Genomic DNA, 57,671 nt, shown 5'->3' with positions numbered 1-57,671 from the left:
CGGGCGGGCCGGATGCCGTCGGGTCTCAGCGAGCGGTCGCGCGTGATGCTCGTGGTCGAGGGCGAGGGCACCGGCGCCGACGCCTTCATCACGACCGGTCGCGTCGTGGCTCGCACCGACAGCGCCGACAGCACCACCGGCTCCTCGTCGGTGTCGGTCGAGGTCGCCGAGTCCGATGCAGCCGTCGTCGCCGCCGGGAACGACGTCAGGATCGTGCTGCTCGACCCCGGCGTCGACGGGGCGCTCGAACAGGACGGCGGCGGCTGATGGGCATCGTCGCCGTCTGCGGCGACGCCACCACCACGACATCGGTGGCGCTGGCGTCGGCATGGCCGTTGACCGAGGACGCGATCCTCGTCGAGGCCGACCCGTCCGGCGGTGACATGGCCGCCTGGTTCGACATGCGCGTCGCTCCCTCGCTGTCGACCGTGGTCACGCGGGTCCTCGATGGGGCGTGGCCCGAGATCGAGCGTCACACGCGGCTCGCCGACGCCGGGCTCCGGCTGATCCCCGCCCCCGCTCGCGCTCGCGAGGCCGCGCAGGCGGTGAGCGAGTCGGGCCGCTCCCTGGTCGCGACGCTCGCTGCGCTGCGGTCACCCGTGACGATCGCCGACACCGGCTCGGTGCAGCCGTCGCCGGTCGCCCACCCGTTCGTCGCGTCGGCGGCCGTGACGGTCGTGGTCCACCGCCAGGCGCCGCAATCGTCGCGGGCTGCCGCCGTGCGGCTCCAACGGCTCGCCGACCAACTCGACGGCTTCGAGGCGGCGCGCGGCGCCACCGTGGTGGCGGTCATCGGCGCGACACCCTTCGACCTGGGCGAGATCGAGTCGTTCCTGGCCGAGTCGGTCGGGTCGACGCCGCTGGTCGGCCTGCCGGTCGACGACCTCGCGGCCGGGGTGTTCGGCGGCCGCACCGGTGTGTCCGAGCGGCGCCTGGCGCGGCTCCCACTCGTCCGGGCGGCGCGAGACCTCGCCGCCGTGGTCGAACGAACCCTCGCCGACCAGGCGGGCGGTCTGTGGAGGGCGGCGCGATGACCGCGGTCGACGAGAGCTCGGCGCTCGTCCGCTACGTGACCGGTCGCGTCGCGACCCGTCTCGTCGAGGCGATCGAGCTCGACGAGGCCGACCGCCAGGACGGCCATGCCACGTCCGAGACGCCGCTCGCGGCGGATCCGCGCCGGCAGCAGCTGCTCGTCGGTTCGTGGCTGAGCGACGAGATCGCGGTCGTCAACCAGGACCGGATGCATCGCGGGGACCCGCCGCTGTCCGAGATGGCCGATCGCGAGATCAGGTCACGGGTCGTCGCCGAGCTCACCGGCACCGGCCCGCTCGAACGCTTCATGACCGACCCGACGGTCGAGGAGATCGACGTCAACTCGCACCTCTCGACGTGGGTGACCTACAGCGACGGCCGCAAGGTCGACGTCGGCGCGCTGTGGGAGTCGTCGGCCGATCTGACCGCCTACCAGAAGCGCCTTGCCCGCCGTATGAGCGGCACCGGTGAGGGGCGCCTCGACACGCAGTCCCCGATGTTGACGTTCCAGTCCGACGACGGCTCGCGGGTCGTGATGGTCCTGGGCGGCCGGTCCGAACACGGCATCTCGACGCATCCGCGGATCGCCATCCGGCGGTTCGTGCTCCGCCACGAGGGCCTCGACGGGCTCGCCGATCGTGGGCTCTTCCCCGTCGACCTGGTCCCGCGGCTGCGGGCGATGATCCGTTGCGGGTTCACCGTGTTGGTCAGCGGCCCGCCCGGGGCGGGCAAGACGACGTTGCTGACCGAGCTGCTGGGCGAGGTCTCACCGCGCGAGCGCATCATCACCGTCGAGAAGAACCTGCTCGAGCTGCGCCTCGAGGAGGATCCTCGGCATCCCGACGCACCGGCGTTGTTCACGCGGCACTCGAACGCCGAGGGCGAGGGCGAGATCACGACCCGCCAGCTCGTCGAGTTGACGCGCCGTCTCAACCCCGACCGCGTCGTCGTCGGCGAGCTCGTCGAGGACGAGGCGCTCGACATGCTCGACGTCGCCTCGATGTGCAAGCGCGGCTCGCTCGCCACGATCCACGCGCACACGTCCGACGTCGTCGTCCAGCGCCTCGCCTACTACGTGTCGAAGTCCGACACGAGCCTGCCCGAGTTCGCCGTGTGGAGCCTGATCGCTCAGACCGTCGACTTCATCGTCCACATCGACCTGGTCCGCAACGAGGAGTACGAAGGGGCCGCGACGCGACGGGTGACGTCGATCATCGAGATCGGTGGCCTGGGCGAGCGCGGTGGCCTCGCCAGCACCGAGGTGTGGGGGATCGGCGAGCACGGCGACCTGGTGCAGCTCGCCCCGCTGTCGGCGCGCCATCTGCAGCGCCTGCGCATCGCCGGCTACGACCCGCAGCTGTTCGCGCCGTCGGGAGCCCGCTGATGGTCGGCGTCGTCATCCTGCTCACGTTGCTGTTCGTGGCCGGCATCACCGTGGCGGTGTCGCCACCGACCGACGAGCCGGGCGTCGAGATCAGCACCGACACCGTGCGCCAGATCGGTCTGCGCTTCGTCGGCGCCAGTGCGGTCGGCGTGCTCGTGTTCTTCATGTCGAGCTGGCTCCTGCCGTCGATCATCGTGGGCGTCGGCGCCTTCTGGTTGATCGGGGGCTGGCAGCGGCGACAGCGCTCGACCGACGTCGAGATCGCCCGCCTCGACGCACTCGCATCGTGGATCGAGAACGTGCGCGACGTGCTGATGGCGGGCGAGCAGCCGGTCGGCGCGATCAACTCGACCGTGGGTGCCTGCCCGCCGCTCATCCGGTCGCACGTGCGCCGCCTCGCCGCCGGCCTCGGCAGGCAGGATCCCGACATCGTGTTCCGCCGGTTCGCGGACGACCTCGACGATCCGCTGGCCGACCTGGTCGCGGCGGGGCTGTCGATCGCGATCCGCCGCGGAGCCCGCACCGTGCCCGTGCTGACCGCGCTCGCCGAGCAGACGCGCGAACAGGTCGATCGTCGGCGTCTCGTCGAGGCCGAGCGCGCACCCACGAGGCGCGAGGTCCAGGCGTTGACTGCGATCATGGCCACGCTGGTCATCGGGCTGCTGGTCTTCGGCCGCAGCGAGTACCTCGACGCCTATGACGAGCCGACCGGTCAGGTGTTCCTCGGCGCCTGCCTCGCCGGATACGCGGCACTGATCGTGCGCGTGCAGCGCCTCGCAGCGTTCCCGCGGCCGGCGCGGTTCCTCACCGGCACGCCACGGCGTCAACCGGGTGGTGTGCTGTGAGCGGCCTCAATGCGTTGCTCGTGTTCACGGCCGTGGGTGTGGCCGGTCTGCTCCTCGCCGCCAGCGGGGTGCTCCAGCCGGCACCGTCGCTGCGTCGTGTGCTCGGCCACCTCCAGCGCGGCGGCACCGTGTCGAGCGCTCCGTCGCCGCCGGCGAGCCGGTTGGTCGCACCGCTCGTCCGGACGATCCGTGCCCAACCCCGCCTCCTGCCGACCGACGCCGAGCTCCGGTTGGTCGGGCGTTCGACCGAGCAGCACGTCGTGTGGCTCGTGCTGGCCACGGTCGCCGGGCTGGTCGCCCCGACCGTTCTCCTCGCCTTCCTCCAGGCCGCCGATCTGGTGGGGCTGGGCTGGTTCGTCCCCGTGCTGGGTGGACTCGTCTTCGCCGTCGTCGGGCCGTTGATCGTGCACACCGCCACGGTCGAGCGTGCCGCCGCCATCCGCAGCGATCTGCGCTACCAGGTGTCGGCCTACCTCGACGTCGTCACGATGCTGCTCGCCGGCAACACGGGCTACGAAGGTGCGCTCGAACAGGCGGCGCACGCCGGTGACGGCCGGCTGTTCGCCGAGCTGCGCCGCCGGATGCGCGAGTCGGGCGCCCGCGGCTCGAGCCTCACCGACGCGCTCGGGAACGCCGGGCTCGAGCTCGGCCTCGACGAGCTCGAGCAGATCTCGGCGACGGCTGCGCTCAGCGCCGCGGAGGGTGCACCGGTGGCGCGTACGCTGGCGGCCAAGTGCGCCACGCTCCGCACCGCCTTGGCGACCGAGCAAGAATCCGAAGCACGCCTCCGCACCAGCCGGCTGACGACGCCGATCGTCGGCATGGCACTGATCTTCATGGGCCTCGTCATCTATCCAGCACTCAGCTTCTCCTAGGAGGAACCCACCATGCACGACCTCTCCGTACTCGGACCGGCCGTCACGCACCAGCTGTACGGCGTTGCCGTGCGGGCGGTCGGGCGCCGCGCGGCGACCGACGACCGGGACCGGGGCGCGGTGTCGCTCGAGCAGGTGTTGTGGTTCGTCGCGGCCGGAGTCAGCGTCGCCGTGATCGCCGCGATCCTGTGGAACAACATTCGCGACGAGGCGAACACACCGATCGACACGCCGACGGCGCCGACTCCCTGATCCGTGTCCGACTCGGTCACGAACCGCGACGTCGGCTCGACGTCGTTGACCACCGTGCTCCTCACGCCGGTGTTCATCGTGATCGCCTTCGCCGCGTTCCAGGCGGCGATGTGGAGCCACGCCCGGACCGAGGCTCGCTTCATCGCGCGTGACACGGCTGCCCAGGTCGCCCGGGGCGGGGTGCCGACCGATGCCGCCGAGGCGGCCGCCGAGCAGGTGTTGCGCGCCGACACCGACATCGGTGCGCCGGACATCCGAATCGAGACCGATCCGGGCGGCACCTTCGTCACCGTCACGGTCACCGGGCGGGCACCGGGCATCATCCGTGGCACGTCGACCGATCTGACCGTCGTCGAAGCCGTCCCGATCGAGGCGTTCCGCCCGTGAGCCGGCTCGCCGCAGTCCCGCCGGCCGGCAGTTCGCTGACGACGCGCGACCGGGGCGCCACCGAGGCGCTGGGTCTGGTACTGATCGCGCCGGTCGCGATCGGGCTGGCGTTGCTCGTCGTGTCGCTGGGACGCGGCGTCGACGCCCGCGCCCAGGTGCGCACGGCCGCCGAGGCCGCTGCGCAGGCAGCGGCGCTCGAGCGCACGCCCGCCGCTGCGAGAGCTGCGGCAGACCGGGTCGCCGGCGCGATGCTCGTCGATGCCGACTCGTGCTCGGCACCCGTCGTCGTGGTCGACGCCGCGTCGTTCCGGCCGGGTGGCGAGGTCGGGGTCACGGTGACGTGCACGATCTCGAACCGCGGCATCGAGGTCGTGCGAGCCGAACCGGAGGGTTCGTCGGCGACGGCGTACGCGACGATCGATCCGTTCCGCGCGGCTGCGTCAGGTCCCTGATGGCGGTGCAGGCGCACGACCGGTGGGCCGATCGTGACCGGGGTGGCGATCGGCGGTTGCGGTCCGACCGGGGTTCGGCCATGGTCGCATCACTCGTGTTGCTGTTCGCCTTCACTGCCGGCGCGGTGGTCTGGCTGGCCCGCGACGTCGACCGCACGATCTCCAACCGGTCGATCGCAGCGTCGGTCGCCTTCCAGGCCGCACGCTCCGGGGCACAACAGGTCGAGGTCGGTTCGTTGCGAGGGGGTGCCGACGACGAGATCACCATCGACGAGGATCGGGCCCGCGCCGAGGTCCAGCGCGTGGCGACGCGGTTGTTGGGCGAGTACGGCGTGACCGGGACGGCCAGCGCACGGATCGGCGGCGCCGATCCGCTCCTGGTGACCGTCACCGTCGTCATCACCGACCCCGTCGGCGACGTGACCGGGGTCGGCTCGGCGCGCCCGGAGACAGGACCGTGAGCGCTTTCCCGTTCCTGCCACTCGTCCCCCACAGTGGAGGTGTTGCCACGATGTGGCCCGAGGAGACGACACCATGACACGAACAGCAGGTTCGAGGGCGGCGGCGTTCGTCCGCTCGGTCGCGCTCCTCGGCCTGTTGGCGATCGGCGTGCCGGTCGCACTGATGTTCGCGGCCGACGAGCGGTTCGGCGGCCGAGCGCCCCTGCACGGGGTCGCGAGCCCGGCCGAGTGGGAGCTCGACACGATCCGATCGGCGCTGACCGACCGGCTGACCGATGAGACCGTCGCCGACGTCGTGATCCGCCTGTCGCTGCTGGTCGCGTGGGCGGCGGTCATCGTGCTGGTGCTCACCGTCATCGCCGAGGCGGTCCACATGGTGCGCCACGACGGACTGCCGATGCCCGACGTTCGCGGCCTCGGTCTGTCCCAGCGAACCGCGCGGGTGATCGCGTCGGGGCTGCTCGTGATCGTCCCGATGTTCGCGACGCCGAGCCGTGCGATCGCGCGCGACACGCTGGTTCCCGAGCAACGTCCCGAGACGACCTCGGTGCTCGAGGCGCCCGATCGGTCCGACGCGGTGGGCGGCTTGGCCGAACACGCCGTCGCCGCGTCGCTGCCGCAGCACTCCGAGAGGTCGCTCGACGAACCGGTCGCCGAGACGACACCGCCGTCCGATCGGTACGTCGTCAAGCCGGGCGACTCGATCTTCGGCATCGCCGAGCGCGTGGTCGGCCCCGACCACGCGACCGTCGCCGCCTACGCCGAGCGGCTGCTCGACGCCAACCTCGGGCGGCCGATGCCAGACGGGCAGCACTTCACCAACGCCGCCTACATCGAGGTCGGCTGGGTGCTCGAGCTCCCACCGCAGCCGCCGGCCGCCGCTGCGAGCACGGTGACCGGGGCGCCGGGCGCGACGGCCGCCGGCGCGGTGGTCCACGTCGTCGAGGAGGGCGAGACCCTGTGGTCGATCGCCGATGACGAGCTCGGCGATCCCGAGCGGTGGCCCGAGATCTACGAGGCGAACCGGGGCCGCTCGTTCGACGACGGGCGATCGCTCGACGACCCCGACCTCATCCAGCCGGGCTGGCGGCTCGACGTCCCGGGCGACGAGGTGCCGATCGAGTCGGTCGCCACGCTGGCCCCCGGCGACGCCCGCGCGGAGAACGTCTGGATCCCGAAGCACGACCTCGCCGACGTCGCCGAAGTCGGTGCCGGCGATGACGGCCCGGCGGTGGTCCAGGATGCGAGCGCTCCCGCGACGCCTGCGAGCGACCGGCATCCGGCGACGGCCGAGACACCGGCAGCCGAGACCGCGTTGGCCGAGACACCGGTGACCGACACGCCGGCACGGACCGACGTCGGCGCCCCGCCTGCCGCCGATCTGACCGGCGCCGACCAGCCGGCCGACGCGTCACCCACCGCCGTAGCGGATGTCAGTGCGGCGACCGGAGGCGGTGGGGCTCAGGGCCGGCGCGAAGGTTCCGCGACGCCATCGGCAGCCCGCAACGATCGAGGCGCACCGACCGCACTGCTCTCCTACGGCGCCGCCGCAATGCTGTCGGCGGGTGTGCTGACCCTGCTCGCCGTTCGCCGACGCAACCAGCTCAGGCGGGCGCGCCCCCGTGCCCGGCTGCCCGAGCAGCCGGCGTCGTCGTCGGCGACCGAGCGGGCACTGCGAGCGGTCGACCCGGGCGAGCGGTTCGCCCGCGTCGGTGCGGCCATCGCGGCCAGTTCCGAGCACCTCGTCCGGCACGGATCGCGCGTGCTCGCAGTGCTGGTCGGCACCGACGGGTCGCTCGAGCTGCGGGTGACGGCTCCTGCGTCGCTCCCGTCACCCTGGACGGGGGCCGACACCCGGTGGCGCCTCGACGCCGCCACGCCGATCGAGCTGCTCGATCACGGTGCGGACGCATCACCGTGCCCGACGCTCGTGCAGCTCGGCCAGACGCCCGATGGTCACGACGTCTACCTCGATCTCGAGGCGGTCGAGGCGCTCGAGGTCGGCGGCCCGGGCGACGAGGCCGACGCGATCGTGGCTGCGATCGCCGCGACGCTGGCGGGGTCGACGCTGGCCGAGGTCACGACGCTGGTCGGCCTCGGCGTCGCCGACGACGCGTTCCTCGGGCATCGGCTCCACGTCCCCGCCCGTGACTCGCAGCGTGCCTTCGAAGCGGCCGCCGACGCCATCGGGTCGACGGCCAGCATGAGCAGGTCGACGTTCGAGTTGCGTGTCGGGGGCCAGGGGGGTGAGACCTGGGAGCCGGCCGTCGTGCTGATCGGGTCCGCGGCCGGCACGATCCCGGCGCCTCGCGTTCGCACCGGCTTGGCGGTGGTGTCGGCGTCGCCGATCCTCGGGCCGTCGGGCCGGCTCGCGCCCGACGGTGACGCATGGGAGCTCAAGCCGGCCGGCATCCGGCTGCGCCCCGTCGGTCTGGCTCCCGACGACATCGCCGCGATCTCCGGCCTCGTCACGGTCATCGATCCGCCGGTCGCGCCGGTCGAGCGCGAGGTCCTGACCGACGGCGATCACACGGTGGTCGGGCCGCGCGACGAGCCGGCCGACCTGACGACTGCGGGTGAGCCACCTGCGGCCGAACTCCTGGGCGGCGGCGACATCGGCGAGCCCGCCACCAGTGCCACGGTCGCCGATGAGGCCGCGGTCGCGGACGACGCCGCGATCCCGAGCGACGGGGAGCCGGCCGTTCCCGCTCCGGCCTGGTCGCTGCTCGTCCGTCTGCTGGGGCCGGTCGAGGTGATGTCGCCCGAAGGTGCGGTCGTCGAGTTCGAGCGCTCGAAGACGCGCGAGCTGGTTGCGTGGCTGGCGACGCACCGCGAGCGGTCGACGCGGACCGCGGCCCGCACCGCCCTCTGGGAGCTCGACGTCAGGGACGCCACGTTCGCCAACGTCGTCTCCGAGGCCCGGCGCTCGCTCGCCCGCCTCGTCGAGCCGCCCGAGGGCGAGGAGTGGGTCGGCCGGACCCACACCGATGCGCTACCGCTGCACGACCTGGTCCGCACCGACGCGGACGTCCTCGAGCACGCACTCGACGCCGCCCTGCTGCAACCGCCCGCGCAGGCGATCGACACGCTGAGCCCGGCGGTCGACCTGATCGTCGGCATGCCGTTCGAGGGCACCTCGTACCTGTGGCCCGACGCCGAAGGGTTGACGTCGACCCTGGTGCTGCTCGCCACGTCGGCGGCGACCGAGCTCGCCGCGCACTGCCTGTCGGTCGGCGACATCGACGGGGTGTTCCTGGCGACGGGTCGCGGGCTGCGCGTCCTCCCCGGACACGAGGAGCTGATCGGGTTGCGCATGCAGGCCCACGCCCGCGCCGGCGACCACGCCGGCGTGCGGCAGGAGTGGGAGAGCTACGAGCGCGTCATCACCGCCGACCCGTGGAGCGACGGGGAGCCGTCGCCGAAGCTGGTCGAGCTCCGTCGCGAGCTGCTCAACCCGACCCGGTGACCACACCGGCCGGGGGCCGCGACGCGATCAGGACGGACCGGTCTGGATCTGGATCGCGGCCCGCTCGGCCACGTTGCCGGCGATGACCTCCGAGATGAACAGCACGTGCTGCGGGTGGTCTCGGTAGGTGCGCCAGTCGTTGACGTTGTCGAAGTCGGCCACGACCGCGTAGTCGTACGTGCCCTCCGACACGCCCACGTCGGCACCGTGGACGTAGCTCCGGATCTCCTCGATCTCGGCGGGCAGCGCGTTGAGGCCGTCGCGGACGCGATCGAGGTGGTCGACGCCGACGTCGTCGTTCCATCTGAACATGGCGATGTGACGGAAGGGCATGGCTGCTCCTGGATGTCGACGGGGTGGGCGAGGTCAGCTGTACTGCTCGAGGATGGTGCTCTCGGTGACGCGCTCGAGCGTCTCCTTGACGCTGCGGGCGGTCTCCGCGTCGACGCCGTCGACGGTCATGAGGTCGTCGACGGTGACCCGCTGCAGCCGCGCGAGGCTCTCGAAGCGGTTGGCGATCTTGCCGGCGAGCTCGGGTGGCAGCTTGTGCACCCGGCGGAGGAGCCGAAGCCCCTTCGGTGCGAGCTCGTGGTCGAGCTCGCTGGCGCCGAGGTGCATCGTCGAGAGCGCCATCCGGGCGTCGAGCACGTCGTCGTCCTTCAGCCGGGACATCTCGGCGAGGGTGTCCTCGACGTTGCGGTGCGGCGGGAGGTAGTCGGCCACCACCAGGTCGAGCTCGTCGTCGAGGTCGGTGTACGTCTCGTCGAGCTGCAGGCGGAGCAGCCGCGCGTCGACGCCGAGCTCGACGATCATCGTCTCGATCTCGTCGGCGATCCGGTGGACCATCTCGCCACGCTGCACGACGCTCACCACGTCGCGGATCGTGACGACGTCCTCGATCTCGAGCGTGGTCAGTCGGCTGATCGTGTCCTCGAGCCGCGTCTTGTAGCGCTCGAGCGTCTGCAGCGCCTGGTTCGCGCGGTCGAGGAGGCGCCCGATCTCCTGCAGCTCGCGCTTCGACCCGCCCGCGTACACGTTGATGACGCCCATCTCCTCGGACGCCGACACGACGGGGACGTCGAGCGACCGGGCGACGCGTTCGGCGGTGCGGTGGCGCGTGCCGGTCTCGCTGGTCGGCACGGTCGGGTCGGGAACGAGGTGGACGTTGGCCCGTGCGATGCGCCCGCCGTCGTTGGAGATGATGATCGCGCCGTCCATCTTGGCGAGCTCGGAGAGTCGCTGCGGGCTGAACGGTGCGTCGACGAGGAAGCCGCCGGAGCAGATCGAGAGGACCTCGGGATCGTCGGAGAGGACGAGCAGGGCACCGGCCTTCGACCGCACGACGCGGTCGATGCCGTCACGCAGCGGCGTGCCCGGCGAGACGCGGGCGAGCGCGTTGCGCATCTGCTCGTTCGCCCCGCTGTACCGGCTCTGCATGGAGTGAGTGTAGAACGACGCGCTGCGCGACGTTCATCCTGTCGTGGCGGTCGGGTCGGCGCTCTCCGTCGGAGCCGGCGCTGACCGGGTCGAACGCGTCACAGACCGGCCGCCGCCAACGCCTCGGCGATGGTGGCGACGCGGACGAGATGGAGACCGTCGGCGTCGGGTGAGCTGCGGGGGACGATGGCGCGCCGGAACCCGAGGCGGGCCGCCTCGGCCGCGCGCCGCGGCGCGTGCGCCACCTGCCGGACCTCGCCGCCGAGACCGACCTCGCCGAACGCGACCAGGTCGGCCGGCAGCGGGCGATCGTTGACGGCGCTGACCACCGACAGGCACACGCCGAGGTCGAGGCCGGGCGCGGCCAAGCGCACGCCGCCGACGGTCGATGCGTACACGTCGTGCGCTCGGACGTCGACGCGGGCACGCTGCTGGAGCACGGCGAGGAGCAACGCCAGCCGGTTCGTGTCGACGCCCTGGGTCGTGCGGCGGGCCGGGACGTTCGGCGGTGCCGGCGTGGTGAGCGCCTGGACCTCGATGACCAGCGGACGCTGCCCTTCGACGGTCGGCACGATGGCCGAGCCCGGGACGCCGGTGCGGCGATCGCCGAGGAACAGCTCGCTCGGATCGGGCACGCCGATCAGCCCGTGCCCGGCCATCTCGAACAGACCCAGCTCGTTGGTGGGTCCGAACCGGTGCTTGCTGGCCCGCAGCAGCCGGAGCGCGTGGTGGCGCTCGCCCTCGAAGGCCAGCACCGTGTCGACGACGTGCTCGAGCACCCGTGGACCGGCCAGCGACCCCTCTTTCGTGACGTGGCCGACCAGCACGATCGGCACGTTGCGCTGCTTGGCGATCTGGACCAGCTGCTGTGCGCAGCCGCGGACCTGCACGACCGAACCCGGTGGCGACCCGAGCGCCGGGTCGTGCACGGTCTGGATGGAATCGACGACGACGATGCCGGGGGCGGTGTCGGCGACGGCCGCCGTGATGTGCGGGAGCGCCGTCTCGGCCTGCAGCAGCAGCTCGGGTCGGACGGCACCCAGCCGCTCGGCCCGTTGGCGCACCTGCTGGGCGCTCTCCTCCGCGGTGACGTACAGAGCTCGCCCGGCGCGCTCGGCGAGCAGCTGGAGCAGCAGCGTGCTCTTGCCGATGCCCGGCTCGCCACCCAGCAGGGTCACCGAGCCCGCGACCAGACCGCCGCCGAGGACCCGGTCGAGCTCGTCGAGCCCGGTCGGCACGGGCGCGCTCGTGTGGGGATCGACGTCGCCGATCGGCTGTGGCGCCGACAGGGCCGGTGCGATGACGGGCAACGGGTCGGTGGCGAACTCCTCGACGAGGGTGTTCCACTCGCCGCAGGACGTGCACTGCCCCGACCACTTCGGATGCGACGCGCCGCACGCCGAGCAGACGTGTTCGATCTTGCTCTTTGCCATGACAGCCAGCATGACGTCGGGGTGTTGCAGGCGATCGGCGGAACACCCGCACGTGCTGGTGGGTTGACTCCGGCATGGCAACAGCAACCTGGAACGGCACGGTCATCGCAGAGTCCGACGACACGGTCGTGGTCGAGGGCAACCACTACTTCCCGCTCGCCTCGGTCGCGCCCGGCACGCTCGTCGAGAGCGATCACACCTCCGTCTGCCCGTGGAAGGGCACCGCCAGCTACTACGACGTGGTCGTCGACGGCGAGACCAACGCCAACGCGGCGTTCCACTACCGCGAGCCGAAGGAGGCCGCGGCCCAGATCACCGACCGCGTCGCGTTCTGGCACGGCGTCGTCGTCACCGACTGACGCACACCGGGCTTCGTCTCAGCCGCCGGCTGCGTGGTGGTTGGCGATCCGGCCCGGTGAGACGAGGCTGTTGAACAGCACGACCTCGTCGACCGTGCCGTCGAACGCGAACGAGCCGCTCGCCGACGAGTCGCCGTCGTGGAACTGGGTGCCACCGTTGAGCACCCCGATGGCGCCGTCGTCGCTGTGGGCGTTCCAGGCGTTGGCGTCGGTCTTGGACGCGCTCGCGACGGGGACGCCGTCGAGGTACAACGTCAGCGACCGCGACGTCACGGCGTCGAGCGCCACCGCGACGTGGTAGGCGGTGTTCGCCGCGATCGGGGTGCTGGTCACGAGCGGCGTGCTCCAACCGGTCGACTGGCTCCATGCCGTCGCATAGAGCTGGCTGTCGTCGAGGTACACGTTCAACCCGTTGACCGTCCCACCCTCTTCGTAGATCACCTGGCGGCCGCTCGTGGAGTCGGCCTCGAACCACAGCTCGGTCGTGCGTTCCCCTCGTGTCGACAGGTTGACCAGCGCGTCGTCGCCGATCAGCACGGCGTCGTCGATGCCGTCGAGATCAGCGGCCGTGTCGCCATCGCTGGTCATCAGCCCGGGCTGGCCGAGCAGCGGACCGCCGATGTATCCGCCGTCGAGCGTGCCGATGCGGTCGACCGCGACCAGCGTCGGGTTGGTCTGCACGACCATCAGGTCGTCGACGTAGTAGTCCCAGCCGCCGTGGATCGCGAGTCGGTCGAAGGTCGTCGTCGTGCCGTCGATCGCCGACGTGCTCGCGAGCAGCGTGCCAGCCCCGTCGTAGGCGCTCAGGGTCAGCGCGGCGCCCGAGCGGACGAGCTGGAGTCGGTACCAGCTGTCCTCGGGTGGGTCGAAGGCGACCGTCGTGCCGATCGAGCTCGGCGACCCTCCGGTCCGGCGATCGATGCCGAGTCGGTTGCCGTTGTGGTCGACCAGGAACGTGTAGCCGTTGAACCCGGCATCCTCGAGGCCGAGTCGATCGATCGATCCGCCGGCGAAGCCGCTCGGGCGGTAGACCCAGACCTCGAACACGAAGCTGCCGCTCACCGTCGCCGGCAGCGCCTTCCAGCCGCCGTTGGGGTCGTTGTTCCCGGTCTTGAGGCCCGAGCGTGTCCCCGAGCGTGCCTGGGCGGTCGATGACACGAAGCTGCCGGCGCCGTAGGTGTTGTATCCCGAGAACGTCTCGAAGTCGTCGACGAGCACGGTGACCGGTGGCCCGCCCGCCGCCTCGCCGAGCCGCCAGTGAGCGACGGGCGCGTCGCGGTCGATCGTGTCGAGGAACCACTGCGACGTCATCGCGAAGTCGTTGCCGGCGTCGCCGGTCTGGCTCGTGAACGCCGCCGATGTCGACGGTGCCCCCAGCATGGCGGCGATCGCGACGCCGATCGCAGCGGTCTGGCGTCGGCGGCCCCGCCTGCCGCGATCCGGACCGGACCGGAGCCGCTGGAGCGTGTCCATGGAGACGATGGCGGCGACGAGCGTCAGGACGGCGAACGCGGCGAACTCCGTCCACTGTCCGGAGGCTGTCCACGCCTTCGGCAGGCCGGCGTACGGCACCACGAGCCGCGCCACACCGTGGACCCGCTCCACGGGAACGACGGTGGAGTCGGGCACCTCGTTCGCATCGCCCATCGTCCGGAAGGCGACGACGCGGTCGCCGTCGGTCTCGACCTCGATGACGCGATGTGTGACCCGCATCCCGGGCAGCCCCGGGTCGTCGTAGGACACGACGGCCCCCGGACCGATGGTGTCGAGGTCGACGCCGTCGTCGAGGAGCACCACCGATCCGAAGCGGAGGCTCGGCTCCATCGAGGACCCGGTGACGGCCGCCGGCGACCACCCGAGCACGATCGGGACCACGCTCCACAGCGTGAGCCAGATGATGGTCCAGCACCACGACATCGCCAGGAACCGGCCGGCCATCGAAGCGACGAACCCGGTCGTGCCGAACCGTCGGCCGTCGGGACGCGACTCGGTCGCCACCGTGCCATCCCGACCCTCGAGGTCGGAGTGATCCGGGGCGACCGATGCGCTCGTCCGAGCGCGGTGAGCCAGGCCCGTGCTCACGTCATGGGGGTCCGATCAGTTGGACCGGACCTCCCAGGTGAAGTCGGCGCTCGCCGTGTCACCCTGAGCGGCGTCGGTGGTCGTGGCCTTCAGGGTCACGTCGAACACGTACGCGACCGTCTCGTTCGTAGCGGTCGGCGTGAAGCCGGCGCTGCCCGTCGCCCAGTCGGTACCGAGCGCGTCGAGGTCACCGGAGTAGACGCCGGTGAGGGCGCCGGGTGCCGCGCAGCTGCTTCCGGCGGCGCCGTGGCGGACGTTCAGGTCGAGATCGTCGGCGAGGTCGCCGCTCGACGCGCCGTACAGCCGCAACCCGGCCAGATCGGTGGTCGAGCCGGTGTACTCGACCTCGATGCAGTCGGTGACCGTGTCGCCGGGGATCATGTCGGTCACCTGGAAGTTCGTGCCACCGAAGTCGTCGTCGGTCAGCGACACGGTGGCGGCCTCGAAGGTGTTGCCGGTGTTGCCGGTGACGCCCGTGAAGGCGGCGTTCGTCGCGCTGTAGGCGAGCACGCCGACCAGCAGTGCCGACACGATGGCCGAGGCGAGGATGACGCCGCCGAGGCTCCGACGATCCTGTGAATGGGGGGTGGTCTCCACGTTGGTTCTCCTTGTTCGGTCCCACGTGTCGGGACGCGTCATATCCACTCATCGACGCCATCGACGACCACCTTGAGTCGGTGGCGCGCAGGAAGGGGAACGGCGATCACCGCGTCGTCGGGCCGGGCCGCACCTCCCATCGCAGCTCCAGCGCTGCCGTCGCGCCCTGCTGGGAGTTCGACGTCGACGGATCGAGCGAGACCGTGAACGGGTAGGCGACGGTCGTTCGGGCCCGCGCCGGCGCCAGGCCCCGACTGCCGTCGCCGAAGTCGGTGCCGAGCTCGGCGAGGGGGCCGTCGAACACCGCGGTGAGCGTGCCGGGCTCGCCGCATCGGCCACCGTCGACGCCATGGTGGATCGTGAGCCGGAGGTCCGGCGTGAGGCCACCCGACGAGGATCCGTGGACGCGCACGTCGAACGGTCGATCGTCACCATCGGCACGAGCGACCTCGACACAGCCGCCGACCGAGTCGCCGGGGACGAGGGACGGAACGTCGACGCGCCGGCGCACGATGCCGTCGGCCCGGAGCTCCGGGCGCGAGCTGTTCAACTGCGCCGGTCGGGGTGGAGCCACGTCGAGGGCGGATCGTGTGGCGCCGACCACGAGCGCGCCCGAGGCGAGGAACGAGCCGACGATCGCGGCCCAGATCATCAGCATCATGGGCGTGCGCGAGCGCGTTCGCGTCCGCAAATCCGTCACCTCCTCCGTGAAGTGCGCGTCCTGTCCGTAGGCCTTCGATCGTCCGATCGCGGGCCGGCCGGGGCCACGATGTGCGGGGATCTTGACGAACTGCCGACCCCACGCCGGTCGGGTCGACGCAGTCGAGGGGCGGACGCCCGTCTGGCCGTGGATCGACACGCCAGCCGACTGCTCGGCGAGTGACGTGGAGGTCCTGCACTCGGAGCGATGTCACTCGATCCCGGGACGCACCGATCTTGCGTGCTTCGGGGCGATCGCGACGTTCCGAGATGGGCAGCCCGCTCGAACCCGCGCCCGGCGATGACACGTTCGCCGGCACGGGGGCCGGACCGGGCACGCCAGCGCCGGATCTGGGCACGAGGTCACCTGGCTCGACGAGAACCGGGCGATCTCGGGGCTGTCGGATCCCATCAACGCGGCTGCCGCGGATCGGTGTGGCGTGGGCGCCGCATCGCCGTCGGCGATCAGCGCTGTACGCCGTCCTGCGCCACGTACGCGTGGCCCTGATCGTGCAGAGGAGATCGTGCGGAGGACTTGTCGCGGTGCGACGGTCGCTCTATCTTCGCCCCGTCGGGCGGGCCGCGTTGGAGGTGTGAAGTGTCGGAGTTTCGTGTGGCCCGCGCGCTCGTTGCCGGGTCGATTGCGCTCGTGGTGCTCGTGACGGGCGCGGTGTCGCCGGGGCGAGCCGCACCCGGTGATCCCCCGATCACGGGCGAAGTCTTCCGCGACTACGACGCGGACGGCGTTCGTGATGCGTTGGAGCCGGACTTCGCCGCCTATTCGGTCATCGCCTACGACGCGGCCGGGGCCTCGGCCGCCGGAACCGTCGCGACCGACGGCACCTTCTCGATCGATGTCACAGGCCTCGGCGTGGGACCGTTCCGTGTCGAGTTCGACGACCTACCTGCCTTCGTGCGCTCCGGACAGGACGGGCCGGACTCCGGCACGACCGTGCAGTTCGTCGATGCCGGCGGCACGGCGTCGCTCGGCGTGACGAATCCGGCCGAGTACTGCGATCGGAACGCCGAGCTCGCCACGACGTGCTTCCAGGGCGGCAGCACGGCGGCCGACGGCCCGGCCGTCGTCGACTTCGTCTACGAGGCGGGCACGACGTCGAGCACGTCGAACGCCACCGTCGCACTGACGCCGCACCCCGAGCGGGCATCCGACGACGAGGTCGGCCCGGTCCGCGGCCTCGCGTACCACCGCGAGGCGGACGTGATCTTCGCCGCCGCGTACGCGAAGCGGCACACCGCGTACCCGGGCGGCGTCGTCGGCGCGCCCGCCGACAGCGGCCCGGACACGATCTACACGGTCTTCCGTGACGGGTCCGCACCGGTACCGTTCGTGACGATCGAGGCCGGCGACGACAACCACGACTACGCCGACCTGATCGACGACGTCGGGTTCTGGGACGACGTCGGCCGCACCGGCTGGGGCGACATCGACCTCGACGAGGCCGAGACCACGCTGTATGCCGCCAACCAGTTCGACCGGTTGATCTACGCGATCCCGGTCGATGCGTCGGTCGTTCCGCCAGCGGCCGGCACGCCGTCGACGGTCGACCTCAGCTCGCTCACGTCGGTCGACACCGACTGCACGAACGGCTCGTGGGTACCCGGCGCCGTGAAGGCGAAGGACGGCCTCATCTATCTGAGCGCGACGTGCGTCGGCGACGGAGCCGGCGCGACCAGCGCCGACCTCCAGGCGTTCGTGTATGCCTACGACCCTGCCGGTGGGACTGCGACCGAGGTGGCGAACGTGCCGCTGGACTACGACCGCACGTGGGTGTCGCGGAGCGGGTCGACGATCGCCGGTGCCGAGTACCTGCCGTGGGTCGCCGCCGAGCCAACTCGCAACGGCAGCGGTCAGGTCCTCCCGGCCGGAGGGCCGGCGGCGCCGTTCGGCCAGTCGTACTACCCGCAGCCGTGGGTGACCGACATCGAGTTCGACGAGGACGGTGACATGATCCTCGGCGTCACCGACCGCTTCGGCGACCAGTTCGGCAACGACAACACTGCGGCTGGGGCCGGCAACGGCGAAGGCGTCGCTGGCGGCGACACGGTGCGGCTCGCCCGTTCGGGCGCCACCTGGTCGTTGACGCCGGCGACCGACGACGAGTTCTACGGGTCGGAGCGGTACACGCTCGACGCTGCGACGCCGACGCACGAGGAGATCTCGCTCGGCCATCTTGCCGTGTTCCTCGGTCGCGCCGAGGTCGTGTCGAACGCCTTCGACCCCGCCCCGGTGGGTGGTCCGGTGCCGGCGCCGGGCGGTGGCTCGTTCGCGAACTCGTTCCGCTCGGGCGGCCTGATCTGGATGTCGCACGCCGATGGCTCGCGCACCCGCTCGTACCAGGTGTTCGGTCTGGACGAGCCGGGGACGTTCGGCAAGGCCTCGGGCATCGGCGACATCGAGCTACTGTGCGCCCCGGCCCCGATCGAGATCGGCGACTACGTGTGGCTCGACCTCGACGGCGACGGGATCCAGGACCCCGACGAGCAGCCTCTCGAGGGCGTGACCGTGACGCTGTACGACGACGCCGGCACACTCGTTGCGACGGCGACCACCGACGCCAACGGTCGCTACACGTTCGGGGTGTCCGACCCGGCGGACGCCACGGCGTCGGCGGCCGATGACGCCGTGCTGCTCGAGTTCGCCAGCGACTACGTGATCCGCTTCGACCAGTCGACGGCGACCAACGTCCCCGGCCCGTACACGGCCGCCGACCTCGTCGTCACCCAGGTCGACGGGTCGTCCGGGATCGGCGACGGCGACGACGACCGGCGCGACTCCGACATCGTCACCGGCGACGTGCTCGGCCTCGGCGGCGCGCTGCCCGAGATCGAGGTGACGACCGGGCTGGCCGGCGACAACGACCACACGTTCGACGCCGGCTTCGAGCTCCCGTACTCGATCGGCTCGACCGTCTGGCGCGACGACGGTGGCGCAACGGTTGCCGCCGACGTCGACAACGGCGTGTTCGACGCGTCGGAGTCGCCGATCCCCGGCGTCGAGGTGCTGCTGTACGCAGCCGATGCCAGCGGCCAGCCGGTCGGTCCGATCCTCGACACCCAGACGACCGACGGCAACGGCGACTACCTGTTCGACGGGCTGGCTGCGGGGCAGTACGTCGTCGTGATCCCGCCGACCGAGTTCGCGCCCGGCGAACCGCTCGAGAACCTCGCGACGTCGACGCCGACCACCGGTGCCGACGACAACGACAGCGGGCAGAACACCCCGCTGTCCGCTCCGATCCAGCCCGGCGGCATCGTCTCGGACCTCGTCGTGCTCGGCGACGGCCCGGAACCGACCGGCGAGGACGATCCGCTGGCCACGGCCGCAGGCCTGCTCGACGACCGCGGCGACGGAACGGTCGACTTCGGCTTCACGCCCCTGTTCAGCCTCGGCAACCTCGTCTGGGAGGACAACGGGCTCGGCGCCGCGTTCGACAACGGCGTCTACGACCCCGGTGCCGGCGAGCTCCCGATCCCGGGTGTCCCGGTCCGCCTCTACGCGGCCGATGCGTCGGGCGCGCCGGTCGGTACGGCCCTCGACACGACGACCACCGACGCGAACGGCCACTACCTCTTCACCCAGCTGCAGCCGGGGGACTACGTCGTCGTCATCGATCCCGCCGGATTCGGAGCGGGCCAGCCGCTGGAGGGCCTGACCTCGTCGACCGGGGCGTCCACGAGCTATGACCTCGCCGACGACGCGACCGACCACGGCGGCGACACCCCGCTCGGCGCGCTCGCCGACCTCGCGGCCGGGGCCATCGCCTCGGCGCCGATCACGCTCGGGGCGTTCGAACCGGTCGGCGAGTCCGACACACCGTCGATGGTCCTGACGGGCGAGTCGCCCGATGCGTTCAGCAACCTCACCGTCGACTTCGGTTTCGTCGAGCGGCTCGACCTGGCGCTGCGCAAGCGGCCGGACGTGACCGACGTTCTCGGCGTCGACGGCAAGTTCCGGTTCTTCGTCGAGGTCCTCAACCAGGGCACGGTCGCCGTCGACCCGGTGGTCGTCACCGACTACGTCCAGCCCGGATGGGACTTCCTGCTCGCGGACAACCCACCCGGGACCACGACACCCGGAACGCTCGGCGGCGCCGCCGGTCAGGCGTACACCTACACCGTCGGTGACGCCACTGCCGCTGGCCTCGAGCTCGTTCCGGTGCGCATCGACGGGATCCTCCCGGCTGGTGAATCGGTCCTCGTGCCGATCGTCCTCACCGCCGACTTCTCCGAGGTCACCGGTACGCCCGACCTCGTCAACCGCGCCGAGATCTCGTACTTCGACGACGACGACGATCCGTCCAACGGCGACTCGGACCCGACGAACCCGGACAATCCGGCGTCCGGTCCGCTCGTCGACGTCGACTCCACACCCGACGCCGACGACACGAACGACCCCGAGGTCGACGACATCGTCGACCAGCAACCGCCCGTCGACGAGGACGACGCCGACATCGCCACCGTGCCGTGGTGGGACCTCAGCCTGATCAAGACGCGGGCAGCGGGGCAGTCGCCGACGGTGAACGTCGGCGACACCGTCGTGTTCGACATCACGGTCAACAACCAGGGCAACAGCACCGCCTACGACGTCGAGGTCACCGACGAGGTGCCCGCCGAGTTGACGCTCGACGGCGCCACCACCGACGCCGGGCTGCCCGCCGGCGTGACCCGCAGCGGGGGCACCTTCACGATCGACCAGCTCGATCCGGCAGAGACCGTCGTCATCCCGGTGCTGTTCACGGTCGCGGCCGCCCCGTCGAACGGTACGATCGTCAACGGTGCGGAGATCTCCGCGATGGAGGGCGATCTCGACCTCGACGGCGACGGGAACCCGACCCGCCAACCGGTGCCCGATGTCGACTCGGTGCCCGACGCCACGCCGGGCAACGACGCATTCGAGCCCGGCACGCCGAACGGCACGACCGTCGTCGATCCCGACGACGGCACGAACGTGCTCCCGACCGACAACATCGTGAACCCGGCGGACGAGGACGACGACGACACCGAGGTGCTCTTCGGGCCGTACGACCTCGCCCTGCGCAAGACGACGACGGCGACGATCGCCGTTCCCGGCGAACTCGTCACGTTCACCGTCGAGGTGTTCAACCAGGGCTTCCGAAACGTCGACGTGATCGAGGTGTTCGACGACGTCGACCCGGCATCGTTCGGCCCGTTCGACGCAGCGCTCAACCCGCCGACCACGACCGGCCCGTCGAGCGGCGACGCGTGGGTCGCTGGGGGCGGCACGTTCGCGACGCCGGCGACCGCGCTCGACGTCACCTGGGCGGCAGACGGCGACGACGGCGTCGCCACGCTCGTCGGCGTGCTGGCGCCGGGCGAGTCGGCGACGTTCCCCGTGGTGCTCCGCGTCGCTGCGGCGCCGACCGCCGACCCGCTGGTCAACGTCGCAGAGATCTCGCTCTTCGCCGACGGCGACAACCCGGCCGGCGGGAACTCGCAGACCGACCCGACCGCCTACCCGGATCTCGATTCGACACCCGACCGGAACCCCGATGACCCCGGCGGTGCGCCTGGCTCGCCGGCCGACGATGCCATCGACGGTGACGGCAGCGGCACGCCGAACGGCACCGACCCGGACGGCGACGAAGACGACCGCGACCCCGCCACGCTGACGCGTGGCGTCTACGACCTCGCCCTGATCAAGACGACGCCGACGTCGTCGCCGGTGGCTCCGGGCGGAACGATCGCATGGGAGGTGACCGTCGCCAACCAGGGCAACGTCGATTCCGGCCCCGTCGAGGTCCTCGACGAGGTACCGGCGGGTCTCACGATCGTCGGGACGCCGAGCGACGGCGGCGTCGTCGCCGGGCAGCAGATCACCTGGACGCTCGGCAATCTCGCGCCCGGCGCATCGGTGACCCTGACGTTCGACACGACGATCAGCGATCCGGCGCTGCGGCCGTTCCGCAACTGGGCCGAGATCACCTCCGACGGCGCCACCCAGCTGTACGGGCCGGACGCCCGCGACGAGGACTCGGTACCGAACGGGCTCGAACCCGGCGGCGCGATCGGCACCGACCCCGGCGCCGGCGTCGGGACGCCACCGAACGACGACGCAGTCGACCACGACGACCCGGGCTTCGACAGCGGCGACGCCACCGGCGCCGACGTGAACGGCATGACGGTCACGGCCCCGGACGAGGACGACAACGATTTCGAGGACGTCGACGTCGGCGTCGTCTACGACCTCGCCCTGATCAAGACCGTCGAGTCGACCGTACCGGTCGCCGCCGGCGACACGATCACGTGGGTCGTCACGGTCGCCAACCAGGGCAACGTCGACTCCGGCCCGTACGACGTGACCGACGTGATCCCCGCCGGCACGAGCTACGTCTCGACGAGCGCTCCGGTCGCACCGGCCGAGGCGGGACGCGTGCTCACCTTCGCCGACCTTCCGTCCCTGCCGCCCGCCGGCCAGCTCGGGTTCTCGATCGTCACGCGCGTGGACTCGGTTGCCGAGGCGCCGTTCCGGAACTGGTCGGAGATCTCGAGCGACTCGGCGGCGTTCTACGGCACCACCGACGAGGACTCGACGCCGGACGCGGACACCGGTGACGACGACGGCGCCGGAACCGGCACCCCGCCGAACGACGACGTGGACGACCACGACGACATCGGCCTCGACGATCCGCCCGGCGACGAGGACGACAACGACTTTGCGGAGATCGATGTCGTGCCGCCGCCGACGACCGTCCCGCCGACGACCGTCCCGCCGAGCACCCAGGCGCCCACGACGGTGCCGCCTCCGACACAAGGGCCTGCAACGTCGACGACGCTCAGCGTTGGCGGCCTCCCGGCCACCGGTGGCGGGTCGAACGGCCTCGCACTCGCCGTGGCATCGCTGGTGGGTGGCCTGGCACTGGTCGTCGCCACCCGACGCCGAACGACACCCCGCTCGTAGCCGGTGAGCGCGCGTCCCGGCGGATCCCTCGTCGATGCGCTCATCGCGGCGGACATCCATCGGCGCGACGGTGTTGGCGGCTCGCGCGTCTCGGGCTCCGCAGCCGGGGGTCGATCGATGCACCGGTAGGGTGCGGCGCATGGCAACCCCGTTTCCCCCGTTCGACGGCTCCGCGCCCAAGCAGCAAGAGTTCTCCGCCCCGCCCGAGATGGGCATCGACACGTCCAAGCGCTACAGCGCCACGATGTCGACCTCGATGGGCGACATGGTGATCGCCCTCGACCCCATCCAGGCGCCCAACACGGTCAACAGCTTCGTGTTCCTCGCCCTGCACCACTACTTCGACGGGATCATCTTCCACCGCATCATCAACGGCTTCGTGTGCCAGGGCGGCGACCCGACCGGCACCGGCCGCGGTGGCCCCGGCTACCGCTTCGACGACGAGCTGCCCCGCCCCGGCCAGTACGAGATCGGCTCGGTCGCGATGGCCAACGCCGGCCCCAACACCAACGGCAGCCAATTCTTCCTCATCTCGGGTCCCAACGGTGCCGGGCTGCCGCCGCAGTACAGCCTGTTCGGCAAGATCGTGAAGGGCCTCGACGTGCTCGACGCGATGCAGAACGTGCCGACCGGCCCGGGCGACCGCCCCAAGGACGACGTCACCATCAACTCCGTCACCATCACGCAGGCCGACTGAGTCGGGCCGGATCGCCTGCTCGCTGCGTTCCGCCTCACCGCTCGCTGCCACCAGGCAGCTCGGGGTTCGTCGCGCCTTGCCGGCCGACGATCCGATCCCGACTCAGCAGCCTTGTTCCCCGTCGGCTGATCCCGGGTCGTGCGACGGGTTCGGGGAGGCTGCCGGTCGACGTGCCAGGCTGATCCGATGCCCGCGTCCCGCACCCGACTCTCGGCCGCCCAGGCGCGGCGTGTCGCCCTCGGGGCGCAGGGGTTCGCCGACCCTCGTCCGACCGGGCGGATCGACCGGCGTCACCTGCGGCGTGTGCTCGACCGGATGGGGCTCATCCAGATCGATGCGGTCAACGTGCTCGTGCGCAGCCAGGAGCTGCCCTTGTTCTCGCGGCTCGGCCCGCATCCCCGCTCGCTGATCTGGGACGCGACCCGTGACGGCGAGCTGTTCGAGTACTGGGTGCACGAGGCGTGCCACGTCCCCGTCGAGCACTACCCGTTGCACCGCTGGGCGATGGACGCCCACCCGCGATGGGAACGCCTCCGCGCCTGGGCCTCCGATCGGGCCGACTTCGTCGCCGACGTGCTCGACCACGTTCGCAACCACGGGCCGATCGTCGCCAGCGACCTCGAGATGCGCGACCGACCCAAGGAGCCGTGGTGGGACTGGGACGATGGCAAGCGGGCGCTGGAGCACCTCTTCCGTGTCGGCGAGGTGACCGCAACCCGCAGGGAGTCCGACTTCGCCCGCCTCTACCACGCGGTCGAGCACGTCATCCCCGACGCCCTCCGTCATGGTCCGAGACTCGACGTGGACGAGTCGAAGAAGGAGCTGCTCGTGCTGGCAGCGAAGCATCACGGCGTCGGCACCGCCGCCGACCTCGCCGACTACCACCGCCTGACGCACACCCGGCCGCTCTTCGCCGAGCTCGTCGAGGAGGGCCGCCTCGTGCCGGTCGAGGTCGAGGGATGGGGGAAGCCCGCCTACATGCACCCCGACGCGACGATCCCGCGGCGGATCGGGGCTCGCGCCCTGCTCAGCCCGTTCGATCCCGTGGTCTGGTTCCGTGAGCGCGCCGAGCGGCTGTTCGGCTTCCACTACCGGATCGAGATCTACGTGCCGAAGCCCAAGCGGCGGTTCGGCTACTACGTCCTGCCGTTCCTCCTCGGCGACGACCTCGTCGGTCGCGTCGACCTGAAGGCCGACAGAGCGGCCGGTGAGCTGCTGGTCCAGGCTGCGTGGGCCGAGCCCGGCGTGCCGCGCGACCTCGTCGCCGGCGAGCTGGCCGAGGAACTGCGATCGATGGCGGCGTGGCTCGACCTGGACGACGTGCGCCTGAACGGCGGCGGCGACCTCCGCCCGGCACTGGCCACCGCACTTGGCTGAGGACTCTCGAACACGTCAGTTGTGCGAGGTGGGCGAGCATCGGAGCTCAGCGGAGACGGCGAGCTTCGGTAGGCGGATCCGGTCATCGCCGCAACGCAGACCGCGTGCGATGAGGTAGCGAGGCGAGGAGCGCAGCGGAGCGAGCACCGCAGAACGGGAGGGCGGCCGCTACACGAGCGGCGCCACGTGCGCAGCCCGATCAGACCGCGGGCTCGGTGAGCGCCCACCGCAACCACCGGGTGAGCGCGTCGCCGGCGGGTCGCACCGCCATGCGCTCGGTCACCGGCATCCACGGCAGCCGCAGCGGCATCCTGGCCCAGCGCGGCAGCATCGCCACGGCGGCGGCGGCAATCACCCCGTAGACCGGTCGTGCCGCCGGATGCATCGGCGGCTGGAGCAGGAGATAGCGAGCGGCGTCGCGAGCTTCGGGGGTTCCCCGCAGCTCGGGCCGATACGCGCGCAGCTGATCGCGAAGCGCACGCACCGATTCGGGTGGCGCCGGGACTCCGAGCCCGCGGGCGATCACCGCCATCTGCGCGACGTACTCGTCGCGCTCGTCGTCGAGCAGCGGCTCGGCGCCGTGCCGTGTGTGCGCGGCGAGGAAGCTGTCGACCTCGGCGAGGTGCACCCAGCGCAGCAGATGGGGGTCGTTCGCCGCATACGGCCGGCCATCGCTGGCGACGCCCGTCACGCGCTCGTGCACCGCGTGGACTCGAGCGATCGCCCGCTCGGCCTGGTCGATCGGGCCGTAGGTCGTCGAGGCGAGGAAGTCGGCGGTGCGCTGCAGGCGCCCCCACGGGTCGTGGCGGTAGTCGCTGTGCTCGGCCACGCCCGCCATCGCCAGCGGGTGGAGCGACTGGAGCAGCAGCGCACGGAGCCCACCGACGAACATCGCGCTGTCGGCGTGGACGCGCCTGATCGGCGACTCCTCCTCGAACCACCGCTCGCCAGGAGCCTCGAACAGCTCGGCATGCCGCGTCGCCGCGCGCTCGCGATCGCCGATGACCCCGGCACGCACCATGGCGGCGATCCGGGAGCGCACGTCGTCGAGCGGCATCACAACATGCTGCCACGCGGCGTCACTACGCTCTCGCTGTGCCCGATCAGCCCGTCGATCCTCCGGCCGGCGACGAACAACTCCCGCCAGGCACATCGTCGCCGAGCGCGGTCGATCTCGATCCCCTCGTCCCCGCGGACGGACAACGCGTCCCCCCGTGGGTCATCCGCGCCATCATCCTCTTCTGGTTCGCGTTCATCGTCGTCGGCCTGGCGCGCCACGTGTGGATCCGCCTGTCCGGCCTTGCCCTGCTGCTCGTCATCGCACTCTTCCTGGCGCTCGCGATCGAGCCGGGGGTCAACCGTCTCGCCCGCCGCGGCTGGCGGCGCGGCCGCGCCACGGCGGCGATCCTCTTCGGCGTGATGGCCGCCGCCGGCGTCTTCGTCGGCGCGATCGGAACGCTCGTCGGGACCCAGATCGCCGACCTGCTGCAGAACTCCGAGCAGTACATCGTCGACACCGTCGACACGATCAACGACACGTTCGGCACCGAGCTCGACCCGCAGGAGGTCGTCGACGAGTTCAACGACCCCGACGGCCCCGTGCAGGAGTTCATCGACGCGCAGCAGGACAACGTCGTCAACCTGTCGCTGCAGGCGCTGAGCGGCTTGCTGGCGGCCCTGTCGGTGCTGCTGTTCACCTACTACCTCGTCGCCGACGGGCCCCGCCTGCGGCGCGTGATCTGCAGCCGGCTGCGGCCCGACCGCCAGCGGATGGTGCTCATGGCGTGGGAGCTGGCGATCACCAAGACCGGTGGCTACCTCTACTCGCGGGCGCTGTTGGCGCTGCTCTCCGCGTTCTTCCACTGGATCGTGTTCCAGGCGGCCGACATCCAGGCGCCGATCCCGCTCGCGCTGTGGGTCGGCCTCGTCAGCCAGTTCCTGCCCGTCGTCGGCACGTACATCGCCGGTGTGCTCCCGGTGCTGATCACGTTCCTCGAATCGCCGACCAAGGCGGCGATCGTGCTGGCGTTCATCATCGTCTACCAGCAGGTCGAGAACTACTTCTTCGCGCCTCGCATCACCGCCCGCACCATGGAGTTGCACCCCGCGGTCGCCTTCGGTGCCGCGCTCGGGGGCTTCCAGCTGCTCGGTGCGGCGGGGGCGATCCTCGCCCTGCCGGGCGCCGCGATGGTGCAGGCGATCGTCGGTGAGTGGGGTGAGCGGCACCCGATCGTCGACGACGCCCTCACCGAGCTCAGCCTGCCCGGCCGGAGCCCGGCACCGAGCGACGAATGAACGGCGACGAATGAACGGCGACGAATGCACGGCGATGAATGAACGGCGGCCGAGGACGACGCCGAGTGACGGCGCCTACGAGCCGGTCGCGATCTCGAGCCGTTCGGGCTACGACGAGAGCGTCCACCACGGCGCTGCCGTCGCACTCGATCGCGACGGTGGCCAGGTGTTCTCGGTCGGCGAATCCGACGTCGCGATCTACCCGCGCTCGTCGAACAAGCCGATGCAGGCCGACGCAATGCTCGGGCTCGGTCTGATCCTCTCGCCCGAGCAGCTCGCAGTCGCCTGTGCCAGCCACGACGGCACCGATCGCCACGTCGCCGTCGTGCGCTCCACGCTGGCCGAGGCCGGGCTCGGAGACGAGGCGCTCGCGAACACACCCGACCTCCCGATCCACAAGCCGGCCGCCGAGGCGTTGCTCGCGGGGGGTGGCCGGCGGGTGCCGATCAGGATGAACTGCTCGGGCAAGCACGCCGCCATGGTGGCCACCTGCGTCGCCAACCACTGGCCGATCGACGGCTACCTCGACCCGGCTCATCCGCTCCAGGTCGCGATCACCGGCCACATCGAGCGGCTCGCCGGGCACGTCGACCACATCGGCGTCGACGGCTGCGGCGCACCCGCCCATGTCGTGACGCTGGCGGGGCTCGCCAGGGCGTTCCGCTCGCTGGCGATCGCCCGAGGCGACGTGTGGGCGGCGATGACGTCACATCCCGACCTGGTCGGTGGCGATACCCGTGACGTCACGCGGATCATGCGGCGGGTGCCCGGCCTGATGGCCAAGGACGGCGCCGAGGGGATGTTCGCGGCAGCCCTCCCCGACGGACGCGCCGCCGCCGTGAAGATCGCCGACGGCGCGTCCCGGCCGGCGGGCATCGTGCTGGCGGCCACGCTGCGGACGGTCGGCGTCGACGTCGATCCGACCGAGCTCGGCGATCCGGTGCTGGGCCACGGCGAGCCGGTCGGCACGATCCGGCCGGTCATCGGCTGACCGCGCCCGACGCCTGGTGCACGCAACCGGTCGGGCATGATCGTTCGATGGCCGGCCCGGAGTTCCTCGCGCTCGACGAGGTCGAGTACGGGCGCGTCGACCAGGTCAGCCCCCAGATCCGCCGGGTCATCGCCGAGAACCCGTCGAAGTTCACGTACCGGGGCACGGGCACCTACCTCGTCGGCCGCGGTGACGTCGTCGTGATCGACCCCGGTCCGCGACTGGAGTCCCATCGGCGTGCGTTGGAGCAGGCCCTCGACGGCGAGCGCGTTCGGGCGATCCTCGTCACGCACTGTCATGCCGATCACTCACCGCTGTCGACGTGGCTCCGCGACGTCAGCGGCGCACCGACGATCGCCTTCGGGCCACATCCTCGTCCGGACCCCGCGGTCGTCGCCGACGTCCCCGCCGACGAGTTGGAGCCAGCATCGGACGCCGGTGACCGCGCCGACGCGGGCGCGCCGGCCGGTGTCGTGATCGAGGAGTCGACCGACCACGACTTCCGACCGACCGACGCGGTCGTCGACGGTGACGTCGTCGTCTCGGGACGTGGACTCACGATCACCGCCGTCCACACGCCGGGTCACACGTCGAACCACACGTGTTGGGCCTTCGCCGAGGAGGAGACCCTGTTCACGGGCGATCACGTGATGGGTTGGAGCACGACGGTCGTCTCGCCGCCCGACGGTGACATGGCCGCGTACTTCGCCTCGCTGCGCGGGGTCGCCGATCGCGACGACCGGGTGCTCTGGCCGACGCACGGTCCGTGTCGCACCGACGGTCGCCGCTACGTCGAGTCCCTGCTCGTGCATCGTGAGGAACGCGAGGCGGCGATCGTGCGCGCGCTCGCTGCGGGCCCGACGACCGTCCCGGCGATCGTCGAGGTGCTGTACGCGGACGTCCGTCGCGAGCTCCACAAGCCGGCGCGCCGCAGCGTCTGGGCGCACCTGGTCAAGCTCGTCGCAGAAGGGCGCGCCGCCGTCGAGGCGGGCGGCCCGGCTCGGTTGACCAGCGTGTACACGGCGGTCTGAGCGAGCGCCTCGACGACGCTGTCTCGTCACGAGGCACCGGCCACGCCGGGCGCAATGGCTGGTCGTGACGATGGACGTCGCGGGCCGGGCTAGTGTCGTCGTCCACGCCGTCGGCGGCGCGGGGGTCCAGCCGGCGGTCCACGGGTTCGCGGTGTCGGCCGACCCATCCGCCGGGGTCGGCCGTCGGTGGGGGTGCTCTTCGGGGTGCCCCCACCACCGCTCGCTCCGCCGTATCGTGTCGCTGCAATTGTCGCTGCCGTCGCGGCCGGCGCTCAGCGCATCGAGTCGACGGCGGCGAGGGCCCGCGCCACGTCGCCGTAGCGCGTCGTCAACGGTGAGCAGCCGAGGCGGATCACATCGGGTTCCCGGAAGTCGGCGAGCACTCCGTGCTCCGTCGCCAGCCGCGCGGTGACGGCGCGGGCGTTCGGGTGGTGGACGCACACGTGCCCTCCGCGGCGGTGATCGTCGCGGGGCGTCGAGGTGTCGAGCCCGAGCCGATCGCACCAATCGAGCGCGAAGCGGCCGAGCGCGATCGATTTCGCCCTGATCGCGTCGATCCCGGCTTCCGCGGTGAGTGCGATGCCCTCCTCGGCGGCGGCGAGCCCGATGATGCCCGGAGTGCCGATCAGGGTGCGCCCGATGTCGGGTCGGGGCGCGAACGCCGAGCCCATCGCGAACTGGTCGACCTGCGCGAACCAGCCCTGGATCGGCTGATCGAGCTGCTCGATCAGCGAGCCGGCGACATAGCTGAAGCCCGGCGCGCCGGGACCGCCGTTCAGGAATTTGTAGGTGCATCCGACCGCCAGCTCGGCGCCCGCCGCGTGGAGGCCGACCGGGTGCAGGCCGGCCGCATGCGAGAGGTCCCAGACCACCAGCGCGCCCGCCCGGCGTGCCCGGGCCGTCTCGGCGGCAAGGTCGACGATCTCGGCGCTCCGGTAGTCGATCATCGACCGGACCGCCACGGCGACGCCGCCGAGGTCGTCGAAGCCCTCCTGCACCGTGAGACCTCGCGCACGAGCGATGCCGTCGACCACGTATCGGTCGGTCGGGAAGTCCTTCGATTCGATCGCGATCACCGACCGATCGGGGCGGAGCCGGACAGCAGCGACGACGAGTTGGTACAGGTTCACCGTGGTGGAGTCGTGCACGGTCACCTCGCCGGCACCAGCGCCGATGAGCGGCGCGAGCCGGTCACCGACGCGCTGGGGGAGGTCGAGCCAGTCTTCCCAGCTGCGGATCAGGCCGCCCGCCCACTCGTCGCGGATCACGGTCTGCACGCGTTCGAGCGTGCGCTTCGGCGGCATGCCCAGCGAGTTCCCGTCGAGGTAGGCGAGGTCGGGGTCGGGGATCTGGAATCGCTCGCGCCACGCGCCGAGCGGGTCGCCCGCGTCGAGTCGGCGGGCCCAGTCGAGCATCTCGCCGTGCTTCACGATCCGTCCACCAGTTCGATGAAGCTGGCATGGCGGACCAGACCGTCGTTGGTGAACTCGGTCATCTCGATCAGGGCCGACAACGTCGGCTCGACCCAGGTGGCGTGGCGTCGGTACGGGGCCGGGGGGATCGGGTCGAAGGGGCAGTCGCCGGTGCGGATGTCGCGGAGCCGGTTCCCGAGCCGGTCGAGCGTGACCTGGTCGAATCCCGTGCCGACGCCCCCGGCGAAGGCCAGCCGGGGACCGTCCCACCGCCCCACCAGCAGCGAGCCGAACGTCGACGCACGGTTGCCCTCGCCGGCCGTGAAGCCGCCGATCACGACCTCGGTGCGTCGGCGGTGCTTGATCTTGCGCCAGTTCGGTGTGCGCTTGCCGGGCACCCAGGTCGACGCCAGCCGCTTCGCCATGATGCCCTCGAGCCCCTGGGCGCCGGTCGCCGCGAGCAACGCCGCGCCGCCACCGACGCTGTGCGCCGGCACCAGCCAGTTCGGGCCGGGCTCGACGAGCTGCTCGAGCAGCCGCCGGCGGTCCTCGTAGGGCAGTCCGATCGTGTCGTGATCGTCGATGCGGAGCACGTCGAACACCTGGTACACCGCCTCGCGCTCGTGCCGCTGCATGAGCTCGAAGCGCGGTCGGCCGTCGTCGTCGAGCACGACGAGCTCGCCGTCGAGCACGGCGATGCCCGCGTTGACGCCTTGGGGCAGATCGGTGAGCTCGGGATACGACGCCGTGACGTCGTGCTGGTTGCTCGACTGCAGCCTGACCGATTCGCCGTCGACGAAGGCGAGCGTGCGGTAGCCGTCGAACTTCACCTCGAACGCCCACCGGTCGTCGTCGGCCGGCAGCGAGCCGAGCGTCGCCTTCATCGGGGCCACCGGGAAGGTCAGCGGCATCGCAGCTCATGCATCGTGTCGTTCACCCGGTCGCCGATCCTCACCCGTTCGCCGGGATGCCGGCGTGCGACTCATCCACGTGGGCGGTGCTCGGAGAGCACGCCCGATTCGGCCAGCTGCTCGATGTCGGCGTCACCGAAGCCGAGCACCTCGCGCAGCACCTCGGCGTTGTCCTCACCGCGGTAGCGGGGCGTGCCGCGTACGCCCACGCCCGGCCCGTCGCTGAACGTCCACGGCGCGTTCGGGATCCGGTACGTGCCGCCGCCCCGGTCGTCGACCTCGGCGATGACCCCCCGTTCGCGGGCCCACTCGCTGTCGCACACCTCGGCGACGGAGCGGATCGCGCCGACCGCCAGGCTGAACCGCGAGCACTGGGCTTCGAACGCCTCGGCGTCGGGCACGGTCGCGGCGTACTCGCGGATGTACGCGACCAGGTCGTCGATGTGCTCCTGGCGGCTGGCGGGCGTGGCGAAGCGAGGGTCGTGGGCGAGGTCGGGCCGCTCGATCGCGCCGATGTACATCTCGAAGTTCCCCTTCGAGGCGGGGTGCCCGGCGATGATGACCTGGTCGCCGTTGGCGAGGGTGACCACCGGCTGGTGCTCGTTGCCGAAGCTGCGGATCCAGTTCGGATCGGTGTCGCCGTCCCACAGGTCGTTGTGGACGTGCTCGTTCAGGTAGAGCGTCACCTGGGCCATCGCGACGTCGATCCACTGCCCGCGGCCGGTTCGCTCGCGCTGGTAGAGCGCGGCGAGCAGTGCCGCAGCCGCGTCGAGCGCGGTGTACAGGTCGGCGTGGCTGTGACGGTCGTTGCGGTACGCGCCGTGGCCGCCGTGGTCGCCCTGCGACTTCGTCAACCCGACCTCGGCCTGGACGACGGGCGCGTACGCCCGCCGGTCACGCCACGGGCCCGTCGCCCCGTAGCCCGAGATCGACGTGTACACGATCCGGGGGTTGCGGGCGCTGACGGCGTCGTAGCCGAGCCCGAAGCGGTCCATCACACCGGGTCGGTAGTTCTCGACGAGGACGTCGCTGCGCTCTGCGAGCTCGAGCGCGATCTCGACCGCCTCGGGTCGCTGCAGGTCGAGGCTGACCGATCGCTTGCCCGTGTTCTGCTGCACGTAGTAGGTGGGCATGCTGTTGCGGCGCGGATACGTGAACCGTGTGACGTCGCCGGCGGGCGGCTCGATCTTGATCACCTCGGCGCCCAGATCGCACAGCATGCGGGTGCAGTGCGGACCGGCGAGGACGCGGGTGAAGTCGAGGACCCGGATGCCCTCCAGCGGCGTCTCCATCGCACCATCGTGGCCGATCGACCACTCTGCGGAGAACCGGGACCAACGGCCCTATGCCGTGGGTCGACCGGCTGGCACCATCGAGTGATTCGTTTCGCCCCCCGAGAGGAGCTGAGCATGAAGGTGCTGTTGGTCGAGGGCGCACCAGGTGTCGGCGCCGGTGCGGAGGCCGAGCTGCGTGCAGCCGGCCACGCGGTCGTGGGTTGCGAACCCGACGATGCGTCGTCGCCCTGCCGCGGTCTCGAGCCGATGGGCGAGTGCCCGCTCGACGGCGGCGACATCGACGTCGCCGTCGTGAGCCGCGCCGGTGGCGACCTCGCACCAGGCGAACGCGGTGCCCTGTGCGCGGCGCGGTCGCGGATCCCGGTGGTGATCACCGGCAACCCGAAGCACGCGATCTCGTTCGGCCCGGGCACCCACCTGGCCGGCGCCGATCTCGCAGGCGCCGTCGACACCGCTGCCCGCTCGGGGGTCGCCCACGTCGCCGCCGTCAGGCGTGAGCTCCTCATCTCGGGGGTCATCCAGCCCGAGGACGTCGTCGGTGACCCGCCGTCGGTCGTCTTCGAGGTGCACCGCGACACCACCCGGCTCCGGCTCGTGATCCGCACCCGCGACGACGACCCGCGCCTGCCGTCGATCGTCAAGTCCGCCGCCGAGGCGCTGCGCCACTTCGATCAGAAGATGCCCGTCATCGATGTGGTGACCGAGACGATCTGACACTCCGCCGCCGGGTCGTCGGTGTCGTCGTTGTCGTCGCCGACCTGCTGACATGCAGGCATGACCGGGCTGCCCGACTACGACGACCTGCCGCTCCGCGCCGGACTCCCGTGCGCGTGGGACGTCTGGACCGACGACGGCGACGCCTTCGGTTGCCTCAACCTGCTGACCGAGGAGCGCGCAGCAGCTGCCGGCCAACTGATCGAACGCGGCCGTGCGTTCGCGCTCAACTGGTCGATGCGGCTGCCGGACCCGCCGCTGTTCGGCCGGGCGTCGTACCGCCACGAGATCACCGGCGACGACGTCAGCACCAGTCACGACGACGTGCTGCACTCGTGGAACACCCAGTCGTCGAGCCAGTGGGACGGCTTCCGTCACATCCGAAACCACGCGGCGCTCGAGGACGAGCCCGGTACCGGTCACTTCGGTGGCGTCGCCGACGGGGACCACGGCGTCGACCACTGGGCGCGACGTGGCATCGTCGGGCGAGGTGTGCTCGCCGACATCGCTCGCTGGCGCGAGCGACAGGGTCGCCCGCTCCGCTGTGACCGGGCGGACGACGTCGGCGCCGACGAACTGCTCGCCTGCCTCGCCGACCAGGGCACCGAGGTCGACGAGGGAGACGTGCTGCTGGTGCGGTTCGGATGGGTCGGCTGGTACGAGGAGCAACCGACCGAGGTGCGCGAGCGCATCGCCGATCGATCCGAACTGCGCGCGCCGGGCCTGCGTCCCGGCGACGAGCTCGCACGGACGCTCTGGAACCTCCACATCGCGGCGATCGGGTGCGACAACCCGAGCGTCGAGGTGTGGCCGCCCGGTGTCCTGCTTCCCGAGGATCGAATGGCCGAGGTCCGCGCCGACCAGCGACGCCTCCACGAGGCGTTCGGCCACACCGTCCTGCTGCCGATGCTCGGACTGCCGCTCGGTGAGATGTTCGCGCTCGACGATCTCGCGGCGGATTGCGCGGCCGATGGTCGCTACGACTTCTTCTTCAGCTCGGCGCCACTGAACCTGCCGAGCGGCGTGGCGAGCCCGCCGAACGCGCTCGCCATCAAGTAGCTCGCACCGGTGGCACCGATCCGGCCGAACCGGGCCGGGTGGTCGGTGGCGGCACCGCGCCGCACCCTCAGACCGGATCGGTGAGACGCGGGTTGACCCAGGTCTGGACGCCGTCGTGCGACGTCATCGCCTCCAGCGTGGCGCCGTCGGCGTCGTGGACGAAGCGGCACGGCTTCTCGCCGTGGAGGCGCCAGCCCGCGCGGTGGAGCGTGCCGAGCAGCTCGCCCTCGATCGCCCGGCTGTGGGTGCCCACGCACATGACGCGGACGTGCTCGTCGATCGGGCCGAGGGACCGCTCGATCAGCTCGGCTTCGGTGCCCTGGATGTCGATGTGGAGCAGGTCGACGAGCCCGTGCTCGGCGAGCAGGCGCGGGAGCGCGAACGCCTGCACCGCCCGCTGCTCGAACGCCACGCCGCGGTAGTCGTGGGGTGCATCGGTCGGCTGCGCCGCCATGCCGTAGTCGAGCGCGTCGCCCGTCGGGAAGAAGAGCTCGCCGTCCTCCCACGAGATCGCGCCGTGCAGCAGCTCGCAGCGAACCCCGTCGAGCTCGGTGACCGGCTCGTCGCCGGCCGGCCGCAGCCCGTTCTCGGCGAGGTGGTCGAGGGCGAACCCGAACCGCTGGTCGCCCGCCTCGACACCGAGGAGCCGGACGTGGCCGATCCCGCGGCGCTTCGCGACGAGGCCCGCTCCGGTCATCCACGGCGCCCAACCTGCGCCGAGCTCGAACACCTGGAACCGGTCCGGACCGGCCAGGCTGAACGCCAGCGCCAGCGCGGCGTACTCGGCGGTCTCGGCATGCAACCGATCGCCGGGGACGGGCAACTCGTACACGGTCCGGCCGTCGAAGCGGTCGGCGCCGGGCAGCATGTCGATCCTGGTCCGGGCGCCGATGAAGTCGGTCGCGAAGCCGGGCTTCCCCGCGACCGGTGCCGGCGACCTCAGCAGTTCGAGGCGCGCCACGTCGGCGTCGTCGTAGCCGCGGTAGAGCTCGCACTCGTGGAGCCCCTCGGCCGGCTCCGGCGCGGCGACCGACGGAACTGTGTCGCGGGCGGCCAACCCGGAGATCGTCCGGCGGGCGCGCCCGATCACACGGCGGGTGAGGTCTGAGGTCGTCACGCCGTACCGCGGCCAGGATCCGGCGACGACTCGTCCATGTCGCCGCAGCGTACCCAGACCGGTGGGTGGAGCCGGGTTCCGTTCGGCCGGTCCGGCGGCGCCGGTGATCAGATTCCGTCGGCCGCCTCGGCTGCGGCTTCGTCGCCCACGACGCCCTTCGTCATCGACGCGAACACCGCAGGCGGCTCGCGCCACGGATCGCCGTTGCCGTGGCGCGCCGCCTCGATCGCCCTCCACACCCGCTCGGCGCTGCACGGCATGTCGATGTGACGGACGCCGAGGTGTGACACGGCGTCGATGACCGCGTTCTGGATCGCCGGGGTCGACCCGATCGTGGCCGCCTCGCCGATGCCCTTGGCGCCGAGCGGGTTGAGCGGTGACGGCGTCTCGGTCGAGTGCACCTCGAAGCTCGGCATCTCGGCTGCCGAGGGCAGGCCGTAGTCGGCGAAGTTGGAGGTGATCGGGTTGCCGTGGCCGTCGTAGCGGACCTCCTCGTACAGCGCCTGTCCGACGCCCGATGCGACGCCGCCGTGCTGCTGACCCTCGACGAGGAGCTTGTTGACCACCGTGCCGCAGTCGTCGACGGCGACGTGACGGATCAGGCGCGCCTCGCCGGTCTCGGTGTCGACCTCGACCACGGCGATGTGCGCGCCGAACGGGAACGTCGCCCCGTCCTGCTCGAACACGGTGTCGGCGGTCAGCGGCTCGCCGTCGGACTCGGCGCGGGCGGCGAGCTCGGCCCACGTGAGCGCACTCGCCGGTACGCCCGTGACGCCGATCGTGCCGGCGTCGACGTCGACGACGATGTCGGCGGCGTCGGCCTCGAGCACGTCGGCAGCGAGCGCCTTCGCCCGGTCGACGAGCACCTCCGTCGCCTGGTCCACCGCCGAGCCACCGACCTGCAACGACCGCGAGCCGCCCGTGCCGCTGCCCTCTCGCACCCGGTCGGTGTCGCCGTCGACGAGCGAGATGCGATCGACCGGGATCCCGGTGCGAGCGCTGACGAGCATCGCGTAGGTCGTCTGGTGGCCCTGGCCGTGGGAGAGGGTGCCGGCGTAGATCGTCGCGCTGCCGTCGGCGTGGACGTCCACCCGACCGAACTCGCTGCCCAGTCCGCCGGCGGTGATCTCGACGTAGCAGGCGACACCGATCCCCAGCTGTCGCACGTCGCCGGACTCTCGGCGGGCCGCCTGTTCTGCCCGCAGCTCGTCGTAGCCGATCGCGTCGGCCGCCGTTCGCAGCGGCAGCAGGTAGCGCCCGGAGTCGTAGACGTTGCCGGTGTGGCTCGTGAACGGGAAGACGTCGTCGCCGAGCAGGTTCCGCTCGCGCAACTCGATCGGATCGATGCTCAGCTCGCGCGCCGCCTGGTCGACGAGTCGTTCGAGGAGCGCGGTCGCCTCGGGTCGGCCCGCACCGCGGTACGCCCCGGTCGGTGGCGTGTTCGTCACGGCGACGGCGACGTCGAAGTCGATCGCCGGGAAGTCGTACGTTCCATGCGACATCCGCCGCGTGCCTCCCGGCAGCGCGGCACCGATGCCCGGGTAGGCGCCGCCGTTGCCGACGAGGTGGACCCGCAGCCCCGTGAACGTCCCGTCCGCTCGACAACCGAGCTCGGCGTACTGCACCTGGGCGCGGGAGTGGTCCTTGGCCTGCATGTCCTCGGTGCGGGTCGGGATCCACACGACCGGCCGACCGAGCCGATCGGCCGCGACGGCGACGACGGTGTACTCGTGCTGCAGGCCGGCCTTGCCGCCGAAGCCCCCGCCGACCTGCGGGGTCACGACGTGCAGCCGTTCGGCGCCGATCCCGGTCGCACCGGCCAGGAACATGCGGACGTAGTGCGGGAACTGGTTCGACGGGTAGACGGTCAGCCGGCCGTCGTCCGCAGGCGCGACGGCGAATCCGTGCGGCTCCATCGGTGCCACGGCGATGCGTTGGTTGACGTACCGGCCGCGGACGACCACGTCGGAGACCGCGTCGATGTCGACTGGCTCGTCTGGTGATTCGGTCGTGGCGATGTTGTCCCCGTGGTCAGGGAAGACGACCGGGGCTCCGTCGGCCAGCGCGAGCTCGGGATCGGTCACCGCGGGCAAGGGCTCGATGTCGGCCCAGACCGCCTGTGCTGCATCGACGCCCTCGCGAGCCGACTCGGCGAACACGACGGCCACGGCCTCGCCGACGAAGCGCACCCGCTCGGTCGCCAGCGGCGGTCGGGCGAAGTCGTCGTGGATCTTGGCGAAGCCGTGGTGCGGCGATACGTCGAGCTCGGCCGCGGTCCAGACGTCGACGACGCCGGGCATCTGCCTCGCCTCGTCGACGTCGATCGAGTTGATCGTGCCGTGGGCGATGTCGGAGCGGACGAACACCGCGTGGAGCGGGCGGTCGAGGTCGAGGTCCGCGACGTACCGGGCCGACCCGGTGAGCAAGGCGGGGTCTTCGGTGCGCATCACGCGGTTGCCGAGGATCGAGCCGTGAACGGAGGACGGGAGGGTGGCGGTCATCGGAGCGGACTCTACGCGCCGTCCGTCGACGCGCCGCTTCGGAGCTCCGCGAGCGCATCCACGGGCGGTGCCCTACGCTTGTTGTTGTGACCTCAACGATCTTGCAGCGGGTACCGCTCGGGTTCCAGTGGCCGACCACCGACCCGTTCCTGTTCTGCGTCCACCATCTCGACCGCTACCCGGCGGCCGACGACCGGCAGGGGCCGGCCGCCTCGCTCATCGGCCGCGAGCTGGGCAGCGACTTCGCCGGCACCGACGGCTGGCGGATGTACCACGGACAGGTCGTGCCCGGCTTCCCGGCGCACCCCCATCGCGGGTTCGAGACGATCACCTACGTCAGGCAGGGCCTCGTCGATCACGCCGACTCGCTCGGCGCCGCCGCCCGCTACGGGCGCGGCGACGTGCAGTGGATGACCGCCGGCCGCGGCATCGTGCACGCCGAGATGTTCCCACTGCTCGACCGCGACGGCCCGAACACACTCGAGCTGTTCCAGGTCTGGCTCAACCTCCCGGCGGCCGACAAGATGGTCGAGCCGCACTTCTCGATGCTGTGGGACGCCCAGATCCCGAGGGTGGTCGAGATCGACGACCACGGCCGTACGGTCGAGGTCACGGTGATCGCAGGGGCGTTGGGTTCGGCCGTGCCGCCGGCGCCGCCCCCAGCGTCGTGGGCGTCCAGGGCCGACGCCGAGCTCGCGATCTGGCACGTGGTGATGGATGCCGGGACGTCGTGGACCGTGCCGGCGGCCGGTCACGGGGTCGCCCGGACGCTGTACGTCTTCGACGGCGGCGGGTTGTCGGTCGGCGGCGAACTCGTGACCGGTTCGACCGGTGCGGTGGTCGACGCCGCCTGCGAGGTCGAGCTCGTCGCGACCGGCCGGGTCGAGATCCTCGTGCTGCAAGGGAGGCCGCTCGGCGAGCCGGTCGCCCAGTACGGCCCGTTCGTCATGAACACGCGGGCCGAGATCCGACAGGCGTTCGACGACTACCAGCGCACCGGGTTCGGGGGCTGGCCCTGGGACCGCGACGATCCGGTGCACGGCATCGACGGTGCGCGCTTCGCTCGGCGCGCTGACGGCAGCGTCGAGCGAGCCGTCGCCTGACGCGCCGTCGCGGCCTCAGTGCGTGTGGTCGTCGCTCATCGCGACGGCGCGGGCCGCGATGATGGGCAACATCTTCACCGCGACCTCGGGCACCTCGTGCAGGACCGACGCGAAGCCGCGGCCGTCGATGTGGAGCACGAGCGTGTCGGTCTTCGCCGTCACGGTCGAGTTGCGGTGCGAGTGCGTCAGCAGCGCCATCTCGCCCGCGAAGCCGCCCGGCCCGATGTCGGCGATGTGCTCACCGCCACGGGTGACCTCGAGCGTGCCTTCCATCACCACGAACATCTCGTGCGCCGTGCCACCCTCGGTGAGGAGCACCTTGCCGGCGTCGTAGTCGAGCTCGGTCGCCATGCGGCTGACGACTTCGAGCTCGTGGTCGTCGAGGTCGGCGAACAGCGGCACGTTCTTGAGGTGTTCGTTGTAGCGGTGCTTTGCCATGTGAGGGGCCCTTCCTGATCCGAGACGAAAGATAGATCAGCGGGGTACGCGAGCAACGAGTGCGGCGACGCCGGAGGGGTGCGATCTCACATCGTCTGCGTCGTCCCGCCGTCGACGACGAAGATCTCGCCGGTCGTGTACCGGTTCCTGACGAGGGCGAGCGCGGCCTCGGCGACGTCGTCGGGGGTCGCCGACCGCGGGATCGGGTTGCGGGCTGCGAGCGCCGCGTGCTGGTCGTGCCACTCGCTCGTCCACGGTGTGGCGACCAGGCCGGGGGCGACGGCGTTGACGCGGATCGGTCCGTACGACTTCGCGAGGAGTGCGGTCATCTGGTTCAGCGCGGCCTTGGACATCGAGTAGGCGATCGACGATCCGACCGGGCGAACGCCGGCGATCGACGTGATGTTGACGATGTTGCCGTCCTCGACCTGCCGGAGGTGCGGGATGGCCGCCTTCGTCAGCCACCAGGTGCCGAACACATTGACCTCGAACGTCCGTCGGAACACCTCGTCGGTCAGTGCATCGAGGTCGGCGTGGTCGATGCGCGTCGTCCATCCCGCGTTGTTGACGAGGACGTCGAGGCGGCCGTAGTGGTCGATCGTGGTCTCGATCAGCGAACGGCTCTGGTCGGGGTCGCTGATGTCGGCCCGCACGTACCGCGCATCGCCTGCCAGGTCGGCGGCGACCCGTTCGCCCGCCTCGACCGAGGACGACGAGTTGACCACCACCGACGCGCCGAGCTCGGCGAAGCGCCGTGCGATCGCCTCGCCGATCCCGCTCGACGAACCGGTGACCAGCACGACGCGACCTTCGAACTCCATCCGCCGAACGTACGGCGCCGCGGCCGGCGGCGACGAACGGGCTCGAAGCCCGCCTGCCGGTGGCGCCCGACGATCGACGGGCGCCACCGGCGTCAGATGGCGTTGGGTCCGCTGCGTACGCGAACACCACACCTGCTGGGACACGGCATCCTCCGGTCCGAGCGCCTCCGCCGACGCACCGGACCGCCGCCGAGGCAGCCGCACCCACGGTGTGCTTCCCGCCACGAGCGACGGCCAGCGTCCCAAGCTCCGGAGCCCTCCTCAGGTCCCGATGCCGTCACGTCGTGAAACACGGTGTCACTCTGAACGAGGCACGACGGGTCGGCAGCGTCCGTGAACCCAGGCGGCTGGGTATGTGTACCCAGCCGCCTGGCCGCGCATGGCGCGGTGCGATTGGGCGTGACCGAGCGACGTCGCCGAAGATGTCGGCGTGGAGGTGGCCCCCGAGACGTCCTGGTTGTCGGCGCCCGAGACCGGTGTGCTGACTGCGCTCGGCACCGCTCGTTCGGTCCCGTCGGGTTCGACCCTGTTCGTCGAAGGTGACGAGCCGTACGACCTGATGGTGATCGAGTCGGGAGACGTGAAGCTCACGACGACGTCGCTCACGGGACAGGAGGTCGTGCTCGACGTCGTCGGTGCCGGTGAGATGCTCGGCGAGCTCTCGGCGATCGACGGTTCGCGCAGGTCTGCGACGGCGGTCGCCCTCAACGACGTCCGTCTGACGTCGATCGGGGTCGAGCGCTTCCTGGCGTTCCTGCAGGAGCATCCCCCTGCCATGGGTGCGCTGCTGGCGATCGTGATCCGTCGCCTCCGCTCGTCCAACCGTCGCCAGCTCGAGTTCTCGACGACCGACTCGCTGGGTCGCGTGTGCGCCCGACTCGACGAGCTCGCTGCCCGATACGGTCGCGCCGACGGCGACGACGCCGTGGCGATCGAGCTCGAGATCAACCAGACCGAGCTCGCCCAGTGGTGTGGGCTCTCCCGCGAGGCGATCGTGAAGGCCCTCCGCAAGCTCCGCAACCTCGGCTGGGTCGACACGTCCGCCGGCACGATCACGCTCAACGATCGCGACCAGATCGCGATCCGGGGCCAACTCTGACGACGCTGCGGCCCCCGACGCCGCGGAGCTCGCTGGTCAGCTCGTCGTGGCCAGCGCGCCCGGGTCGTAGGCGAGCGAACTGCCGAGCAGCCGTTCGGCGGTCGCCACGTCGATGCCCTTGCGTTCCGCGTAGCTCTCGATCTGGTCGCGTTGCAGTCGACCGACCGCGAAGTACTTGGCGTCGGGGTGTGCGAAGTAGAGGCCGCTCACCGACGAGCCCGGTTGCATGGCGAAGCTCTCGGTCAGACCGACCCCGATGCGGCGTTCGGCGTCCAGCAGCTCGAACACGGTGACCTTCTCGGAGTGGTCGGGCTGCGCCGGGTAGCCAGGCGCCGGCCGGATGCCGCGATACGGCTCACCGATCAGCTCCTCGGGCGTGTACGCCTCGTCGGGTGCGTACCCCCACAGCTCGCGCCGCACCCGGGCGTGGGTGTGCTCGGCGAGCGCCTCGGCGATGCGGTCGGCGAGCGCCTTCACCAGGATCGACGAGTAGTCGTCGCCGTCGGCCTCGAACCGTTCGGCGATCGCGATCTCCTCGGGTCCGGCCGTCACCACGAACGCCCCGACGTGGTCGGTGACGCCGTCGCCGGCTCCGGCGACGAAGTCGGCGAGGCAGAGGTTCGGCTGGCCGCTGCGACGTTGCAGCTGGGTACGCAGGCCGTGCAGGCGGCGCGGGCCGTCACCGTTGGTGAGCACCAGGTCGTCGCCCTCGCGGTGAGCCGGCCAGAAGCCGACGACGGCCTTGGGCGCGAACCAGGCTTCGCCGACGATCCGGTCGAGCATCCTCTGCGCGTCGTCGAACAGCGGGCGGGCGGCGTCGCCGAGCTCGTCGTGCTCGAGGATGCCGGGGTACCGGCCACGCAGGCCCCACGCATGGAAGAACGGCGTCCAGTCGATGTACGGCACGAGCTCGCCGACGTCGATGCCGTCGAGCGTCTGTGCACCGACGAACGTCGGTGCGACGACCGTCGACGGGTCGAATCGGAGGTCGGGCGCGTTCCGTCGGGCTTCGTCGATGGTCAGCCGGTTGCGCTCGATCTCGGCGCGTTCGTGTGCCTCGATGACCCGGCGGTACTCGCTGTCGAGGTCCGACAGGAAGTCGCCGCGCTGGTCGGCGGACAGCAGCTTCGAGATGACGCCGGCTGCCCGGCTGGCATCGGCGACGTGCACCACCGGTCCGCCCCGGTAGGCGGGCGTGACGCGGAGCGCGGTGTGGATGCGGCTCGTCGTCGCGCCGCCCACGAGGAGCGGGATGTCGAATCCCTGCCGGTCCATCTCGCTCGCGACGTTGACCATCTCGTCGAGCGAGGGCGTGATCAGCCCGGAGAGGCCGATCACGGCGGCGTCGTGCTCGCGGGCGGTGTCCAGGATCGTCTGGGCCTGGACCATGACGCCGAGATCGACGATCTCGTAGTTGGCGCAGCCGAGGACGACACCGACGATGTTCTTGCCGATGTCGTGCACGTCGCCCTTGACCGTGGCGAGCACGACCGTGCCGTTCGTCGACGGCGCCGCGACGTCACCGTTCGCGATCTGCGCCTCGCGCTCGGCCTCGAGGAACGGGGTCAGGTATGCGACCGCCTGCTTCATCACCCGTGCCGACTTGACGACCTGCGGGAGGAACATCCGACCCGAGCCGAACAGGTCGCCGACGACGTTCATCCCGTCCATCAGCGGACCCTCGATGACCGCCACCGGTGACTCGAGGTGCTGCCGGGCCGCCTCGACGTCCTCGACGATGAACTCGGTGATGCCGTTGACGAGTGCGTGCTCGAGCCGCCGGTCGATGTCCCACTCGCGCCATTCGAGGGCGGGTGCGTCGTCGCCCTGATCGCGCTCGCCGACGTAGCTGGTCGCCGCCTCGAGCAGGCGCTCGGCGGCGTCGGGCCGGCGGGCGAGCACCACGTCCTCGCACAGCTCGCGCAGCGCCGGGTCGATCTGCTCGTACACGGCGAGCTGCCCGGCGTTGACGATGCCCAGGCGCATCCCCGCCTCGATGGCGTGGAACAGGAAGACCGAGTGCATCGCCTCGCGGACGCGGTCGTTGCCGCGGAACGCGAACGACAGGTTCGACACGCCGCCCGAGACGTTCGAGGTGGGGAAGCGGCGGCGCAGCTCGGCGGCGGCCTCGACGAAGTCGAGTCCGTAGCGGTCGTGCTCGGGGATGCCGGTGGCGACCGCGAAGATGTTGGGGTCGAAGATGATGTCCTCGGGCGGGAAGTCGAGCTCGGTCGTCAGCAGCTCGTGGGCGCGGCTGCAGATCTCGATCTTGCGCTCGGCGGTGTCGGCCTGGCCCTGCTCGTCGAACGCCATGATGATGACCGCGGCGCCGTGGTCGCGACAGACCCGCGCCTGGGCGAGGAAGGCCTCTTCACCCTCCTTGAGCGAGATCGAATTCACGACCGCCTTGCCCTGCACGCACTCGAGACCCGCCTCGATCACCTCGAACTTCGACGAGTCGAGCATGATCGGCACCCGGGCGATGTCGGGCTCGGCGGCGATCAGGTTGAGGAAGGTCGTCATCGCCTCGGCCGAGTCGAGCAGGCCCTCGTCCATGTTGACGTCGATGACCTGCGCGCCGTTCTCGACCTGCTGGCGGGCGACGTCGAGCGCCTCGGCGAACTCGCCGTCGGTGATCAGCCGGCGGAACTTCGCGGAACCGGTGACGTTGGTGCGCTCGCCGACGTTGACGAACGGGATGTCGTCGGTGAGCGTGAAGCTCTCGAGCCCCGAGAGCTGCAACGTGCGTCGGCGCTCGGCCGGCCGGCGCGGGGCGACGCCGTCGACCGCGGCTGCGATCGCCTCGATGTGGGCCGGGGTGGTGCCGCAGCAGCCGCCCGCGATGTTGACGTACCCCTCGCGTGCGAACTCGCCGAGCACCGCGGCGGTCTGCTCGGGTGTCTCGTCGTAGCAGCCGAGCGCATTGGGCAGCCCGGCGTTCGGGTAGGCGCACACGAGCGTGTCGGCGAGGCCCGCGAGCTCGCGGATGTACGGGCGCATCTCGGCGCCACCGAGCGCGCAGTTGAGGCCGACCGAGACCGGGTCGGCGTGGCGGACCGACTGCCAGAACGCGTCGACGGTCTGACCCGAGAGGGTGCGGCCGGAGCGGTCGGTGATCGTGCCCGAGATCATCAGCGGTGTCGTGATGCCGGTCGCCGCGGCGTGTCGCCGGGCCGCCCAGATCGCCGCCTTGGCGTTGAGCGTGTCGAAGATGGTCTCGACGAGCAGCAGGTCGGCGCCGCCGGCGACCAGGCCGGCGATCTGCTGACCGTACGACTCGGCGAGCCGGCGGAACGTGAGGGCCCGGTAGCCGGGGTCCTCGACGCGCGGCGACAGCGACAGCGTGACGTTGGTCGGGCCGATCGAACCGGCGACGAACCGGTGCCTGCCGTCGCGTCGCTCGGCGACGTCGGCCTGCTCGCGCGCGAGGCGTGCCCCGGCGCGGTTCATCTCGTCGATCAGCGCCGGGTCGTCGAGCCCGTACTCGCGCTGGGCGACCGTCGTCGACGAGAACGTGTTGGTCGCCAGGATGTCGGCGCCCGCGTCGAGGTAGTGGCGATGCAGTGTTCGCACCGCGTCGGGCTGCGTGAGGACGAGCAGGTCGTTGTTGCCGGCCAGCGACTGCGGGTGGTCGGCGAAGCGCTCGCCGCGCAGGTCGTCCTCGGTGAGGTCGAGTGCCTGGATCTCGGTGCCTGCGGCACCGTCGATCACGAGGATGCGCTCGGCGGCGGCGTGGTGGAGGGTGTGGTGGTTCTTCATGCGATGTGGGGTGTGAGCAGGCCGAGGCGCTCGCACACGGCGAGGGCGAGGTCGGCCTTGTTGAGGGTGTAGAGGTGGACGTCGCGCACGCCGCGGGCGGCGAGGTCGGCGATCTGCTCGGCGGCGAGGTCGGCGGCCACCTCGTGGGTGGACGTCGGGTCGTCGTCGAGACCGCAGAAGCGCTTGGCGATCGAGAGCGGCATCGTGGCGCCGCAGCGCCGGGCGAATCGGGCGACCGTCGGATACGAGTGGATCGGGAAGATGCCCGGAACGAGCGGCACGTCGATGCCTCGGGCGGCGACGCGGTCGCGCAGGCGGAGGAAGCAACCGTTGTCGAAGAACATCTGCGTCATCGCACGGTCGGCGCCGGCTGCGACCTTCTCGGCGAGGATGTCGAGATCGTGGTCGTCGCTCGGCGATTGCGGGTGCCGCTCGGGGTAGGCCGACACCGAGACCTCGAAGCCGGCCCGGTGCTTGATGGCCGCGACGAGCTCGGCGGTCGAGGTGTAGCCGTCGGGATGCGGGTGGTAGGGGGCGTCGATGCCGGTCGGTGGATCGCCGCGCAGCGCGACGACGTGGCGGACACCGAGCCCCTCGTAGTGGGCGATGACGTCGTCGACGTCGGCGCGCGACTGGCCGACGCACGTGAGGTGCCCGGCGATCGTGTGGTCGCCGCTCGACGCGACCGCCTCGATCGCCGCGAACGACCTGTCGCGCTGCGAGCCACCCGCGCCGTAGGTGACCGACACGAAATCGGGCCGTGCCACAGCGAGCCGCGCCGACGTGTCGGCCAGGGTCCGCAGCCCGGCATCGGTCTTCGGCGGGAAGACCTCGAAGCTGACGTTCAGTTCCACGATGCCTCGACCTCCGTCTCCGTAGCGGCCTCATCGGTGTCGGCCTCGCGCCGGTCGCTCGCGAGCCAGAGCGACACGGTCAGCCATTCCCCGGACGTCGCGTCGGGCGAGTCGCCGTTGACCGGTGCGATGGTGCGGCTGGCGGTGACCTCGAGGCCCGCCTGCTCGAGCCACGCATCGACGACCTCGCTCGCGAACCCGAGCCGCCGGTGAGCGTGATCGGTTCGCAGGAACTCGAGCGCGTGCGGCGCGAAGTCGACGATGAGGAGCTTCCCGTTCGGTGACAGCAGGCGGGCGGCCTCGCGCACCGCGCGGCCCGGGTCGTCGAGGAAGTGGAGCACCTGATGGATGACGACCAGGTCGAACGATTCGGGCTCGAACGGTGGGCTGTACACATCGCCCTGGCGGAGGTCGACGCGCCGGACCTCGCTGCGTTCGAGGTTGGCGCGGGCGACGGCGAGCATCGAATGGCTGCTGTCGAGCCCGACCGCCCGCGTGACGGCGGGGTCGTCGCCGAACAGCTGCAGCATCCGCCCGGTACCGGTGCCGAGATCGAGCACGGTCCGGTAGTCGGTGCCGCCGAGCATCTCGTCCATCGCGGCCTCGACGGTCTCGTCGGCGGCGTGCAGCGACCGGACCTCGTCCCAGCGTTCGGCGACCGCGGTGAAGTACTCCTGGGCCTGTGAGGCACGGCGCTGGCGAGCCACGGCGAGGCGGTCGAGGTCGGCCGCCAGGACGGGGTCGTGGTCGTCGGTGTGGGCGAGCACGTCACCGATCAGCTCGCCGATCGCGCCGTGCGTGGCGAGCTCGAAGAACGCCCACGTGCCTTCGCGGTGCTTGTCGACGACGCCCGCTTCGGCGAGCAGCTTGAGGTGGCGCGAGATGCGGGGCTGGGACTGCCCGAGGATGTCGGTCAGGTCGGAGACGGTGAGCTCGCCGTGCTGGAGCAACGACACGATGCGCAGGCGCGTCTCTTCGCCGACCGCACGGAGCGCCGTGAGCATGGTGTCCGCAGGGAGCTGCATTCCAGAAGTATATAAAGATATCTACATGTTCGCAAGAAGAATGCGAGATCGGCGTCGGGTCGGTTTCGGCGCCGGGCGCGGACAGCTCGCCGTGGATGGCTCGGCGTGGATGGCTCGGGCGCGGACAGCTCGCCGTGGATGGCTCGGTGCGGACGCTCGGGTGGGGTCGCGGTTCAGGCCGGGTCGAGCCAGGCCTCGTAGACCTCGGCCGTCGTGACGAGATCGGCGATCGCGACGCACTCGGTGGCCTGGTGGGCGTCGTCGATCGAGCCGGGGCCGAACACCGCCAGCTCGCGGGCGAAGCCGCCGTACCGGAGGGCGTTGGTGCCGAACGGCGCAACGGCGGGGGCGGTGCCGGCGGCGCCGGCGAGCAGTCGTATCAGCGGTGTGTCGGCGGGTTGGTAGAAGGCGGCGGCGCCGTACCGGCCGTCGGCGTCGGGCGGGTAGACCGACTCGATCTCGGTCGGGAGCGGGCACGCCGCACGGGCGATTGCGGCGATGCGTTCGAACTCCTCGTGGGGGTCCTCGCCCGGCACCGTTCGCCGCCCGACGCCGATCGTGCACCGGTCGGGGATCACGTTGCCGCCCGAACCGGCCCGGATCGTGGTGACCGACAGCGTGCCGGTGCCGAGCTCGGTCGTCGGCGGCTCGGACTGGAGCCGCCGGTGTTCGGCTTGCAGCGCGGCGACCACCGGCATCATCGCGTCGATCGCGTTCTCGCCGAGGTGGGGGAGTGCGCTGTGGGCCGCTCGCCCGATCGAGGTCACCCGCAAGGAGGTGCCTCCCTTGTGGCCGTGGATCGGCGCCAGCCGGGTCGGCTCGGCCACGACCATCTGGTCGATCTCGAGGCCGCGGGCGTCGGCCCACGGTCGAAGCTGCGTCGCGCCGAGCAGCCCGCCGGCCTCCTCGGCGATCGAACCGACGACCAGCAGCGTCGGTTCGGGCCTCGCACCGGTGCGTCGCCACGATTCGAGCAGTGCCAGCAGCACCCCCATCGTGGCCTTCGTGTCGAGGGCGCCACGGCCCCACACCCGGTCGTCCTCGATCCGGCCGTCGAACGGCGGGTCGGTCATGTGCTCGACGGTGACGGTGTCGAGGTGCACGTCGACGACGGCCAGTCGATCGGACCTCCCCTGGAAGAAGCCGTAGACGTTGGGGCGCCCGTCGACGACGTCGTCGAGGACGACCTCCGACGCACCGAGCTGCTCGAGCTCGCCGGCGACGTGCTCGGCGAGTGGCCGCTCGCCGACGGCGTCGGCGGCCCGGGCGACGGGTCCGGCGTGCAACGGGTTGACGCTCGGGATGCGGACCAGCTCGGCGACCGAGGCAGCCAGCTCGTCGGCGGTCACGTCCATGCGCCAGTCTCGCACCCGTCGCCGAGGCGAGCGGCTGTCGGGCGGTCGTTGCGGGGTTCCGGGCTCAGTCCGGCTGCACCCGGGTGCCACGCTCACCGGCGAGCATGCCCGGCGCGTCGGTGAGCGCACCGATCGCGGCCACACCACCGGCTCGTTCGACGAAGCGGCAGACCGCTTCCACCTTGGGCCCCATCGAGCCGTCGGGGAAACCGAGGGCCCGCAGGTCCGCCGGCGTGGTGCGCTCGATCAGCGACGCCGTCGGGGTGTCGAAGTCCCGGTAGACCCCGTCGACGTCGGTGAGCACGAGGAACGCATCGGCGCCGAGCTCGATGGCGAGGAGCGCACTCGTCAGGTCCTTGTCGATGACGGCCTCGACGCCGCGCAACGTACCGCTTGGCGTCCGCACGACGGGCACCCCGCCGCCCCCGGCGCACACGACCACGACACCGGCATCCATGAGGCCGCGCACGACACCGGTCTCGACGATCTCGATCGGCTCGGGCGAGGCGACGACGCGCCGCCACCGGTCTCCGTCGGCGGCGATCGTCCACCCACGCTCGTCGGCCAGGCCGGCCGCAGTGCCTGCGTCGTAGACCGGACCGACGAACTTGGTCGGCCGATCGAACGCAGGATCGTCCACATCGACCAGCGTCTGGGTGACGACGGCTGCGACGTCGCGTTCCGGGAGCCGGTTGTGCAGCTCCTGGGAGAGCCAGTAGCCGATCAGGCCCTGGGTCTCGGCGCCGAGCGTGTCGAGCGGGTACGGGTGGGTGAGCTGGCGGTCGTCGGCCGATTCGATCGCGAGCACACCGATCTGCGGACCGTTGCCGTGGGTGACGATCAGCTCGTGCTCGCCGGCGAGCGGCGCCAGCGCGGCCACCGCCTCGGCGACGTTGTGCTCCTGGATGTCGCTGTCGGGTCGCTCGCCGCGCTTGAGGAGTGCGTTCCCACCGAGCGCAGCGACGATCCGCATCCCGACGGTCCTTCAGGCGGCCGAGAAGAGGCTCGGGAACCGGGCCAGCACCGCGATCGCATGCTCGAGCTCACGCCGGTCGATGTTCTCGCCGATCCGGTGCGTGTTCTGCTCGACGCCGGCACCGATGCCGAACATCGCGGGATGCTTCATGTCGCCGGACGTGACCCACGCCTTCGATGCCGGCACGTCGATCTCGTCGGCGTCGGCGGGCACGGGGAACCCGACGCCGTCGGTCGAGAACACCCATCGGTCGACGCGCGGCTCGCTCCGTCGCGCCCCGGCGGTGGCGCCACCGGCCGGCTCGTCGATCCGCGGGCTGACGACGCGCCGGTAGGCCTCGACGGCGGCTGTGATCGCCGGGTGATCCTCCGGTGTCTCCCAGCCGGGATAGATCTGGTCGTTGCCCAGCACGTAGCCGGTGTGCGTCGGCTGCTCGTACACGGGCACGGTGATGTCGACCGTCAGGCCGGCATCTCGGGCAGCGGTCACGGCGTCGAGCCGGGCCACCTCGTCGAGCGCCAGCTCGGGCGTCTCGCCGACGGTGAGGCGACGGTCGAAGCGGAACGTGAAGCGATCGGGCACGGCGCAGTCGCTCGGCGTGTCGAGCACGGCCCACGAGGCCGTCCGGGTGCCGGCGCCGAGGAACGCGTGGTCGGCGAAGCCGTCGATCTCGGCCTGCTCGGTGGCCTCGACGAGGATCCGGGCGCCGAACTCGAGCGGGTTGAGGCCGAGGTGGGGCATCGATCCGTGGCACGAGCGGCCGGTGACCGTGACCTCGATCTGCATCCGCCCGCGCTGCCCGCGGTAGATCCCCAGTGCGCCCTTCTGATTGTCGCCGGTGCCCTCGGTGAAGATCACGACATCGGGCACCAGCTCGGGCGAGGCACCCGGCAGCACCTTGCTCACGACGTAGCGGGGGCCGCCACCGTCGTTGTCCTCCTCGGCGACCGTCGCATACGAACGGACGATGGTGCCGCGCAGCGCGCCCTCGGGTGCCAGCTCGAGCAGGATCTTGGTGGCGATGATCTGCGAGATCACGCCGGCCAGCTGGTCGGCCGTGCCCCGGCCGAACAGGAGGTGCTCCCATTCGTCGTCGGGCGGGAGGTAGCCGAGCTCGGCCCGCACGGCATCGCGGTCGAGGCGCTCCGCGTCGACGAGCCCGTCGTAGGGGTCGACGGCGCCGTTCAGCTTCTCGTGCCATTGGTCGCGCAACGCCTGCACGGTGTCGGAGTGACCGTCGAGGTAGATGACCTTCTTGTCGGCCGACGGCACGCCGTCGTCGTCCTCGACGACCCAGACGAGGTTGCCGAAGTCGTCGAAGCCGACGTCCGCCGCGTCGCGCACGGCGCCGATCTCGATGATCCGGTCACGCAGCATCTCGAGCCGCATCCGCTCGTGGTTCGACAACCCTGCGGCCGGATCGCCGCCGGCGTCCTCGGGCCGGTCGACCTGGTCGGCCGGGATCCGCACGGCCTCGCGCAGGATCTCGACCGCGAGCGGCAGGTACCGGGCGGCCAGCTCGGCCACCCGATCGTCGAGCACGTGGTCGAGCTTCTCGTCGAGCGACATGGGGATCTCCTTTCGCGCTACGCAGCGGCGAGGCGGTCCGCGAGGTCGTCGACCTTTGCGACGGCGAGCAACGCCATGATCACGTAGAGCTTCTTGTTGGCCTCCTCGGCGACCGCGGTGCGGAATCGGTCCATCACGGACGGTTCGACCTCGTCGCCGATGTCGGCGGGCAGGCAGTGCAGGTAGAGGGCGTCGTCGGTGAGCGCCATGCGCCGCTCGTCGCAGATCCACCTGCGGTGCTTGGCGTTGAGCGCGAGGGCGCGCTCTTCGATGTCGTGCAGCGCGGCGATGTCGTGGGCCTGGTTGGCAGCGACCCGTTCGAACATCAGCGCCTGCGGCCCCCACGACTTGGGGTACACCGCGTCGGCCCCCTCGAACGCGGCGTCCATGTCGTCGGTGACGGTGAACGTCCCGCCGGAGGCGACCGCACCCTCGTGCGCCCAGCGGAGCGGATCGGGCAGGAGGTCGTAGCCCTCGGGATGGGCGAGCGTCACGTGGGCACCGAAGCGGGGCAGCAGCGACACGAGGCCCTGGGGCACCGACAGCGGTTTGGCATAGCTCGGGGAGTACGCCCACGAGACCGCGATCCGCTTGCCGGCGATGTCGCCGCCGAAGTGCTCGCGCAGCCAGAGCAGGTCGGCCAGGGTCTGGGTCGGGTGGTCGACGTCGCACTGCAGGTTGACGATCGGGACGCACCGCTCGTCGTCCGTGGCGGCCAGGTAGTCGTCGATGCCGCGCTGGATCTCGCGCATGAAGACGTTGCCCTCGCCGAGGATCAGGTCGTGGCGAACGCCCAGCGCATGGGCGTTCATCCCCAGCATCGCCCCGGTCTCGGCTGCGGTCTCGCCGTGCGACACCTGCGTCGACGTGCCGTCGACGATCACGGGTTGCATACCCAGGCGCGCTGCAGCGCCGGCCCACGCCGACTTCGTCCGTGTCGAGTTGTCGAAGAACAGCGCGTAGGCGAGCTCGTTCGGGAGCAGCGCCGCCGGCCGGCCCGACCGATCGAGCTGCTGGAAGCGATCGGCGACCGCCAGCGCGGCGTCGAGCTCAGCGGTCGTCCAGTCGTGCGTCGTGAGCAGGCTGCGACCGCGGAGGGTCGCGACCACGTCGGGATCGATCTCGGCCTTCACCGCGTCCAGTGTTCCAAGCGCGCAGCGTGGTGGGCAGAGCACAAGGACCCGAGCGTTCGGGCCTGCTGCCGGGCGGTGCCGGCGTCGGGCCGCGCGAGGCCGGACGGGCTGGCCTGGTGTCGGGCGGGTGATGCCCCTTGGTCGCCGATCGGTGGCACGCTGATCGTGATGGCGTTGCCGCCCGAACGCCCGCTGACCGACCCGTTGCTCGAGCCCGATGCCGGTCCGCTCGACCACGTCGGCGCGCCCATTCGAGCACCGATCGGCAACTCCGCCCGGACGTTGCTGCTCCTCGGCCTGGTGGGGCTCCTGGGCGTGGCCATCTGGTGGTTCCAGCGCCCATCCGACCTCAGCGATGAGCTGGGCGGCCACTCGTGGGCCGTCATCGAGGTCGACGGCGAGGCCCCGGCGAACGAGGTCGGACAGCTCCCGACTTACGTGCTGTTCGGTGCCGGCGGCCTGCGCAGCGGCTCGCCGTGCGGCACGGCGCGAGGTGACTGGAGCTTCGACACGGCGTCGCAGCGGTTGACGATCGACTGGTCGGCCACCGACGACGCAGGCTGTGAGTCGGCCACGGTGATCGAGAGCGGCAAGGTCAGCATCGACGGCGCCGCCATGACGCTCGAGGGCGACGATCACACCATCCGCTCGCTGGCGTTCGACTCGCTGCCGGTGGTCGAGGCCGAGGACCTGGCGGGCCGGTGGTCGTCGGGCGGCTCGATGGTCGAGTTCGGCCAGCGCGGTCTGCTGCTCGTCGACGAGTGCTCCGGCAACTGGATGGCCACCGGTGAGGGCATCACGCCTCGTTTCGACGACGACGTCGAGTGCCAGCTCGACCCGGTCTGGACCGGCGACGACGTGCTGATCCCGGCGCTCTTCGAGGAGTCGCTGTACCTGCGGCCCGAAGACGGCTCGCTGGCGCCGCTCTACCGGCTCGACCCGGCCCCCGAGCGGATCGCACCCGTCCTCGAGGGCTCATAGGGCTCCTTCGGCCGGTTGGAGCACGGCTGCCGGTCACACGTCACGGGATCGCGTGCGATCACGGGACCGAAGGCTCTAGTCGGAGCGTGGTGACGGGCGGGATGATCGTGTCGTGGTGGGGATCCTCCAACCCGAGCTCTCGGTCGAACGTGTGCCGAATCGGCCCGGCGAGCGTTGCCTCGTCGTGTCGTACGAGCTGGACATCGCCCAGGACGACCCGGCGATCGGCCACGTCGTTCGCGAGGAGGTCGTGGTCGAGCCCCGCGACGAGCACGATGCGCCGGTGCGACCGCAACCGGTGGCGTTCCGCTTCGTCGACGAGGTCACCGTGACCGAGCCGGGCACGATCGACCGCCGGCTCGAGAAGGAGGTCCACCGCGTCGATCTCGACGTCGAGCAGGACTGGTGGGACACCGACATGGCGGGCGGCACCGAGCCGATCGCCGAGTTCGCCGACCACCTCGACGCGACGCTGACGCTCCGGGTCGGCGGCATCGAGATCGCCCGCCGGATGACCCCCGTCGTCACCGGCTCGTGGGGAGCGCTGGGCACCGACTGATGGGTGCGCTGGTACGGGCCGGAGCGACGCCGTGAGCCGCGTGCTGCCCCCGTTCCCCGACGAGGGCCGGCCGACCGGCCGGCTCGCGATCGCCGCCCAGGTCGAGCACCTTGCTGCGCTCCCGCTGTTCGCCGACTGCTCCAAGCGCGAGCTCCGCCACCTGGCACGCTCGACGCGGCTCGAGTTGCTCGAGCCCGACGACGTCCTGTTCGCCGAAGGTCAGGCGTCGCGTGAGGCGTACGTCGTCGTGGCCGGCAGCGTGGTGGTGCGGCGCCGAGGCCGGAGGGTCGCCACGTTGGAGCGCGGCGACTTCGTGGGTGAGCTCGGCCTGCTGCTCCATCGCGACCACATCGCGACGGTCACGGCGGCGACGCCGGTCGAGGTCCTCGTGCTGCCGCAGGAGGCCCTGCGCGAAGCGGTCGACGAGGTGCCGGGTCTCGGCTGGAAGCTGCTGCGGACGTTCGCCGACCGTCTCGCCGAGAACGTCGGCGTGGCAGGACGCCGCCCGACGTGATCGATGCGACACCGAGTGTGCGACCATGAATGACGCCGATCGAACAGGGAGTGCCAATCCATGACGACGACCGACATGGTCATCGAACTCGACGACAACAAGCCGGGGGCGCTGGCCCACGTCGCCACGCTGCTGAGCGACGCCGGCGTCAACATCGCCGCGGCGACGCACCTGGGGAAGGGCCAGAAGGCCGAGCTGCACATCCTCGTGCCGCACCCCGAGGCCGTACGTCACGCGCTCGCCGTCGTGCACAGCGTGTCGATCACGCGTGAGCGAGAGGTGGTCGTGGTCGAGGCGCAGGACCGTCCCGGTGAGCTGGCCGAGCTCGCCGGCCGGGTCGCGGCGGCCGGCGTCAACCTCGACCTCGTCTACGTCGCGACGGGATCGCGCATCGTCTTCGGCTCCGACGACCTCGACGGCCTACGGGCCGCGCTGGAGGGTGTCGCAGTTCCCTGAGCGAACGCGCCGCTACTGCGCGGTGCGCAGCGCATCGACGGGCTCGAGCCTGGCTGCCTTGCTCGCCGGGTACGTGCCGGCCACGAGGCCCACGACCAGCCCGATCAGTGGGGCGGTGAGCGGGATGCGTACGTCGAGCATCGGCGTCCAACCGCGAGCGGCGGACGTCGCAACGATCGTCATGACCCCGACCGCGGTCCCGACCACGCCCCCGATCGCCCCCAGCATCGCCGCCTCGCCCATGAACTGGATGCGGATGTGTCCGCGCGTCGCACCGAGCGCCCGACGGACGCCGATCTCGCCGGTGCGCTCGATGACCGAGGCGAGCGTGACGTTGGCGATCCCGATCGCGCCCACCAGCACAGAGACCGCGCCGAGAACGAGGAAGAGTGAGCGGACGTCCTCGGCCACACGGGCGCGGACGTCCTCCGGTGCGGGCGGCACGAGCGCGCGGACGAGTTGCGGATCGTTGGGGGCCACGGCGATCGGGCCCTGCTGCCCGATCAGGGCGGCGGCCCCGACCTCGACGTCGATCACGACTTCTTGCGCCGAGTCGAGCAGGAGCAACCGGCTCGCCACCGATTCGGTGATGACGATCGAGTTGGAGAGGCTCGGGACGCGGACCGAGCCGTCGATGATCCCGATCACGACGAACGGGTCCTCGCCGACGAAGACGGCGGGTGAACGGTCGACGCCGTGGATGCCCAGGCGTTCGGCGGCGCCGACGCCCACCACCGCCACGCGGTCGAGGCGCTCGACATGGCCCACGTCGAAGCTCCTCCCCGCGACGACCGAGGCGCGCGCCGCCGGGAACGCGCCGGGCGAGGCCGCCATGATCGGCACGTCGACGATCGTGGACGCCAGCGGATCGCGCACGTTCGTCGCCCGCACCCCGACATCGCCGACGTCGAGGGTCGAGAGGGTGCCAGCGGCGCGCACGCCGTTCAGGCGCTCGAGCCGTCGGGGCGCGCCGACCGGGATCGGCGTCGACTCACCGTTCGGACCGCGGACGCCCTCGTCGGCCGGTACCAGCCGAACCTGAGTCGCCTCGAGCTCGTCGAAGCGGGAGATGATCTGTCCGCCGGCCGTCTGGGCGAGTCCCAACGTCGCGACGAGTGCGGCGACGCCGAGCACGGTGCCGAGCGTGGTCAACACCGTGCGCGTCGGCCGCTCGAGGATCGACATCGTGATCTCGGCGACCACGTCCGTGGGCCCGAATCGGCCCCGTGCCTGACCGCGCCGACTCATGTCGACGCCCCGGTGTGCAGCAGCTCGGCGCCCTCGCTGGGCGAGGCCGCCCGAGGTCGTTCGGTGAGCACGCCGTCGAGCACCTCGACGACGCGCGTCGCGCGCTCGGCGACGCCGATGTCGTGGGTCACGACGGCGAGCGTCAGCCCACCGGCGTTGAGCTCGCCCAGCAGGTCGAGGATCGACTGCGTCGTGTGGGAATCGAGGTTGCCGGTCGGCTCGTCGGCCAGGAGGACGTCGGGCCGGCCGACGATGGCGCGAGCGATTGCGACGCGCTGCCGCTCGCCCCCCGACAGCGTGCCGGGCCGTGCGTGGATCCGGTCGCCGAGCGAGACGGCCTCGAGCACCTCGCGGGCGCGGCGGCGGCGCTGCGCGCGGGACACCCCCCGATACGTGTCGGCCAACATCACGTTCTCGATGGCGCTGCGTCGCGGGAGCAGATGGAAGGACTGGAACACGAAGCCGACCCGGTGGGCACGGACGGCGGCCCGCTCGTCCTCGCCGAGAGAGGCGACTTCGTCGCCACCGAGCAGGTACGAACCCGACGTCGGGCGGTCCAGCAGCCCGAGCACGTTGAGCAACGTCGACTTGCCCGAGCCGGACGGACCGACGATCGAGATCCAGTCACCGTGGTGGATGTCCAGGTCGACGTCGGTCAACGCGTGCGTCGGAGGCTCGCCGGGGAACACGCGGCTCACCTCGCGAAGTGACACGGCCGTGGTCGGGGTGGTCAACGACACCACCGCCTCATGGTCCGCAACCACCTCATGGTGCGAACGACGCCGCACGTCCGACGATGACCAGATCACCCTCTGCCAACTCACCTGCCTGTTGCGGCGCCACCTCCACGAGGCCGTTCGCGGCCAGCCCGGTGTCGACCTCGACGACGCGTGACGACCCCTCGGCGTGCTCGACCTCGACGGTCGTGACGCCGGTCATCGACGTCGACAACGCGGCGGCCGGCACGAGGAGAACGGATGCACCGGTGGTCGCGATCTCGACGTCGACGCGGACGTTGCGGCCGAGCGCATCGGCGGGGAACGGGGTGTCGGGTTCCAGCAACACCTCGACGAGATCGCCCAGCGTGTCGACCTGCCCGGTGCCGGCCCCGATCGCTGCGACGCGTGCTGGGTACACCGCGCCGGACGACTCGTCGATGATCTGGGCGGCGGTCCCGACGGTGAGGAGGTCGCGATCGCTCGCCGACACCTCGGTCCTCACGACCGGATCGTTGGCCGACACCGTCAGGAGCGTGCCGTCGGGCCGAGCGCCGGTGGTCACGGCGACCTGCTGCACGACGACGGGCAACTCGGGGACGAAGGCGACCTCGCTCATCGGCAGCCACGCTCCCGTCGCGAACTGCGACGAGCTGAGCTCGAGTTCGGCCGTGGCGAGCGCGTCGCGTGCCGCAGCGAGCTCCTGCTCGAGGTCGGTCACCGGCTCGCCGGCGAGCGTCTCACCCTCGACCGCCTCGGCGATCCGCAGCTCGAGCTCCGCGTCGGTGATCCGCGATTCGAGCGAGGAGCGATCGACGCCGGCCACGGTCGCCGCGGCGTCGTTCAGGGCGTCGCCCGCAACCGCGGCGGTGGTGGTGGCGGTGTCGAGTTCGGCTTGGAGTTGGGTGATGTCGTCGGGGGTGGCGGGTTGGCCGGTGTCGGGGTGGGTGCCGGTGCGTGCGGT

General features: G+C 71.3%; 48 protein-coding genes and 1 pseudogene (1 of these 49 running past the window's edge). 25 read left to right on the top strand and 24 right to left on the bottom strand.

What is annotated here, in order from left to right:
- The 10 genes from QNJ12_RS04395 to QNJ12_RS04350 form a co-directional block, all read left to right on the top strand.
- Positions 1-267, top strand: the end of a protein-coding gene (locus QNJ12_RS04395; protein WP_300619334.1) for an SAF domain-containing protein. It extends 408 nt beyond the left edge of the window; only the last 267 of its 675 coding nucleotides appear in the window; its start codon lies off the left edge, out of view; it ends in the stop codon at positions 265-267.
- Complete coding sequence (locus tag QNJ12_RS04390; RefSeq protein ID WP_300619331.1) at positions 267-1,034, top strand: hypothetical protein; 768 nt, start codon at positions 267-269, stop codon at positions 1,032-1,034. Before QNJ12_RS04395 ends, QNJ12_RS04390 begins: the two co-directional genes overlap by 1 nt.
- Entirely contained in the window at positions 1,031-2,416 is a 1,386-nt protein-coding gene (locus tag QNJ12_RS04385) for a CpaF family protein (protein ID WP_300619328.1), read from the top strand. The genes QNJ12_RS04390 and QNJ12_RS04385 overlap by 4 nt, the downstream gene beginning before the upstream one ends.
- On the top strand, positions 2,416-3,261 hold the full coding sequence (locus tag QNJ12_RS04380) for a hypothetical protein (RefSeq protein ID WP_300619325.1): 846 nt from the start codon (positions 2,416-2,418) through the stop codon (positions 3,259-3,261). The genes QNJ12_RS04385 and QNJ12_RS04380 overlap by 1 nt, the downstream gene beginning before the upstream one ends.
- Positions 3,258-4,136, top strand: coding sequence for a type II secretion system F family protein (locus QNJ12_RS04375; protein WP_300619322.1), 879 nt, complete (start codon positions 3,258-3,260; stop codon positions 4,134-4,136). The genes QNJ12_RS04380 and QNJ12_RS04375 overlap by 4 nt, the downstream gene beginning before the upstream one ends.
- A gap of 12 nt (positions 4,137-4,148) precedes the next feature.
- A complete protein-coding gene (locus tag QNJ12_RS04370; RefSeq protein ID WP_300619319.1) occupies positions 4,149-4,388 on the top strand; it encodes a hypothetical protein in 240 nt (79 codons plus the stop codon).
- Positions 4,389-4,391: 3 nt separating this feature from the next.
- Positions 4,392-4,775 carry a TadE family protein gene (locus QNJ12_RS04365; RefSeq protein ID WP_300619316.1) on the top strand — a complete coding sequence of 128 codons (384 nt, stop codon included), beginning with the start codon at positions 4,392-4,394 and terminating at the stop codon, positions 4,773-4,775.
- A complete protein-coding gene (locus QNJ12_RS04360) occupies positions 4,772-5,227 on the top strand; it encodes a hypothetical protein (protein WP_300619314.1) in 456 nt (151 codons plus the stop codon). The genes QNJ12_RS04365 and QNJ12_RS04360 overlap by 4 nt, the downstream gene beginning before the upstream one ends.
- Before the next feature lie 80 nt (positions 5,228-5,307).
- On the top strand, positions 5,308-5,688 hold the full coding sequence (locus tag QNJ12_RS04355) for a hypothetical protein (protein ID WP_300619311.1): 381 nt from the start codon (positions 5,308-5,310) through the stop codon (positions 5,686-5,688).
- A 73-nt stretch (positions 5,689-5,761) separates the two neighbouring features.
- A complete protein-coding gene (locus tag QNJ12_RS04350) occupies positions 5,762-9,154 on the top strand; it encodes a LysM peptidoglycan-binding domain-containing protein (RefSeq protein ID WP_300619308.1) in 3,393 nt (1,130 codons plus the stop codon).
- 27 nt (positions 9,155-9,181) lie between these two features.
- On the opposite strand, the gene QNJ12_RS04345 is transcribed toward QNJ12_RS04350, so the two are convergent.
- From QNJ12_RS04345 to radA, 3 genes are all read right to left on the bottom strand, one after another.
- On the bottom strand, positions 9,182-9,487 hold the full coding sequence (locus QNJ12_RS04345) for a Dabb family protein (protein ID WP_300619305.1): 306 nt from the start codon (positions 9,485-9,487) through the stop codon (positions 9,182-9,184).
- 33 nt (positions 9,488-9,520) lie between these two features.
- A complete protein-coding gene (gene disA, locus QNJ12_RS04340) occupies positions 9,521-10,591 on the bottom strand; it encodes a DNA integrity scanning diadenylate cyclase DisA (RefSeq protein ID WP_300619302.1) in 1,071 nt (356 codons plus the stop codon).
- 98 nt (positions 10,592-10,689) lie between these two features.
- Positions 10,690-12,024, bottom strand: coding sequence for a DNA repair protein RadA (radA, locus tag QNJ12_RS04335; RefSeq protein ID WP_300619299.1), 1,335 nt, complete (start codon positions 12,022-12,024; stop codon positions 10,690-10,692).
- Between the two features lie 74 nt (positions 12,025-12,098).
- Here radA and QNJ12_RS04330 point away from each other — a divergent pair, with 74 nt between their 5' ends.
- The gene (locus QNJ12_RS04330) at positions 12,099-12,383 is read left to right on the top strand and encodes a DUF427 domain-containing protein (RefSeq protein ID WP_300619296.1); all 285 of its coding nucleotides are present in this window, start codon (positions 12,099-12,101) and stop codon (positions 12,381-12,383) included.
- A gap of 18 nt (positions 12,384-12,401) precedes the next feature.
- Here the strand turns inward: QNJ12_RS04330 and QNJ12_RS04325 are convergent, their stop codons facing one another.
- From QNJ12_RS04325 to QNJ12_RS04315, 3 genes are all read right to left on the bottom strand, one after another.
- Positions 12,402-14,381 (bottom strand): signal peptidase I, encoded by a 1,980-nt coding sequence (locus QNJ12_RS04325; RefSeq protein WP_300619293.1) that lies wholly within the window; start codon positions 14,379-14,381, stop codon positions 12,402-12,404.
- Positions 14,382-14,480: 99 nt separating this feature from the next.
- Positions 14,481-15,062, bottom strand: a complete 582-nt coding sequence (locus tag QNJ12_RS04320) for a hypothetical protein (protein WP_300619291.1) — start codon at positions 15,060-15,062, stop codon at positions 14,481-14,483.
- A 106-nt stretch (positions 15,063-15,168) separates the two neighbouring features.
- On the bottom strand, positions 15,169-15,723 hold the full coding sequence (locus tag QNJ12_RS04315; protein WP_300619288.1) for a hypothetical protein: 555 nt from the start codon (positions 15,721-15,723) through the stop codon (positions 15,169-15,171).
- Between the two features lie 651 nt (positions 15,724-16,374).
- On the opposite strand from QNJ12_RS04315, the gene QNJ12_RS04310 reads away from it, so the two are divergent.
- The 3 genes from QNJ12_RS04310 (at position 16,375) to QNJ12_RS04300 (ending at position 24,775) form a co-directional block, all read left to right on the top strand.
- Positions 16,375-22,701 carry an SdrD B-like domain-containing protein gene (locus QNJ12_RS04310; protein ID WP_300619285.1) on the top strand — a complete coding sequence of 2,109 codons (6,327 nt, stop codon included), beginning with the start codon at positions 16,375-16,377 and terminating at the stop codon, positions 22,699-22,701.
- A gap of 139 nt (positions 22,702-22,840) precedes the next feature.
- A complete protein-coding gene (locus QNJ12_RS04305) occupies positions 22,841-23,398 on the top strand; it encodes a peptidylprolyl isomerase (protein ID WP_300619283.1) in 558 nt (185 codons plus the stop codon).
- Between the two features lie 186 nt (positions 23,399-23,584).
- Positions 23,585-24,775 (top strand): crosslink repair DNA glycosylase YcaQ family protein, encoded by a 1,191-nt coding sequence (locus QNJ12_RS04300; RefSeq protein WP_300619281.1) that lies wholly within the window; start codon positions 23,585-23,587, stop codon positions 24,773-24,775.
- A 199-nt stretch (positions 24,776-24,974) separates the two neighbouring features.
- On the opposite strand, the gene QNJ12_RS04295 is transcribed toward QNJ12_RS04300, so the two are convergent.
- On the bottom strand, positions 24,975-25,832 hold the full coding sequence (locus QNJ12_RS04295; RefSeq protein WP_300619278.1) for an oxygenase MpaB family protein: 858 nt from the start codon (positions 25,830-25,832) through the stop codon (positions 24,975-24,977).
- Between the two features lie 38 nt (positions 25,833-25,870).
- Between QNJ12_RS04295 and QNJ12_RS04290 the strand changes: the two genes are divergently transcribed.
- From QNJ12_RS04290 to QNJ12_RS04280, 3 genes are read left to right on the top strand one after another with little or no spacing between them, the layout of a single operon-like run.
- Entirely contained in the window at positions 25,871-27,070 is a 1,200-nt protein-coding gene (locus tag QNJ12_RS04290; RefSeq protein ID WP_300619275.1) for an AI-2E family transporter, read from the top strand.
- 34 nt (positions 27,071-27,104) lie between these two features.
- Positions 27,105-28,061 carry an asparaginase gene (locus QNJ12_RS04285; protein ID WP_300619272.1) on the top strand — a complete coding sequence of 319 codons (957 nt, stop codon included), beginning with the start codon at positions 27,105-27,107 and terminating at the stop codon, positions 28,059-28,061.
- Between the two features lie 47 nt (positions 28,062-28,108).
- Complete coding sequence (locus QNJ12_RS04280; protein ID WP_300619269.1) at positions 28,109-29,092, top strand: MBL fold metallo-hydrolase; 984 nt, start codon at positions 28,109-28,111, stop codon at positions 29,090-29,092.
- Positions 29,093-29,364: 272 nt separating this feature from the next.
- Here QNJ12_RS04280 and QNJ12_RS04275 read toward each other — a convergent pair whose 3' ends face one another.
- The 3 genes from QNJ12_RS04275 to QNJ12_RS04265 all read right to left on the bottom strand — a co-directional run bounded on the left by QNJ12_RS04275 (position 29,365) and on the right by QNJ12_RS04265 (position 32,707).
- On the bottom strand, positions 29,365-30,522 hold the full coding sequence (locus tag QNJ12_RS04275; protein ID WP_300619266.1) for an aminotransferase class V-fold PLP-dependent enzyme: 1,158 nt from the start codon (positions 30,520-30,522) through the stop codon (positions 29,365-29,367).
- Complete coding sequence (ligD, locus tag QNJ12_RS04270; protein WP_300619263.1) at positions 30,519-31,415, bottom strand: non-homologous end-joining DNA ligase; 897 nt, start codon at positions 31,413-31,415, stop codon at positions 30,519-30,521. The genes QNJ12_RS04275 and ligD overlap by 4 nt, the downstream gene beginning before the upstream one ends.
- A gap of 71 nt (positions 31,416-31,486) precedes the next feature.
- On the bottom strand, positions 31,487-32,707 hold the full coding sequence (locus QNJ12_RS04265) for a CaiB/BaiF CoA-transferase family protein (RefSeq protein ID WP_300619260.1): 1,221 nt from the start codon (positions 32,705-32,707) through the stop codon (positions 31,487-31,489).
- Positions 32,708-32,824: 117 nt separating this feature from the next.
- Here QNJ12_RS04265 and QNJ12_RS04260 point away from each other — a divergent pair, with 117 nt between their 5' ends.
- Together QNJ12_RS04260 and QNJ12_RS04255 are read left to right on the top strand one after the other, a co-directional pair.
- The gene (locus QNJ12_RS04260; protein WP_300619258.1) at positions 32,825-33,424 is read left to right on the top strand and encodes a hypothetical protein; all 600 of its coding nucleotides are present in this window, start codon (positions 32,825-32,827) and stop codon (positions 33,422-33,424) included.
- Between the two features lie 60 nt (positions 33,425-33,484).
- Complete coding sequence (locus QNJ12_RS04255) at positions 33,485-34,483, top strand: cyclase family protein (protein WP_300619255.1); 999 nt, start codon at positions 33,485-33,487, stop codon at positions 34,481-34,483.
- A gap of 67 nt (positions 34,484-34,550) precedes the next feature.
- Here the strand turns inward: QNJ12_RS04255 and QNJ12_RS04250 are convergent, their stop codons facing one another.
- On the bottom strand, positions 34,551-35,600 hold the full coding sequence (locus QNJ12_RS04250) for a hypothetical protein (RefSeq protein ID WP_300619253.1): 1,050 nt from the start codon (positions 35,598-35,600) through the stop codon (positions 34,551-34,553).
- 107 nt (positions 35,601-35,707) lie between these two features.
- Positions 35,708-38,101, bottom strand: a complete 2,394-nt coding sequence (locus tag QNJ12_RS04245) for a xanthine dehydrogenase family protein molybdopterin-binding subunit (protein ID WP_300619250.1) — start codon at positions 38,099-38,101, stop codon at positions 35,708-35,710.
- An 86-nt stretch (positions 38,102-38,187) separates the two neighbouring features.
- Here QNJ12_RS04245 and QNJ12_RS04240 point away from each other — a divergent pair, with 86 nt between their 5' ends.
- On the top strand, positions 38,188-39,204 hold the full coding sequence (locus tag QNJ12_RS04240) for a pirin family protein (RefSeq protein WP_300619248.1): 1,017 nt from the start codon (positions 38,188-38,190) through the stop codon (positions 39,202-39,204).
- A 15-nt stretch (positions 39,205-39,219) separates the two neighbouring features.
- Here the strand turns inward: QNJ12_RS04240 and QNJ12_RS04235 are convergent, their stop codons facing one another.
- Positions 39,220-39,642 carry a cyclic nucleotide-binding domain-containing protein gene (locus QNJ12_RS04235; protein WP_300619245.1) on the bottom strand — a complete coding sequence of 141 codons (423 nt, stop codon included), beginning with the start codon at positions 39,640-39,642 and terminating at the stop codon, positions 39,220-39,222.
- 86 nt (positions 39,643-39,728) lie between these two features.
- Complete coding sequence (locus tag QNJ12_RS04230; RefSeq protein ID WP_300619242.1) at positions 39,729-40,463, bottom strand: SDR family NAD(P)-dependent oxidoreductase; 735 nt, start codon at positions 40,461-40,463, stop codon at positions 39,729-39,731.
- 430 nt (positions 40,464-40,893) lie between these two features.
- On the opposite strand from QNJ12_RS04230, the gene QNJ12_RS04225 reads away from it, so the two are divergent.
- Complete coding sequence (locus tag QNJ12_RS04225; RefSeq protein WP_300619239.1) at positions 40,894-41,562, top strand: Crp/Fnr family transcriptional regulator; 669 nt, start codon at positions 40,894-40,896, stop codon at positions 41,560-41,562.
- Positions 41,563-41,598: 36 nt separating this feature from the next.
- Here QNJ12_RS04225 and metH read toward each other — a convergent pair whose 3' ends face one another.
- The 7 genes from metH to QNJ12_RS04190 form a co-directional block, all read right to left on the bottom strand.
- Entirely contained in the window at positions 41,599-45,321 is a 3,723-nt protein-coding gene (gene metH, locus QNJ12_RS04220; protein ID WP_300619237.1) for a methionine synthase, read from the bottom strand.
- On the bottom strand, positions 45,318-46,175 hold the full coding sequence (metF, locus tag QNJ12_RS04215) for a methylenetetrahydrofolate reductase [NAD(P)H] (RefSeq protein WP_300619234.1): 858 nt from the start codon (positions 46,173-46,175) through the stop codon (positions 45,318-45,320). The genes metH and metF overlap by 4 nt, the downstream gene beginning before the upstream one ends.
- Positions 46,166-47,200: a metalloregulator ArsR/SmtB family transcription factor gene (locus tag QNJ12_RS04210; RefSeq protein ID WP_300619231.1), complete on the bottom strand. Its 1,035-nt coding sequence runs from the start codon at positions 47,198-47,200 to the stop codon at positions 46,166-46,168. Before QNJ12_RS04210 ends, metF begins: the two co-directional genes overlap by 10 nt.
- A gap of 173 nt (positions 47,201-47,373) precedes the next feature.
- On the bottom strand, positions 47,374-48,555 hold the full coding sequence (locus QNJ12_RS04205; RefSeq protein ID WP_300619229.1) for a M20/M25/M40 family metallo-hydrolase: 1,182 nt from the start codon (positions 48,553-48,555) through the stop codon (positions 47,374-47,376).
- 64 nt (positions 48,556-48,619) lie between these two features.
- On the bottom strand, positions 48,620-49,528 hold the full coding sequence (locus QNJ12_RS04200) for a carbamate kinase (protein WP_300619226.1): 909 nt from the start codon (positions 49,526-49,528) through the stop codon (positions 48,620-48,622).
- Positions 49,529-49,540: 12 nt separating this feature from the next.
- On the bottom strand, positions 49,541-51,100 hold the full coding sequence (locus QNJ12_RS04195; RefSeq protein ID WP_300619224.1) for a peptidase dimerization domain-containing protein: 1,560 nt from the start codon (positions 51,098-51,100) through the stop codon (positions 49,541-49,543).
- A gap of 17 nt (positions 51,101-51,117) precedes the next feature.
- On the bottom strand, positions 51,118-52,233 hold the full coding sequence (locus QNJ12_RS04190) for a hypothetical protein (RefSeq protein WP_300619221.1): 1,116 nt from the start codon (positions 52,231-52,233) through the stop codon (positions 51,118-51,120).
- Between the two features lie 168 nt (positions 52,234-52,401).
- On the opposite strand from QNJ12_RS04190, the gene QNJ12_RS04185 reads away from it, so the two are divergent.
- From QNJ12_RS04185 to QNJ12_RS04170, 4 genes are all read left to right on the top strand, one after another.
- On the top strand, positions 52,402-53,214 hold the full coding sequence (locus QNJ12_RS04185; protein ID WP_300619218.1) for a hypothetical protein: 813 nt from the start codon (positions 52,402-52,404) through the stop codon (positions 53,212-53,214).
- A 115-nt stretch (positions 53,215-53,329) separates the two neighbouring features.
- On the top strand, positions 53,330-53,773 hold the full coding sequence (locus QNJ12_RS04180) for a hypothetical protein (protein WP_300619216.1): 444 nt from the start codon (positions 53,330-53,332) through the stop codon (positions 53,771-53,773).
- A 31-nt stretch (positions 53,774-53,804) separates the two neighbouring features.
- On the top strand, positions 53,805-54,287 hold the full coding sequence (locus tag QNJ12_RS04175; protein WP_300619213.1) for a cyclic nucleotide-binding domain-containing protein: 483 nt from the start codon (positions 53,805-53,807) through the stop codon (positions 54,285-54,287).
- Between the two features lie 60 nt (positions 54,288-54,347).
- A complete protein-coding gene (locus QNJ12_RS04170) occupies positions 54,348-54,743 on the top strand; it encodes an ACT domain-containing protein (protein WP_300619210.1) in 396 nt (131 codons plus the stop codon).
- Positions 54,744-54,755: 12 nt separating this feature from the next.
- Here the strand turns inward: QNJ12_RS04170 and QNJ12_RS04165 are convergent, their stop codons facing one another.
- The 3 genes and pseudogenes from QNJ12_RS04165 to QNJ12_RS04155 form a co-directional block, all read right to left on the bottom strand.
- The gene (locus QNJ12_RS04165) at positions 54,756-55,946 is read right to left on the bottom strand and encodes an ABC transporter permease (RefSeq protein ID WP_300619208.1); all 1,191 of its coding nucleotides are present in this window, start codon (positions 55,944-55,946) and stop codon (positions 54,756-54,758) included.
- A 41-nt stretch (positions 55,947-55,987) separates the two neighbouring features.
- On the bottom strand, positions 55,988-56,734 hold the full coding sequence (locus tag QNJ12_RS04160; protein ID WP_300619205.1) for an ABC transporter ATP-binding protein: 747 nt from the start codon (positions 56,732-56,734) through the stop codon (positions 55,988-55,990).
- Positions 56,735-56,756: 22 nt separating this feature from the next.
- A pseudogene (locus QNJ12_RS04155) lies at positions 56,757-57,671 on the bottom strand (hypothetical protein); the annotation flags it as partial.

The organism is Ilumatobacter sp. (assembly GCF_030065885.1).
Taxonomy (GTDB): domain Bacteria; phylum Actinomycetota; class Acidimicrobiia; order Acidimicrobiales; family Ilumatobacteraceae; genus Ilumatobacter.
This window is presented reverse-complemented; position numbering and strand designations above follow the sequence as displayed.

Coding starts and splice junctions, on each gene's coding strand:
- QNJ12_RS04390 (WP_300619331.1), top strand. CDS start 267: ATGGGCATCGTCGCCGTCTGCGGCGACGCCACCACCACGACATCGGTG.
- QNJ12_RS04385 (WP_300619328.1), top strand. CDS start 1,031: ATGACCGCGGTCGACGAGAGCTCGGCGCTCGTCCGCTACGTGACCGGT.
- QNJ12_RS04380 (WP_300619325.1), top strand. CDS start 2,416: ATGGTCGGCGTCGTCATCCTGCTCACGTTGCTGTTCGTGGCCGGCATC.
- QNJ12_RS04370 (WP_300619319.1), top strand. CDS start 4,149: ATGCACGACCTCTCCGTACTCGGACCGGCCGTCACGCACCAGCTGTAC.
- QNJ12_RS04355 (WP_300619311.1), top strand. CDS start 5,308: ATGGTCGCATCACTCGTGTTGCTGTTCGCCTTCACTGCCGGCGCGGTG.
- QNJ12_RS04350 (WP_300619308.1), top strand. CDS start 5,762: ATGACACGAACAGCAGGTTCGAGGGCGGCGGCGTTCGTCCGCTCGGTC.
- QNJ12_RS04345 (WP_300619305.1), bottom strand. CDS start 9,487: ATGCCCTTCCGTCACATCGCCATGTTCAGATGGAACGACGACGTCGGC.
- disA (WP_300619302.1), bottom strand. CDS start 10,591: ATGCAGAGCCGGTACAGCGGGGCGAACGAGCAGATGCGCAACGCGCTC.
- radA (WP_300619299.1), bottom strand. CDS start 12,024: ATGGCAAAGAGCAAGATCGAACACGTCTGCTCGGCGTGCGGCGCGTCG.
- QNJ12_RS04330 (WP_300619296.1), top strand. CDS start 12,099: ATGGCAACAGCAACCTGGAACGGCACGGTCATCGCAGAGTCCGACGAC.
- QNJ12_RS04315 (WP_300619288.1), bottom strand. CDS start 15,723: ATGATGCTGATGATCTGGGCCGCGATCGTCGGCTCGTTCCTCGCCTCG.
- QNJ12_RS04305 (WP_300619283.1), top strand. CDS start 22,841: ATGGCAACCCCGTTTCCCCCGTTCGACGGCTCCGCGCCCAAGCAGCAA.
- QNJ12_RS04300 (WP_300619281.1), top strand. CDS start 23,585: ATGCCCGCGTCCCGCACCCGACTCTCGGCCGCCCAGGCGCGGCGTGTC.
- QNJ12_RS04295 (WP_300619278.1), bottom strand. CDS start 25,832: ATGCCGCTCGACGACGTGCGCTCCCGGATCGCCGCCATGGTGCGTGCC.
- QNJ12_RS04285 (WP_300619272.1), top strand. CDS start 27,105: ATGAATGAACGGCGGCCGAGGACGACGCCGAGTGACGGCGCCTACGAG.
- QNJ12_RS04280 (WP_300619269.1), top strand. CDS start 28,109: ATGGCCGGCCCGGAGTTCCTCGCGCTCGACGAGGTCGAGTACGGGCGC.
- ligD (WP_300619263.1), bottom strand. CDS start 31,415: ATGCCGCTGACCTTCCCGGTGGCCCCGATGAAGGCGACGCTCGGCTCG.
- QNJ12_RS04265 (WP_300619260.1), bottom strand. CDS start 32,707: ATGGAGACGCCGCTGGAGGGCATCCGGGTCCTCGACTTCACCCGCGTC.
- QNJ12_RS04260 (WP_300619258.1), top strand. CDS start 32,825: ATGAAGGTGCTGTTGGTCGAGGGCGCACCAGGTGTCGGCGCCGGTGCG.
- QNJ12_RS04255 (WP_300619255.1), top strand. CDS start 33,485: ATGACCGGGCTGCCCGACTACGACGACCTGCCGCTCCGCGCCGGACTC.
- QNJ12_RS04245 (WP_300619250.1), bottom strand. CDS start 38,101: ATGACCGCCACCCTCCCGTCCTCCGTTCACGGCTCGATCCTCGGCAAC.
- QNJ12_RS04235 (WP_300619245.1), bottom strand. CDS start 39,642: ATGGCAAAGCACCGCTACAACGAACACCTCAAGAACGTGCCGCTGTTC.
- QNJ12_RS04230 (WP_300619242.1), bottom strand. CDS start 40,463: ATGGAGTTCGAAGGTCGCGTCGTGCTGGTCACCGGTTCGTCGAGCGGG.
- metH (WP_300619237.1), bottom strand. CDS start 45,321: ATGAAGAACCACCACACCCTCCACCACGCCGCCGCCGAGCGCATCCTC.
- QNJ12_RS04210 (WP_300619231.1), bottom strand. CDS start 47,200: ATGCAGCTCCCTGCGGACACCATGCTCACGGCGCTCCGTGCGGTCGGC.
- QNJ12_RS04205 (WP_300619229.1), bottom strand. CDS start 48,555: ATGGACGTGACCGCCGACGAGCTGGCTGCCTCGGTCGCCGAGCTGGTC.
- QNJ12_RS04200 (WP_300619226.1), bottom strand. CDS start 49,528: ATGCGGATCGTCGCTGCGCTCGGTGGGAACGCACTCCTCAAGCGCGGC.
- QNJ12_RS04195 (WP_300619224.1), bottom strand. CDS start 51,100: ATGTCGCTCGACGAGAAGCTCGACCACGTGCTCGACGATCGGGTGGCC.
- QNJ12_RS04185 (WP_300619218.1), top strand. CDS start 52,402: ATGGCGTTGCCGCCCGAACGCCCGCTGACCGACCCGTTGCTCGAGCCC.
- QNJ12_RS04170 (WP_300619210.1), top strand. CDS start 54,348: ATGACGACGACCGACATGGTCATCGAACTCGACGACAACAAGCCGGGG.